Origin of the sequence: Geodermatophilus arenarius (genome assembly GCF_042654585.1) — a bacterium.
GTDB lineage: Bacteria > Actinomycetota > Actinomycetes > Mycobacteriales > Geodermatophilaceae > Geodermatophilus > Geodermatophilus arenarius.
The window spans coordinates 56,695-114,365 of sequence record NZ_JBHSGR010000017.1 but is presented as its reverse complement, the minus strand read 5'-3'; the positions used below and the strand labels follow the sequence as shown (position 1 = coordinate 114,365).

The 57,671-nt window shown below is 76.7% G+C and carries 49 protein-coding genes (2 of these 49 only partly in view); 20 read left to right on the top strand and 29 right to left on the bottom strand.

Translation table 11 applies throughout. The features are described from left to right. From ACFO3M_RS15815 to ACFO3M_RS15805, 3 genes are all read left to right on the top strand, one after another. On the top strand, positions 1–117 hold the 3' end of the coding sequence (locus ACFO3M_RS15815; RefSeq protein WP_387990683.1) for a hypothetical protein. 270 nt of this gene lie to the left of the window's left edge; 117 of the gene's 387 nt are visible here — the last part of the coding sequence; its start codon lies beyond the left edge, outside the window; its stop codon occupies positions 115–117. Positions 118–151: 34 nt separating this feature from the next. Further along, positions 152–1,642: an NAD-dependent malic enzyme gene (locus ACFO3M_RS15810; RefSeq protein WP_387990680.1), complete on the top strand. Its 1,491-nt coding sequence runs from the start codon at positions 152–154 to the stop codon at positions 1,640–1,642. A gap of 88 nt (positions 1,643–1,730) precedes the next feature. Next, complete coding sequence (locus tag ACFO3M_RS15805) at positions 1,731–2,585, top strand: Fpg/Nei family DNA glycosylase (protein WP_387990677.1); 855 nt, start codon at positions 1,731–1,733, stop codon at positions 2,583–2,585. Between the two features lie 326 nt (positions 2,586–2,911). Here ACFO3M_RS15805 and ACFO3M_RS15800 read toward each other — a convergent pair whose 3' ends face one another. Further along, complete coding sequence (locus ACFO3M_RS15800; RefSeq protein WP_387990674.1) at positions 2,912–4,147, bottom strand: MBL fold metallo-hydrolase; 1,236 nt, start codon at positions 4,145–4,147, stop codon at positions 2,912–2,914. A gap of 58 nt (positions 4,148–4,205) precedes the next feature. Beyond that, on the bottom strand, positions 4,206–4,739 hold the full coding sequence (locus ACFO3M_RS15795) for a copper chaperone PCu(A)C domain-containing protein (protein ID WP_387990671.1): 534 nt from the start codon (positions 4,737–4,739) through the stop codon (positions 4,206–4,208). 97 nt (positions 4,740–4,836) lie between these two features. Here ACFO3M_RS15795 and ACFO3M_RS15790 point away from each other — a divergent pair, with 97 nt between their 5' ends. Continuing rightward, entirely contained in the window at positions 4,837–5,388 is a 552-nt protein-coding gene (locus ACFO3M_RS15790) for a MarR family transcriptional regulator (protein WP_387990669.1), read from the top strand. Positions 5,389–5,471: 83 nt separating this feature from the next. Here ACFO3M_RS15790 and ACFO3M_RS15785 read toward each other — a convergent pair whose 3' ends face one another. Then, a complete protein-coding gene (locus ACFO3M_RS15785) occupies positions 5,472–6,710 on the bottom strand; it encodes a Rieske 2Fe-2S domain-containing protein (RefSeq protein WP_387990666.1) in 1,239 nt (412 codons plus the stop codon). 163 nt (positions 6,711–6,873) lie between these two features. On the opposite strand from ACFO3M_RS15785, the gene ACFO3M_RS15780 reads away from it, so the two are divergent. Together ACFO3M_RS15780 and ACFO3M_RS15775 are read left to right on the top strand one after the other, a co-directional pair. Beyond that, the gene (locus ACFO3M_RS15780) at positions 6,874–7,269 is read left to right on the top strand and encodes a DUF485 domain-containing protein (protein WP_387990663.1); all 396 of its coding nucleotides are present in this window, start codon (positions 6,874–6,876) and stop codon (positions 7,267–7,269) included. Further along, positions 7,259–8,902 carry a solute symporter family protein gene (locus tag ACFO3M_RS15775; protein WP_387990660.1) on the top strand — a complete coding sequence of 548 codons (1,644 nt, stop codon included), beginning with the start codon at positions 7,259–7,261 and terminating at the stop codon, positions 8,900–8,902. Before ACFO3M_RS15780 ends, ACFO3M_RS15775 begins: the two co-directional genes overlap by 11 nt. Positions 8,903–9,018: 116 nt before the next feature. Here the strand turns inward: ACFO3M_RS15775 and ACFO3M_RS15770 are convergent, their stop codons facing one another. The 3 genes from ACFO3M_RS15770 to ACFO3M_RS15760 all read right to left on the bottom strand — a co-directional run bounded on the left by ACFO3M_RS15770 (position 9,019) and on the right by ACFO3M_RS15760 (position 11,190). Continuing rightward, the gene (locus tag ACFO3M_RS15770; RefSeq protein WP_387990657.1) at positions 9,019–9,276 is read right to left on the bottom strand and encodes a hypothetical protein; all 258 of its coding nucleotides are present in this window, start codon (positions 9,274–9,276) and stop codon (positions 9,019–9,021) included. A 111-nt stretch (positions 9,277–9,387) separates the two neighbouring features. Then, a complete protein-coding gene (locus ACFO3M_RS15765; RefSeq protein WP_387990655.1) occupies positions 9,388–10,251 on the bottom strand; it encodes a manganese catalase in 864 nt (287 codons plus the stop codon). A gap of 192 nt (positions 10,252–10,443) precedes the next feature. Next, positions 10,444–11,190 carry a sensor histidine kinase gene (locus ACFO3M_RS15760; protein ID WP_387990652.1) on the bottom strand — a complete coding sequence of 249 codons (747 nt, stop codon included), beginning with the start codon at positions 11,188–11,190 and terminating at the stop codon, positions 10,444–10,446. A 114-nt stretch (positions 11,191–11,304) separates the two neighbouring features. Here ACFO3M_RS15760 and ACFO3M_RS15755 point away from each other — a divergent pair, with 114 nt between their 5' ends. Next, the gene (locus tag ACFO3M_RS15755) at positions 11,305–11,946 is read left to right on the top strand and encodes a response regulator (protein ID WP_387990649.1); all 642 of its coding nucleotides are present in this window, start codon (positions 11,305–11,307) and stop codon (positions 11,944–11,946) included. A gap of 108 nt (positions 11,947–12,054) precedes the next feature. Here ACFO3M_RS15755 and ACFO3M_RS15750 read toward each other — a convergent pair whose 3' ends face one another. Together ACFO3M_RS15750 and ACFO3M_RS15745 are read right to left on the bottom strand one after the other, a co-directional pair. Then, positions 12,055–13,563, bottom strand: a complete 1,509-nt coding sequence (locus ACFO3M_RS15750; RefSeq protein ID WP_387990646.1) for a PH domain-containing protein — start codon at positions 13,561–13,563, stop codon at positions 12,055–12,057. Then, entirely contained in the window at positions 13,560–14,078 is a 519-nt protein-coding gene (locus tag ACFO3M_RS15745) for a PH domain-containing protein (protein WP_387990643.1), read from the bottom strand. Before ACFO3M_RS15745 ends, ACFO3M_RS15750 begins: the two co-directional genes overlap by 4 nt. 64 nt (positions 14,079–14,142) lie before the next feature. On the opposite strand from ACFO3M_RS15745, the gene ACFO3M_RS15740 reads away from it, so the two are divergent. Further along, positions 14,143–14,475 carry a rhodanese-like domain-containing protein gene (locus tag ACFO3M_RS15740; protein WP_387990640.1) on the top strand — a complete coding sequence of 111 codons (333 nt, stop codon included), beginning with the start codon at positions 14,143–14,145 and terminating at the stop codon, positions 14,473–14,475. Here ACFO3M_RS15740 and ACFO3M_RS15735 read toward each other — a convergent pair. From ACFO3M_RS15735 to ACFO3M_RS15715, 5 genes are all read right to left on the bottom strand, one after another. Next, entirely contained in the window at positions 14,472–16,088 is a 1,617-nt protein-coding gene (locus ACFO3M_RS15735) for a long-chain fatty acid--CoA ligase (protein ID WP_387990637.1), read from the bottom strand. The two genes, ACFO3M_RS15740 and ACFO3M_RS15735, sit on opposite strands and share 4 nt — an antisense overlap. A gap of 49 nt (positions 16,089–16,137) precedes the next feature. After that, entirely contained in the window at positions 16,138–17,079 is a 942-nt protein-coding gene (locus ACFO3M_RS15730; protein WP_387990635.1) for a hypothetical protein, read from the bottom strand. Next, positions 17,076–17,612, bottom strand: a complete 537-nt coding sequence (locus ACFO3M_RS15725) for a SigE family RNA polymerase sigma factor (RefSeq protein WP_387990634.1) — start codon at positions 17,610–17,612, stop codon at positions 17,076–17,078. The genes ACFO3M_RS15730 and ACFO3M_RS15725 overlap by 4 nt, the downstream gene beginning before the upstream one ends. A gap of 93 nt (positions 17,613–17,705) precedes the next feature. After that, positions 17,706–18,368, bottom strand: a complete 663-nt coding sequence (locus ACFO3M_RS15720; RefSeq protein WP_387990631.1) for a DNA alkylation repair protein — start codon at positions 18,366–18,368, stop codon at positions 17,706–17,708. Then, on the bottom strand, positions 18,368–19,576 hold the full coding sequence (locus tag ACFO3M_RS15715; protein ID WP_387990630.1) for a cytochrome P450: 1,209 nt from the start codon (positions 19,574–19,576) through the stop codon (positions 18,368–18,370). Before ACFO3M_RS15715 ends, ACFO3M_RS15720 begins: the two co-directional genes overlap by 1 nt. A gap of 57 nt (positions 19,577–19,633) precedes the next feature. Here ACFO3M_RS15715 and ACFO3M_RS15710 point away from each other — a divergent pair, with 57 nt between their 5' ends. Next, positions 19,634–20,569, top strand: a complete 936-nt coding sequence (locus ACFO3M_RS15710) for a DUF5926 family protein (RefSeq protein WP_387990627.1) — start codon at positions 19,634–19,636, stop codon at positions 20,567–20,569. Between the two features lie 59 nt (positions 20,570–20,628). Here ACFO3M_RS15710 and ACFO3M_RS15705 read toward each other — a convergent pair whose 3' ends face one another. The 3 genes from ACFO3M_RS15705 to ACFO3M_RS15695 all read right to left on the bottom strand — a co-directional run bounded on the left by ACFO3M_RS15705 (position 20,629) and on the right by ACFO3M_RS15695 (position 24,869). Beyond that, positions 20,629–22,065 (bottom strand): M20/M25/M40 family metallo-hydrolase, encoded by a 1,437-nt coding sequence (locus ACFO3M_RS15705; RefSeq protein WP_387990624.1) that lies wholly within the window; start codon positions 22,063–22,065, stop codon positions 20,629–20,631. Continuing rightward, positions 22,062–23,546 carry an MFS transporter gene (locus tag ACFO3M_RS15700; RefSeq protein WP_387990622.1) on the bottom strand — a complete coding sequence of 495 codons (1,485 nt, stop codon included), beginning with the start codon at positions 23,544–23,546 and terminating at the stop codon, positions 22,062–22,064. The genes ACFO3M_RS15705 and ACFO3M_RS15700 overlap by 4 nt, the downstream gene beginning before the upstream one ends. A 96-nt stretch (positions 23,547–23,642) precedes the next feature. Further along, positions 23,643–24,869 carry an arginine deiminase gene (locus ACFO3M_RS15695; protein WP_387990619.1) on the bottom strand — a complete coding sequence of 409 codons (1,227 nt, stop codon included), beginning with the start codon at positions 24,867–24,869 and terminating at the stop codon, positions 23,643–23,645. 63 nt (positions 24,870–24,932) lie between these two features. Here ACFO3M_RS15695 and ACFO3M_RS15690 point away from each other — a divergent pair, with 63 nt between their 5' ends. Beyond that, a complete protein-coding gene (locus tag ACFO3M_RS15690) occupies positions 24,933–25,700 on the top strand; it encodes an SDR family oxidoreductase (RefSeq protein ID WP_387990616.1) in 768 nt (255 codons plus the stop codon). Here ACFO3M_RS15690 and ACFO3M_RS15685 read toward each other — a convergent pair. Together ACFO3M_RS15685 and ACFO3M_RS15680 are read right to left on the bottom strand one after the other, a co-directional pair. Then, complete coding sequence (locus tag ACFO3M_RS15685; protein WP_387990613.1) at positions 25,697–27,349, bottom strand: ABC transporter permease; 1,653 nt, start codon at positions 27,347–27,349, stop codon at positions 25,697–25,699. The two genes, ACFO3M_RS15690 and ACFO3M_RS15685, sit on opposite strands and share 4 nt — an antisense overlap. Beyond that, entirely contained in the window at positions 27,346–28,272 is a 927-nt protein-coding gene (locus ACFO3M_RS15680) for an ABC transporter ATP-binding protein (protein WP_387990610.1), read from the bottom strand. Before ACFO3M_RS15680 ends, ACFO3M_RS15685 begins: the two co-directional genes overlap by 4 nt. A gap of 74 nt (positions 28,273–28,346) precedes the next feature. On the opposite strand from ACFO3M_RS15680, the gene ACFO3M_RS15675 reads away from it, so the two are divergent. Further along, the gene (locus ACFO3M_RS15675) at positions 28,347–28,850 is read left to right on the top strand and encodes a GbsR/MarR family transcriptional regulator (RefSeq protein ID WP_387990607.1); all 504 of its coding nucleotides are present in this window, start codon (positions 28,347–28,349) and stop codon (positions 28,848–28,850) included. On the opposite strand, the gene ACFO3M_RS15670 is transcribed toward ACFO3M_RS15675, so the two are convergent. Next, positions 28,847–32,278: a BTAD domain-containing putative transcriptional regulator gene (locus tag ACFO3M_RS15670; RefSeq protein ID WP_387990604.1), complete on the bottom strand. Its 3,432-nt coding sequence runs from the start codon at positions 32,276–32,278 to the stop codon at positions 28,847–28,849. The two genes, ACFO3M_RS15675 and ACFO3M_RS15670, sit on opposite strands and share 4 nt — an antisense overlap. 130 nt (positions 32,279–32,408) lie before the next feature. On the opposite strand from ACFO3M_RS15670, the gene ACFO3M_RS15665 reads away from it, so the two are divergent. Beyond that, positions 32,409–33,860: an FAD-binding oxidoreductase gene (locus ACFO3M_RS15665; protein WP_387990601.1), complete on the top strand. Its 1,452-nt coding sequence runs from the start codon at positions 32,409–32,411 to the stop codon at positions 33,858–33,860. 189 nt (positions 33,861–34,049) lie between these two features. Here ACFO3M_RS15665 and ACFO3M_RS15660 read toward each other — a convergent pair whose 3' ends face one another. Next, positions 34,050–35,753: an FAD-binding oxidoreductase gene (locus ACFO3M_RS15660; protein WP_387990598.1), complete on the bottom strand. Its 1,704-nt coding sequence runs from the start codon at positions 35,751–35,753 to the stop codon at positions 34,050–34,052. A 38-nt stretch (positions 35,754–35,791) separates the two neighbouring features. On the opposite strand from ACFO3M_RS15660, the gene ACFO3M_RS15655 reads away from it, so the two are divergent. The 3 genes from ACFO3M_RS15655 to ACFO3M_RS15645 all read left to right on the top strand — a co-directional run bounded on the left by ACFO3M_RS15655 (position 35,792) and on the right by ACFO3M_RS15645 (position 40,642). Continuing rightward, positions 35,792–37,297: a glycerol-3-phosphate dehydrogenase/oxidase gene (locus ACFO3M_RS15655; protein WP_387990595.1), complete on the top strand. Its 1,506-nt coding sequence runs from the start codon at positions 35,792–35,794 to the stop codon at positions 37,295–37,297. Between the two features lie 145 nt (positions 37,298–37,442). Beyond that, on the top strand, positions 37,443–39,773 hold the full coding sequence (locus tag ACFO3M_RS15650; RefSeq protein ID WP_387990593.1) for a glycoside hydrolase family 65 protein: 2,331 nt from the start codon (positions 37,443–37,445) through the stop codon (positions 39,771–39,773). Positions 39,774–39,847: 74 nt separating this feature from the next. Next, positions 39,848–40,642, top strand: coding sequence for a class I SAM-dependent methyltransferase (locus tag ACFO3M_RS15645; RefSeq protein WP_387990590.1), 795 nt, complete (start codon positions 39,848–39,850; stop codon positions 40,640–40,642). A 45-nt stretch (positions 40,643–40,687) separates the two neighbouring features. Here the strand turns inward: ACFO3M_RS15645 and ACFO3M_RS15640 are convergent, their stop codons facing one another. Further along, positions 40,688–41,440, bottom strand: coding sequence for a MerR family transcriptional regulator (locus tag ACFO3M_RS15640; protein ID WP_387990587.1), 753 nt, complete (start codon positions 41,438–41,440; stop codon positions 40,688–40,690). Between the two features lie 156 nt (positions 41,441–41,596). Here ACFO3M_RS15640 and ACFO3M_RS15635 point away from each other — a divergent pair, with 156 nt between their 5' ends. After that, the gene (locus ACFO3M_RS15635; RefSeq protein ID WP_387990584.1) at positions 41,597–42,487 is read left to right on the top strand and encodes a haloalkane dehalogenase; all 891 of its coding nucleotides are present in this window, start codon (positions 41,597–41,599) and stop codon (positions 42,485–42,487) included. An 84-nt stretch (positions 42,488–42,571) separates the two neighbouring features. Here the strand turns inward: ACFO3M_RS15635 and ACFO3M_RS15630 are convergent, their stop codons facing one another. Together ACFO3M_RS15630 and ACFO3M_RS15625 are read right to left on the bottom strand one after the other, a co-directional pair. After that, entirely contained in the window at positions 42,572–44,011 is a 1,440-nt protein-coding gene (locus tag ACFO3M_RS15630) for a sensor domain-containing diguanylate cyclase (protein WP_387990581.1), read from the bottom strand. A 61-nt stretch (positions 44,012–44,072) separates the two neighbouring features. Beyond that, positions 44,073–44,672, bottom strand: coding sequence for a TMEM165/GDT1 family protein (locus ACFO3M_RS15625; RefSeq protein ID WP_387990578.1), 600 nt, complete (start codon positions 44,670–44,672; stop codon positions 44,073–44,075). 323 nt (positions 44,673–44,995) lie between these two features. Between ACFO3M_RS15625 and ACFO3M_RS15620 the strand changes: the two genes are divergently transcribed. Beyond that, on the top strand, positions 44,996–46,117 hold the full coding sequence (locus tag ACFO3M_RS15620) for an MFS transporter (protein ID WP_387990575.1): 1,122 nt from the start codon (positions 44,996–44,998) through the stop codon (positions 46,115–46,117). Between the two features lie 94 nt (positions 46,118–46,211). Here the strand turns inward: ACFO3M_RS15620 and ACFO3M_RS15615 are convergent, their stop codons facing one another. Together ACFO3M_RS15615 and ACFO3M_RS15610 are read right to left on the bottom strand one after the other, a co-directional pair. Beyond that, positions 46,212–48,836, bottom strand: a complete 2,625-nt coding sequence (locus tag ACFO3M_RS15615; RefSeq protein ID WP_387990572.1) for a diguanylate cyclase domain-containing protein — start codon at positions 48,834–48,836, stop codon at positions 46,212–46,214. A gap of 113 nt (positions 48,837–48,949) precedes the next feature. Continuing rightward, positions 48,950–50,683, bottom strand: coding sequence for a GGDEF domain-containing protein (locus ACFO3M_RS15610; RefSeq protein ID WP_387990569.1), 1,734 nt, complete (start codon positions 50,681–50,683; stop codon positions 48,950–48,952). Between the two features lie 106 nt (positions 50,684–50,789). Between ACFO3M_RS15610 and pheA the strand changes: the two genes are divergently transcribed. Further along, the gene (gene pheA, locus ACFO3M_RS15605) at positions 50,790–51,725 is read left to right on the top strand and encodes a prephenate dehydratase (protein ID WP_387990566.1); all 936 of its coding nucleotides are present in this window, start codon (positions 50,790–50,792) and stop codon (positions 51,723–51,725) included. Between the two features lie 60 nt (positions 51,726–51,785). Here the strand turns inward: pheA and ACFO3M_RS15600 are convergent, their stop codons facing one another. Next, positions 51,786–53,882, bottom strand: a complete 2,097-nt coding sequence (locus ACFO3M_RS15600) for an MMPL family transporter (RefSeq protein WP_387990563.1) — start codon at positions 53,880–53,882, stop codon at positions 51,786–51,788. A 58-nt stretch (positions 53,883–53,940) separates the two neighbouring features. On the opposite strand from ACFO3M_RS15600, the gene ACFO3M_RS15595 reads away from it, so the two are divergent. Continuing rightward, a complete protein-coding gene (locus ACFO3M_RS15595) occupies positions 53,941–54,399 on the top strand; it encodes a MarR family winged helix-turn-helix transcriptional regulator (RefSeq protein ID WP_387990561.1) in 459 nt (152 codons plus the stop codon). 90 nt (positions 54,400–54,489) lie between these two features. Here the strand turns inward: ACFO3M_RS15595 and ACFO3M_RS15590 are convergent, their stop codons facing one another. The 3 genes from ACFO3M_RS15590 to ACFO3M_RS15580 form a co-directional block, all read right to left on the bottom strand. Further along, positions 54,490–54,825, bottom strand: a complete 336-nt coding sequence (locus ACFO3M_RS15590) for a GroES family chaperonin (RefSeq protein WP_387990558.1) — start codon at positions 54,823–54,825, stop codon at positions 54,490–54,492. A gap of 94 nt (positions 54,826–54,919) precedes the next feature. Next, the gene (locus tag ACFO3M_RS15585) at positions 54,920–55,267 is read right to left on the bottom strand and encodes a metallopeptidase family protein (RefSeq protein ID WP_387990556.1); all 348 of its coding nucleotides are present in this window, start codon (positions 55,265–55,267) and stop codon (positions 54,920–54,922) included. Further along, positions 55,264–56,697, bottom strand: coding sequence for a GuaB1 family IMP dehydrogenase-related protein (locus tag ACFO3M_RS15580; RefSeq protein WP_387990553.1), 1,434 nt, complete (start codon positions 56,695–56,697; stop codon positions 55,264–55,266). Before ACFO3M_RS15580 ends, ACFO3M_RS15585 begins: the two co-directional genes overlap by 4 nt. 89 nt (positions 56,698–56,786) lie before the next feature. Here ACFO3M_RS15580 and serS point away from each other — a divergent pair, with 89 nt between their 5' ends. After that, on the top strand, positions 56,787–57,671 hold the 5' portion of the coding sequence (gene serS / locus ACFO3M_RS15575) for a serine--tRNA ligase (RefSeq protein ID WP_387990550.1). 408 nt of this gene lie beyond the right edge of the window; 885 of the gene's 1,293 nt are visible here — the first part of the coding sequence; it begins with the start codon at positions 56,787–56,789; its stop codon lies beyond the right edge, outside the window.

The following is a 57,671-nucleotide window of genomic DNA, read 5'->3' as shown; positions in this document are numbered from 1 at the left end:
CCGCAGGCCGCCCTGGCCACGCTGCTCGGCCCACCGCCGCTCGACGGGGCCGCGCTGGTGGCGGCCGCCGCCGACGGCGGCCTGGAGGTCGTGCTGGAGCCGGTCCCCGGCGCCTGACGCGGCGCGCGCCCGGCGGTGTCACGATCGGGGTGTGAGCAGCGACACAGCAGCGGACCCGACCGCCCTCGGCGAGCCGGCCGCCGTCCCGCGCGGGCCGGTCACCTCGGCCTCCTACTCGATCACCGTGCGGCTGACCGCCGACGGCGACCCGGCGAGCATCGGCCGGATCGCGACGGCGGTGGGCGAGGCCGGCGGCGCGGTGACCGCCATCGACGTCGTCGACTCCCGGCCCGACGGGCTGACCGTCGACGTGACCTGCTCGGCCGCCGACGCCGCGCACTCCGAGGAGATGGTCACCGCGCTCGGCGCCGTGCCCGGGGTGGCCGTGCGCAAGGTCAGCGACCGCACGTTCCTGCTGCACCTCGGCGGCAAGCTCGAGGTGGCCTCCAAGGTGCCGCTCAAGACCCGCGACGACCTGTCGATGGCCTACACGCCCGGGGTGGCGCGGGTGTGCCTGGCGCTGGCCGAGCACCCCGAGGACGTGCGCCGGCTGACCATCAAGGGCAACACCGTCGCCGTCGTCACCGACGGGTCGGCCGTCCTGGGCCTGGGCGACCTCGGGCCCGGCGCCGCCCTGCCGGTGATGGAGGGCAAGGCGGCGCTGTTCAAGCGGTTCGCCGACATCGACGCCTGGCCGATCTGCCTGGACACCCAGGACGTCGACGAGATCGTGCGCACCGTCGAGCTCATCGCGCCCGGCTTCGGCGGCATCAACCTCGAGGACATCGCCGCGCCGCGCTGCTTCGAGATCGAGGCCCGGCTGCGCGAGCGGCTCGACGTCCCGGTCTTCCACGACGACCAGCACGGGACGGCGATCGTGGCGCTGGCCGCGCTGCGCAACGCCCTGCGCGTGGTGGACAAGCGGCTGGCCGACGTGCGGATCGTCGTCGCCGGGGCCGGCGCCGCCGGGACGGCGATCGTGCACCTGCTGCTCGCCGCCGGCGCCGGGCAGGTGCTCGTGTGGGACCGGGAGGGGATCCTCTCGCCGGACGACGAGCGGCTGTCCCCGGCCAAGGCCGACCTCGCGCGGCGCACCAACCCCGCGGGCGTGCGGGGCGAGCTGCCCGACGCGCTGGCCGGCGCCGACGTGTTCATCGGGGTGAGCGCCGGCAACGTGCTGCCGGTGGAGGCGCTGGCCGCCATGGCCGAGCGGGCGGTGGTCTTCCCGATGGCCAACCCGACGCCGGAGGTCGACCCGGTCCGGGCCCGGCAGCACGCCGCCGTCGTCGCCTCGGGCCGGTCGGACCTGCCCAACCAGATCAACAACGTGCTGGCCTTCCCCGGCGTCTTCCGCGGGCTGCTGGACGCCCGCGCCACCGAGATCAGCACCGGGATGCTGCTGGCGGCGGCCGACGCGCTGGCGGCGATCGTCCGCGACGACCAGCTCAACGCCAACTACATCATCCCGAGCGTGTTCGACCCCGCCGTCACGCAGGCGGTGGCCGCCGCGGTCGCCGACGCCGCCCGCGCCGAGCCGGGCGCGACCGCGACGGTCACCGACCGGACGTCGTTCGTCGGGTGAGCGCCGCGCGGACGGGCACCGCGCACTTCCGCGGGAGTGCACCCGTCCGGGGACGACGGGAGGCGGCGACGGCGGGGATCATGGCCGGGTGCCCGAGTTGCCCGAGGTGGAGGCGCTGGCCGCGTTCCTGCGCGAGAACGCCGTCGGCCGGGTGGTCGCGCGCGCCGACCTGACCGCGCTGCAGGCGCTCAAGACGTTCGACCCGCCGCTGTCGGCCCTGGCCGGGCTGGAGGTCACCGGCGCAGCCCGGCACGGCAAGTTCCTCGACCTCGACGTCTCCGGGCTGCACCTGGTCGTGCACCTCGCCCGCGCCGGGTGGCTGCACTGGCGCACCGGCCTGCCCACCGCGCCGCCCAGGCCCGGCAAGGGGCCGCTCGCCCTGCGCGTCCACCTCGACGACGGCAACGGCTTCGACCTCACCGAGCAGGGCACCCGCAAGAGCCTCGCCGTCCACCTGGTCCGCTCGCCGTCGGAGGTCCCCGGCATCGGCCGGCTCGGCCCCGACGCCCTCGCCGTCGACCGCGAGCAGTTCGCCGCGCTGCTGGCCGGGCGGCACGCGCAGCTCAAGGGCACGCTCACCGACCAGACCGTGCTGGCCGGCGTCGGCAACGCCTACTCCGACGAGATCCTGCACGCCGCCCGGCTCTCGCCGTTCAAGATGGCCGACAGGCTCTCCGACGACGAGCTGGTCCGGCTGTACGACGCGCTGCGGGCCACGCTCACCGACGCGCTGGAGCGCCAGGTCGGCCAGGCGGCGGCGACGCTCAAGGGGGAGAAGCGGTCGGGGCTGCAGGTGCACGCCCGCACCGGCCTGCCGTGCCCGGTGTGCGGCGACACCGTCCGCGAGGTCAGCTTCGCCGACACCTCGCTGCAGTACTGCCCGACCTGCCAGACCGGCGGCAAGCCGCTGGCCGACCGGCGGATGAGCAAGCTGCTGCGCTGAGAGCGGTCCCGGTCCGGGGCCGAGGAGGTCCTCGCCCGCTGGCCGGACCCCGACGCGCTCCTCGCCGGCTGCGACGGGGTCGCCCTCGGCGTCCTGGCGGTGCTGGACCGGCACGGCCGGCAGGTCCCGGCGACGCCGCGGTCGCCGGCCCCGACGACGTCCCCGTCGCCGGGGTCACCGGGCTGACGACGGCGACGCACCCGGTGGAGCGGATCGCCGGCGCGGCGGTGCGGGCCGTGCCCACCCGCGCCCGGCTCACCGGGGCGGCCGCCGAGGGGACGGTGTTCCTCCCCCCGGAGCTGGTCGTGCGCCGCAGCGCCTGGGCGTCAGCCGGCCCGCAGGGCCATCAGCCGGGAGAGCACCCGCGCGAGCACGGTGCCGCTCACGCCGGCGTCGTCGTGCGCGCCCGTGCCGGGCCCGGGCGAGCCGACCGCGGTCCACCAGTCCTCCAGCGGCGGCGGCGCCAGGACGTCGACCCGCTGGCCCGGCCGCGGCACGAGCACCTGCACGCCCGAGCGCCCGGCAGCGGCGAGCAGCCGCTGCACCGGCTCGTCCCAGCGGTGGAAGGCGAGGTTGAACGTGGCCCAGTGCACCGGCAGCAGCACCCCGCCGCCGAGGTCGCCGTGCGCGCGCACCGCCTCCTCGGGGTCCATGTGGATGTGCGCCCAGGCCTCGTTGTAGGCGCCGATCGGCAGCAGCGTGAGGTCGAAGGGGCCCAGCCGGGCGCCGATGCCCGCGAAGGCGGGGGTGTAGCCGGTGTCGCCGCCGAAGAAGACGCGGTGCCGCGGCCCGGCCACCACCCACGACGACCACAGCGTGGTGTCGCGGGTGAGGTAGCGGCCGGAGAAGTGCCGCGCCTCGGTGCAGGTGATCGTCAGGTCGCCGACCGTCGTCGCGCCGTCCCAGTCCAGCTCGACGACGCGGTCCTCCGGCACGCCCCAGTGCCGCAGGTGCACGCCCACGCCGAGCGGCACGACGAACGGCGCGTCCTGCTGCTCGACCAGCGCCCGCACCGTGGGCAGGTCCAGGTGGTCGTAGTGGTCGTGCGAGACGAGCACGGCGTCGACGCGGGGGAGGGACTCCACCGGCGCCGGCGGCTCGTGCAGCCGGGTGGGGCCGAACACCGGCGACGGCGAGACGCGGTGCCCCCACACCGGGTCCACCAGCACGCGGGCGCCGTCGACCTCCAGCAGCGCGCTCGAGTGCCCGAACCAGGTGACGGCGAGCTCGCCGGCCTCGGCCGGGACCTCCGGGCGGGCCAGCGGCACCGGGCGGGCCGGCAGGCCGACGTGCCGGTCGTCGTGCCACTGCCGGAGCAGGCCGCGGCGGGCGTTGGGCGGCGGCAGCGTGGGCGTGGGCAGCGTGTTGTGGAACTTCCCGTGCGACCACTGCGGCGAGCCGGCCGCCGTGGGCCGGATCTCCCGCCGGCCGGCACCGATCGCCGTGGGCAGCCCCCACAGCGCGCGGGCCAGCCAGCCCGCGGGGAGGGCCAGGGCGGCGGCGGTCAGGGCGGTGCGGCGCGCTCGGTCTCGGCGCAGGGCGGGCGACGGCACGACGTCCATGTTCCCAGCCGCGCCCGGGCGGCCGCCGCGACCCGCGTCACCGTCCGGCGCCGGAGGGTCAGGTGCTCGGGTCCTCCGCGGGATCGGGGAAGTCGTACGGCGGCTCGGGGTGCTGGCGCTCGGCGGCCACCATCGCGTCGACGGTCACCTCCCCGGCGCGGGCGAACTCGAGGGCCACCGGGATCGACTGCGAGGACCGCAGCGACCGCTCCAGGCCGACCAGGGTGACCGACGGGGCGCCCTCCGCGCCGACATAGACGTTGTCGTCGGCCGGGACGGCGATCGCGAACGCGCCGCCGTCCCCGTCGACGGCCCCGGCGAAGGGACCCTCGACGGCGACCAGGGTGTCGTCCTCGGCGCCGGAGTTCGCGATGCCGAGGAACAGCCGGGCGTCCTCGCCCTCCTCGTACAGCCCGTCGAGCGGGTACTCGAGCTGGACCTGCAGCACCGACAGGTCGCCGGTGACGGCCTCATCGGGACCGATCGCGCCGCCCGCTACCTCGGGGGCCGGGGTCGACAGCGGCTGTTCGGCGGTGCAGGCACACACGGTGAGGACCAGGGCGGCGGGGATCGCGAGTGCGGTGCGGGGCATCGTCGTCCTCCTCGTCTCGGGGTCGGTGCCGTAGGGTGTGCCCCTCGACCGGTGCACGATGCCAACTGTTGCCGTAATGCAACATAAAGGGGGAGGCGTGGACGACGAGGTGCTGCTCGGCCTGGCCCGGGCCGTCGTCGGGGTCTCCACCCGGGCGGCCGCACGCCTGGGGGAGGTCTCCGTCGTGCAGTTGCGGGCGCTCACCGTCCTGCGCGCGCGGTCGGGCGCCTCCCTCGCCGACCTCGCCTCCGGGGTCGGCGGCAGCATCTCGACGACGAGCCGGCTGGTCGACCGGCTGGTCGCGGCGGGCTGGGTGGAGCGCCGCCCCTCCCCGGCGAGTCGCCGCTCGGTCAGCCTCCGGCTGTCCGCCGCCGGGGAGGAGCTGCTCGACCGCTACGACGCCCTGCGGCTGACCGAGCTGCGGGCCGCCGTCGCCGCCCTGCCCGATGACCGCCGTGAGCCGGTCCTCGCCGCACTCGGGGAGTTCGCCGGCGCGGTGAGCGGGACGCCGTCCCGGCGGGAGGTGCCCGAGGAGGGCGGTGACCCGGCGTGCTGGCTGGCGCGGGTGTGCCCGGCGTGCGGGCGCATGGCCGACGAGGACCCGCCCACCCGCTGCCCCGCGTGCGGCGAGCGGCTCGAGTCGGCCTGACGACGGCGCCACGGACCCCGGCCCGCGGTGCCCGTCCCCACCGCGCGCGGCGAGGTCGGGCACCGCAGGGGAAGGGCGGTGCTTCAGCGGCCGGCGGCGAAGTCGGCCAGGGCGCGGCGCAGCGCCAGGCCGTGCCGGTCGGAGCGCACGTGCAGCTCGTCGCGCGCCGACAGCGGCAGCCCGGTGCTGGCCAGCTGCGCCTGCAGCTCGAGGTCCTCGGCCAGCGCCCGCTGGGTGCGGGCGACCTCGGCGGCCACCACGTCCGGCCCCGGCAGCGGCTCGCCGTGCCCCGCGCGCAGCAGCACGCACGCGTGGACGCGGGTGGAGTCGGCGTCCTCGGGCTGCAGGAGGAACAGCGTCGTCGTCGCCGCGCCGGAGGCCGGGGACTCCAGCCGCCGCCGCAGCTGGAACGGCGCGCGGTGGACGGCGGTGGCCACCGTCGCGCCCTGCTCGCGCACGCTCGTGAACCCGCCCGGCTCCGGCGTCACCTCGGGGGCCGGCGCGCCGTCCTCGGGATCGCCGTGCACGAACGGGCCGTGCGTGGGATCGAGGAGGGCGTCGGCCAGCGGTCCGGCGGGGCCGGCCGAGCGGACCGGCGTCAGCCAGCCGCGGACGAAGCGGCGGTCGCCGTCCTCGGGCAGCTCGAGCGGGACGTCGCGGGGCTCGGCCGGCGCCAGCCAGACGACGCCGAACCGCTCGCGCACGCCCCACGCCGGCGGGTCCGCCGACAGGCCGTCCGCGCCGCGGGACAGCGCCCACGTGCGGCCGAGCAGCCGGACCTGCAGCCAGCCACCGGGCCGCAGCTCGCGGGACAGCGCAACCGGGTGCCAGGCATGCTCCAGCGACGGGTCGAGGTTGCCGAACACCGGCCCCGGCGGCGGCCCGGGGGCCGGAGCGGGCTCGGGCACCGGCTCGGCGGCGGGGGCCGGCGGGAGGGCGACGACGGTCCGCTCGGGCGCGAGCCAGACCCAGCCGTGCCGCTCCTCCACCGCCCACGGCACCGGCAGGTCCGCCCGCGGCGGCGGGCTGCCGTCGGGCCCGAGGGAGGGGACGTCCACGCAGCGGCCGTCGGCGTCGAAGCGCCAGCCGTGGTACGGGCACTGCAGCCGGCCCCCGACGACGGCGCCCGCCGCCAGCGGGACCAGCCGGTGCGGGCACCGGGCCGGGAAGGCGCTGACCTCCCCGCCGGGCCGCAGCCGGACGACGACGTACGCGCGTCCCCCGGCGCCCACCGGCACCGGCGTCGTCCCGACCTCGGTGGCGCGGGCCACCGGGAACCACCCCGTCGACCGTCCGGTCGACGTGCCTGCCGTCGCGGTCATGCCGTCCAGTGCACCGCCGGCGCACTACCGCGGCGTTACGGCGGTCGGAAGCTCAGGTCACGGCTCCGCACCGATAGTTTCGATCATTTCCGACTCAACCGTCGCCGACCTATGGTGAGCGCCGTCACACGTCCGGAACAGGTCGACACGAGGGGGCACAGCCGTGACCGAACCCGCCGAACGGCGGTTGCTGACGCCGGAGGAGTACCGGCAGGCACAGGACTCGCCGGAGTTCACGGAACTGCGCAGGCGCTTCCGGGCCTTCGCGTTCCCGATGACCGTGGCCTTCCTGGCCTGGTACCTGCTCTACGTCCTGCTCTCCACCTACGCGCCGGACTTCATGGCGACCCGGGTGTTCGGCAACGTCAACCTCGGGCTCCTGCTGGGGCTCGGCCAGTTCCTGTCGACGTTCGTGATCACCCACGTGTACGTGTCGCACGCCAACCGGCGCACGGACCCGATCGCCGACGAGATGCGCGAGCGGCTCGAGCACCACGAGTACGCCGCCGGCCACCGCGCCGCCACCGACCTCGGGAAGGGGGCCACGCGTGCCCGTTGACGTGCTCGCCGCCGACGCCACCATCGGGACGCCGGCGCTCAACATCGCGATCTTCGGCGCGTTCGTGCTGGTCACCCTGGTCATCACCTTCCGGGCCAGCCGCAACAACAAGAGCGCGGCGGACTACTACGCCGCGGGCCGCAACATCAGCGGCACCCAGAACGGCCTGGCCATCGCGGGCGACTACCTGTCGGCTGCCTCGTTCCTCGGCATCGCCGGGGCCATCGCCGTCTACGGCTACGACGGCTTCCTGTACTCGATCGGCTTCCTCGTCGCCTGGCTGGTGGCGCTGCTGCTGGTCGCCGAGCTCATGCGCAACACCGCCCGGTTCACCATGGCCGACGTCCTGGCCTTCCGGATGCGGCAGGGCCCGGTGCGCACCGCCGCGGCCATCTCCACGCTCGCGGTGTCGCTGTTCTACCTGCTGGCCCAGATGTCGGGCGCCGGCGGGCTGGTGACCCTCCTGCTGGGGGTCACCGGCGAGGCCGCGCAGGCGCTGGTCGTGGTCCTCGTCGGCGCCCTGATGATCATCTACGTGCTGGTCGGCGGCATGCGCGGCACGACCTGGGTGCAGATCATCAAGGCCTCGCTGCTGATCGCCGGCGCGCTGGTCATGACCCTGTGGGTGCTCGGCGAGTTCGGCTTCAACCTGTCCTCGCTGCTGGGCGGCGCGCAGGCCAACGCGGTCGAGGGCCGCGACGTCCTGGCGCCCGGCGCGCAGTACGGCGCGACCAGCACGTCGAAGCTCGACTTCGTCTCGCTGGGCCTGGCCCTGGTGCTCGGCACGGCGGGCCTGCCGCACGTGCTCATGCGCTTCTACACCGTGCCGACGGCGAAGGACGCCCGTCGCTCGGTGGTCTGGGCGATCTGGCTGATCGGCATCTTCTACCTGTTCAGCCTGGTCATCGGCTACGGCGCGGGCGCCCTGGTCGGCGCGGAGACCGTCCTCGGCGCACCCGGTGCGGTCAACTCCGCCGCGCCGCTGCTGGCCTTCGAGCTCGGCGGCACGGTGCTGCTCGGCATCATCGCGGGCGTCGCGTTCGCGACGATCCTCGCGGTGGTCGCCGGCCTGACGATCACCGCGTCGGCCTCGTTCGCGCACGACGTCTACGCGTCGGTCATCAAGAAGGGCAACGTGCCGCCCAACGGCGAGGTGCGGGTCGCCCGCATCACCGCCGTCGTCATCGGGGCGATCTCGATCGGCCTGGGCATCCTCGCCCTGCAGGCCGGGCTGAACATCGCCTTCCTGGTGGCCCTGGCCTTCGCCGTCGCGGCGTCGGCGAACCTCCCGACGATCCTCTACACGCTGTTCTGGAAGCGGTTCACCACCCAGGGCGCGCTGTGGTCGATGTACGGCGGCCTGATCGCCTGCATCGTGCTGATCGTCTTCTCGCCGGTCGTGTCGGGTGCGCCGGTCAACCCGGCCACCGGGCTGTCCCCGTCGCTGTTCCAGGACGTGGACTTCCACTGGTTCCCGCTGAACAACCCCGGCATCGTGTCCATCCCGCTGTCGTTCTTCCTCGGCTGGCTGGGCACGGTCCTGTCCAAGGAGAAGCCGGACCTGGACAAGACCGCCGAGCTGGAGGTCCGCTCGCTCACCGGGATCGGTGCGGAGAAGGCCGTCGCCCACTGAGAGGACCCCTGGCCCCCCACCCCTCGCTCCGCTCGGGGCGGGACCCTGCCAGGGGGCCGTTCCAGCACCTCACCTGCCGAGGCGCGCGTCCCCGACGGGGCGCGCGCCTCGCGCGTTCAGGCGGCGCGGGCGGCGGGCACGGCCTCGGGGAGGGCGGTGTCGGGCAGCGCGGCGTCGACGGCGACGACGGCCGCCGCGGTGGAGGGAGCGGCGCGGCGGGAGCGCCGCAGCGCCCAGCGGGTGACGACGGCGGCGAGGACCACCAGGCCGGCCAGGGCCTCGCGGACCGAGCCGGTGGCGGCGCCGGCCACGGCGACGGCGAGCGCCGCGGCGTAGACCGCCGTCAGGACGACGGCGGGGGTGGGCAGGTGCACGGGGACCTCCGGGGACTGCCGTTCTGGGCGCGGCCCCGCCGGGCCGGCGGCCGGGCTGCGGGAGCCCGGCCGCCGGCGCGGCGACGGCGCGGGAATCGGGAGTTCAGCGGCTCACTTGAGCAGGTCCTTGGCCTTCTGCAGCAGCGTGTGGGCCTCGGTCTGCGGGGTGTCGTAGAGCCGCGGGTCGCCCGGGACCAGCGTCGGGGCGTCGGCCGTCGCCTCGATCGCCGCGGCACGGAACTGGTTGTCCGTGCCGTCGAGCGCGGGGCCGGAGGCCCAGCGGCCGTTGGCGGCCTCGGGGCCGTCGGAGGCCTGGATGAAGGTGTAGCCCAGGTCGCCGACCTCGTCCGACAGCGGGAAGGCCTCGGGCACCGGCAGCCCCTCGAGACCGTCCTCCTTCAGCTGCTCGACGGCGGCCAGCCACTGCTGCTGGTGCATGTGGTCGCGGGTGATGAGGAACCGCAGCATGTCCTTGACGCCCGGGTCGTCGGTCATGTTGTAGAGCCGGGCCACCTGCAGCCGGCCCTGCATCTCGGCGGTGGCGTTGTAGTAGAAGTCGGCCATCAGGTTGCCGGAGGCGGTGACGTACGCGCCGGACCACGGGTTGCCCATCGAGTCCATGTAGGACGCGCCCTGCCCGTTCTGGATCAGGTGCTGCGGGTTGTGCTGGCCGTAGCCGGCCGCGGCCTCCTTGGTGCGGTCGGCCGAGTCCGGCTTCAGCGGCGCGTGGTCGAGCAGCCGGTCGATCATCGTCACGATCATCTCGACGTGGGCCAGCTCCTCGGTGCCGATCGAGAGGAGCATGTCCTTGTACTTGCCGGGCAGGCGGGTGTTCCAGCCCTGCAGCAGGTACTGCGTGGCGACGGTCATCTCGCCCCACTGACCGCCCAGGATCTCCTGCATCTTGCGGGCGAAGTCCGGGTCGGGGCCGTCGGGCTTGGCCTCGTACTGCAGGGCGTGGGTGTGCGTGAACACGGGTTCTCCCTCACTCGGCTTGCGTCGTCGCGCCGCCGCCGCTGCGGCGACACCCCGGATCTGCCCCCGCGGGGTGGCCCGCCCGTGCCGTCCCGTGGCCCTCCGGTGCCACGTCGTCCGGCCTCCGGGCCCCACTCCTCGCGCCGCCTCGCGGGGCGGCTCACGTCAGGGGACTCGGTCAGGAGGGGGACCTCACCGGTCGGGGAGCTGGACGCAGAGGGTGAGGCCGGCGTCGGAGGTGGCCCAGACGACGGCGCCCCCGAGGTCGTGCGCGTGGCGCTGCACCGACCACAGGCCCAGGCCCGTGAGGTCGACCGGCGGCGAGTCGTGGCGCAGGTACTGCACGACCCGCTGCGGGTGCGCCACGTCCTGGGTGAGCGCCAGCCGGACCCAGCCGTCGCGGTGGACCGCCGTGAGCAGCACGGGGGCGCCGTCGCCGTGCCGGTGGGCGTTCTCCAGCAGGTTCGTGAGGATCCGCTGCACGCGGGCGTCGGCCACGTTCACCCCGGCGGCGCACTCCTGCACCGCCAGGGTGAGCTGCCGCGGCGGCAGCCCGGAGGCGGCCACCGACGCGCGGACGACGTCGCCGAGCCGCCGGCCGCTCGGGGCCTGCCGCGTCGCCCCGCCGGAGGCGTCGGCGGTGCGCAGCATCGAGGACAGGTGGGCGGTCTGCGCGCGGGCCAGCTCCAGCAGCTCCTCGCGCTGGGTGGGCTGGCGGTCCAGCGAGCCGAGCAACGCCTCCAGCGAGGCCAGCGGGCTGCGCATGTCGTGGCACATCGCCCGCAGCAGCGCGCCCTCCGGTGTGGGTGGCGGCTCCTGGCCCGGCCGCGGGCCGCGGGCGGCGCGGACGACGTGCTCGCGCACCACGCGAGCCAGGTCGGTGAGCAGCCGTCCGGAACCGGGCCGGACGGTACGGGGTGTGTCGGGGGCCAGGGTCACGGGCACCTCCGGGTGCGGGGAGCCCGGTGCGCGGACGCATCGGGCCAGGTGAGGAGGGTCGTGGGGTCGACCGACGCCGGGGCTGGGCGTCAGACGTACGTGGACGTGGTCGTGGTGGACGACCACCCGTTGTTCAGCCGGGGGCTGTCCCTGCTGCTCCCCGGTGTGAGCGAGGGCCGGGTGCGCGTGGTGGCCACCACCGACGACGCCTCGGCGGCCGCCGCGCTGGTGCGCCGCCACCACGCGGACGTCGCCGTCGTGGACCTCCACATGCCGCCCCCGGGCGGCGTGCGCGCCATCGCGGCCATCCGGCGGGCCGACCCGGCGGTGCGCGTGGTGGCGCTGTCCGGGCTGGCCGAGGCCGACGCGGCGCTCGAGGCGCTGCGGGCGGGGGCGGCGGGCTTCCTGCCGAAGTCCGCGGATCCGGAGCACCTCGTCCGCCCGCTGCTGTCGGTGCTCGACGGCTGGTCGGTCATCCCCGAGGCCCTGCTGCGCCAGCTGCTCGACGACGCCGCGCCCACCGGCGAGCAGACCGTCGCCGACCGGCTGACCAGCGACGAGCGCCGGCTGTGGCGGCTGGTGGCCGACGGCACGAGCACCGTCGACATCGCCACCACGCTGCACGTGTCCGAGCGGACCGCCAAGCGGCTGGTCGCCTCGCTGCTGCGCAGCCTCGGGGTGGCCACCCGCGTGGAGGCGGCCGCGCTGGCCGGCCGCGTCGGCCTCGGCAAGGGGGCCGGCGGCGGCCTGCGCTGAGCGGGCGTACCGCGTGGCAGCGGTCATCGAGCGCCGGGCTACCCGGGCAGATGATCGACACTCCCGCGTTCCGGTGACCTGGCCCCGACGGGCCAGCGACCTCCCCGGTCAGCCGGTCGGGCGGGGCGCTCCCGTGCCGGGCGCCGCGGCCCACGGTCCCGACGCGGCGACGGTGAAGGCCGCGACGTCGTCGGCGGCCATGTCGACCGCGGCGTAGCCGCCGTTGCCCGCGCCGACGCAGGCCACGACGGTGGCCAGGCCCGCGCGCCGCTGGAACCAGGTCTGCCGGACCTGCCAGCCGACGACGGCCCGCCGCTGCAGCACCGCCTGCTCGCGCACCAGCAGCCCGCTGCGCACGCTGAACGAGCCGGGCCCGGTGGCGTGGCCGAGCGCGGCGTAGCGGCCGAGGCCCAGCGGCACGCCGAGCACGGTGAGCACGATCCCGGCGGCGAGCACGCCCCAGAAGCCGGTGAGGACCGTCAGCGCGGCCCCGGCCGCGGCGACGAGCAGCCCAGTGCCGACCGCGCGGACCACCGCCCGCCGGCGGGCGGCGGGCGGGTGCGGCGCCAGCGGGCCCGGGTCGTCGACCAGCAGGCCGAGCAGCCGCACCGCCTCCGCGCGCGGGCCCAGGGGGAACAGCTGGCCGCGCCGGCTGGCCGCGCCCAGGCCGGTGACCAGGGCGTTGACCCGCGCGGCCCGCACCAGCCGCATGCCCAACCCCTCGGCGAGGGTGCCGCCGCGGATCCGGTCCACCTCCAGCTCGGTGTGCCGCCGGGTCACCAGCCCACGGACGGCGACCAGCGAGCCCCCGCGGCGCACCAGCCGGAAGCCCCAGTTGACCACCGCCGCCCCGGCGACCGCCCCGACCGCGAGCAGCACCACCGCGACCACCGCGGTGACGACGAGGACGCGGACGTCGGTGAGGTCGGGGCCGGTGAGGTCGGGGCGCAGGTCCCGGGGCAGCTCCTGCAGCAGCCGCGACAGCGCGCCGACGGCGGCCAGCGGCACGGCGAGGTAGCTCGCGACCAGCGGCGCGTACAGCAGCCAGCGCCGGTCGAACCGGGCCAGCTCCTGCTCGGCCGGCTCCTCCGGCGGCGGGGCGGACGGGTCCGTGCCGGGGGACACCGCCGCGGCCCGCCGGTGGGTGAGCACCGAGGTCCGCAGCCGGTCGCCCTCCGCCCGCGGGACGCCGTCGACGACGACCTCCTCGTCCCCGCCGGTGAGCGTGCCGGCCGCGGCGTCGACGCGGACGCGGACCAGCCCGAACAGCCGGTGCAGCGCCGGCGCCTCGACCTCCACGCCGCGGATCCGGTCGTTGGGCACCGTGCGCACCGACCGCGCGAGCAGGCCGCGCGTGACGACCACCGCGGACGCGGTGTCGAGGTAGGTGGTCCGCCACCACGTCAGCGCGGCGAACAGCAGCGACAGCGCCGTCACCGCCACGACCAGCGCGACGACGACCCCCGGCCCGTCCACGCCCACCGCGGCGACGACGGGGATCGCCGCCGGCACCACCTGCCGGGCCTGGCGGAAGGTGACGGTGTGCACGAGCACGACCAGCGGCGAGGTGCGCCGAGGGGCGGTCGTCTCGGGCGCCGTCAGGACCGGGTCCGTCACGTGGCCTCGTCCCGCACCTGCTCGGCCCGGCGGGCCAGGTCGTCGGCCACCCGCTCGGCGACGGCGACCTCCAGGTGCGGCACCCGGACGGTGCCCTGCGACGAGGCGGTCAGCACCGCGACGCTGGCCAGCCCGTAGAGCTGCTGCAGCACGCCGCGGGTGACGTCGACGGTCTGGATCCGGGCGACCGGCACCAGCGTCCAGGTGCGGCTCAGCCAGCCGGTGAGGGTGTGCACCGCGTCCGCGGTGACCTCCCAGCGGTGCACCCGGTAGCGGATCCAGGGCCGCACCCCGATCGCCACCACCGCGTACCCGACCAGGAGCACCGGCAGCAGCCACCGCAGGACCGGCACCGGCCCGCCCACCGACGCCGGCACGGTCAGCACGAGCACCGCCACGAGCACGCCGTAGACGAGCGTGCCGATGACGCCCTGGGTGACCCACAGCCAGATGGCCGAGCGCGACAGCGACCAGGCCGGCTCGCGGACCGGGGGCGCGGGGGGAGCGGACGTCACGGCCCGATCCTCCCAGCCCCCGGCGCGGCCGGGTCCCTGCGCCGGGGCTGGGAGGATCGGGCGCATGATGCCCCAGCAGGTCCCGACCGTGTCCGCCGCCGAGGTGCCCGAGGACGCCGTGCTCCTCGACGTCCGCGAGGACGGCGAGTGGGTGGCAGGGCACGCCGAGGGCGCCACGCACATCCCGATGGGCGACGTCCCGGCCCGGCTCGACGAGGTCCCCGACGGCGACCCGGTCTACGTCGTCTGCCGCAGCGGCGGGCGCTCGGCGCGGGTCGCCGCGTGGCTCAACCTCAACGGCTACGACGCGGTGAACGTCGGCGGCGGCATGGGGGAGTGGGAGGCGGCGGGCCGGCCCCTGGTGAGCGAGACCGGCCGGCCGCCCTTCGTCCGCTAGGACTTCGGCGCGTACTCCGCGAAACGGGTGCGCAGGTCCTTCTTCGAGAACTTGCCGACGCTGGTCTTGGGCACCTCGTCGATGAACTCGACGGCGTCGGGCATCCACCACTTGGCCACCAGCGGCTTCAGGTGCTCGAGGATCTCCTCCTCGGTCGCCTCCTCGCCGTCCTTGAGGACGACGCACGCCAGCGGCCGCTCGTCCCACTTCGGGTGCGGGATGCCGACGACCGCGGCCTCCTTGACCTTCGGGTGGCTCATGATCGCGTTCTCGAGGTCGACCGAGCTGATCCACTCGCCGCCGGACTTGATGAGGTCCTTGGTGCGGTCGGCGATGCGGATGGAGCCGAAGGGGTCCATCGCCGCGACGTCGCCGGTGCGCATCCAGCCGTCGTCGGTGGTCAGGACGACGCCGGCGTCGGGGTTGTAGTAGTCCTTCGCGCACCACGGGCCGCGGACCTGCAGCTCGCCGGTGGCCTTGTCGTCCCACGGCTGCGGCTCGAGGGTCTCGGCGTCGACGATGCGCGCCTCGACACCGAGGAACGGGATGCCGGCGCGGGCGCGCTGGGCCGCCTTGGTCTCGTCGTCGGCGTCGGCGTACCGCTTGGGCAGGACCCCGGAGGAGGCGACCGGGTGGGTCTCGGTCATGCCCCAGGCCTGCAGGATCGGCAGCCCGACCTGCTCGCGGTAGGCCTCCGACAGCGCCTTGGGCACCGCGGAGCCGCCGCAGCCGATGTCGCGCAGCTTGTGCGGCTTGCCGGCCAGGTGCGGCAGCACGCCCTGCCAGATGGTGGGGACGCCGGCGGTGAAGGTGACGCCCTCCTCGACGATGAGCTTCGCCAGCGCCTCGGGCTGCATCATCGGCCCGGGCATGACCAGCGAGGCGCCGGCGGCCGGGGCGGCCTGGGCGATGCCCCAGGCGTTGGCGTGGAACATCGGCACGACCGGCATGGCGACGTCCTGGATGCCGAGGCCGAAGGCGTTCGGCTGCATCACGCCCATCGTGTGCAGGAACGTCGAGCGGTGGCTGTAGACGACGCCCTTGGGGTTGCCGGTGGTGCCGGACGTGTAGCACATCGAGGCGGCGCGGTTCTCGTCCTCGACGTGGAAGTCGACCGGCTGCGCCTCGGCCAGCAGCGTCTCGTAGTCCAGGACGCGCGGGTCGTCGGGGATCTCGTTGTCGCCGCCGTCGTCCATGACGACGACGTGCCTGACCGTCTTCATCGTGTCGACCAGCGGCCAGAACAGCGGCAGGACGGTGCGGTCGACGAAGACCACCTCGTCCTCGGCGTGGTTGGCGATGTAGGTCAGCTGCTCGGGGAACAGCCGGATGTTGAGGGTGTGCAGCACCCGCCCGGTGGCCGGCGCGGCGAAGTACAGCTCCAGGTGCCGCTGGCTGTTCCAGCCGAAGGTGCCGACCCGGCCGTCCTCGCTGACGCCGAGGGTGTCGAGGACCCCGCCCAGCCGGCGGGTCCGATCGGCCCACTCGGCGTAGGTGCTGCGCACCGGTCCGGTCGGGCTGCCGGTGACGATCGTCCCGTCGCCGTAGTGCTGCTCGACGTGCCGGAAGATCGCGTCGATCGTGAGAGGGAAGTCCTGCATGAGGCCGCGCATGGCGGCATCGTGCCAGTGACCGCGCTCACGATCCACAGGTGCCGGCCGGTCAGCCGAACGCGGCGGTCACACCCTCGACCAGCGCGGGGAGGACGTCGGCCGCGGGGGCCGTCGCCCGCTCGTCGGTGGAGACCACCAGGAACCAGACCCCGCCCTCGAGCCGCGTGTCGGGCACGACGAGCGTGTAGCTGGTCGTGCCCGACGACTCGCACCGCAGCAGCAGAGCACCTCCGGGCGCGGAGGGCACGTCGGCCCGCGGGCACGGTGCGACGCCCTGGCCGGGGCCCTGCCGCGCGTCCCGGGCGTACTCCTCCACGGTCGTCCCGTCGGCGAGGAAGCCGACGCTGACCACGGTGTCGTGGTCGACGGTGTCGTACACCAGGGGCACGGGGACCCAGGTGCACCCGGCGGGCCCGTTGGGCAGCGTCCCGGCCCAGTAGCTCATCTCCCGGCCGGTGACCTCACCGAGCCGGGCGGACAGGACCGGGCAGGTGGACAGGTCGTCCTCGAGGTCGTCGCCGGGGTACGGCCTGCCGTCCGGCAGCCACCGGTCCCACTCCGCCGGAGAGCCCAGCGTGACCGGGCCGCCGAGCTCCGAGACGACGGCGTCGAGCTCGGGCTGTGCGGCCGCCTGGGCGGCAGCGGCCTCGGCCGCCCACTGCGCCGACCGGGACGCCGCTGCCGCGCGCGCGGCCGCCTCACGAGCGGCGAGCTCGGCCTCACGGTCCGGGGTGGAGGTCGGAGTGGGTTCCGGTGTGCGGTCCGCACCGGCGACCTCGCCGGAGCCACGTGCGGGCCCGCCCACCGCGGCGGGGACGGCGACCACGACGGCGGCGACGGCCGCGGTCGCGGCGGTCAGCACGACCCGGGTCCTCCGGCGCTGCCGGTACCGGGCGATGGCCGCCGGCGCCGACACGGTGTCGTCAGGGCCGGTCAGGTCCTCGGCGACGGCGCCCAGCCGGGCGCGCAGGTGGGACTCGACGTCGGTCACGAGGACCTCCTCGACACGGGTGCCGCGGTGGGGTTGGTCAGGCCGGCGGGGGCGAGCAGCGTCCGGAGGACGGCGAGCCCGCGGGTGACGTGGTTGTTGACGGTGCTGGTCGAGCACCGCATGAGCCGGGCGGTGTCGGCCTCGCTGAGGTCCTCGTAGTAGCGGAGGACGACAGCGGTGCGGACCCGCGGCGACAGGTGCAGCAGCGCGGCTCGCAGCTCGTCGGTCTGGGCGTACGCGACCTGCAGGTCGCGGCCGTCGGAGCGGTCGGGCAGCGACTCGACCACCTGCTCGCCACTGCTCAGCAGCCGCCGCCAGCTGAGGTGGCTGTTGACGACGACCCGGCGTACGTAGGCCGTCGGGTCGTCGGTCTCCCGCACCCGCGCCCAGCGGGCGTAGGTGCGCGCCAGTGCCGTCTGCAGCAGGTCCTCGCCGCGGTGCCGGTCGCCGGTGAGCAGGCAGGCGGTGCGCAGCAGCGCCGGGCCGGCGTCCCTGACGAACGCGGTGAACTCCGCGTCCTGCTCTGCTGCCACCGGTCCTCCTCGCCGCTCCGTCCCACCCTGGAGACGCATCGGCAGGGCCGGCCCGCCCCAGTCGCATCCGGTCACGATCCGGTCACGGCCCGGTCACCGCGGAGGACGCCGCTCCAGCTCCCTCAGGGCGTCGGTGCCGACCCAGCGGGCGCCGGGGCCGCCCGACCGCAGCTCCCGTGCCGTCGCGACGGCGCGGCCGTGCAGGCCGGGGCTGCGCTTGCCGACCTGCCGCAGCGCCCAGCTCGCGCCCTTGCGGACGATCGGCCGGTCGTCGTCGGCCCGCTCGGCGACCGCGCGCAGGAACGGCTCGAACCGGTCGTCGTCCGCGCCCTTGTCCGCCACCGCCAGCCCGGCCATGACGGCGAACCCGGCGCGCTTGACGAACTCCTCCGGCCGCCCGCTCCACGCCAGCGCCCGGTCCCAGGCGAACGGGGTGTGCCGCACGAGGTTCTGGCAGACCTGGTCGCACAGGTCCCAGGAGTCGAACCCGGCCGCCCACGCGTCGAGCTGCGCGGCGTCCACCGCGGCCGGCTCCTCGACCATGCCGGCCAGGATCCGGGCCTCGTGGACGCCGGAGTCCCACAGCCCGGCGGCCAGCGCGTGGTCGCGGCCCAGCTCCCTCGCCAGCGTGCGCAGCTCGGCGACCGTGACGCCGAGGGTCTGCGCGCCGCCGACGCCGTGACGGGCCATGCCGGCCAGCCGCGACGGGTCGGCCAGCTCCCGGAGCCGGCCGAGCACCTCCGCGGTCGCGGCCACTACCGGGTCAGGACGACGGGCAGCTCGGCCAGGCCGCGGATGACGAACTCCGGACGGCGCCGCGCCGGGCGGGCGAGCTGCAGGTCGCTGGTGCGCCCCAGCAGCGCGCCGAAGGAGGCCTGCAGCTCCACGCGGGCCAGTGGCGCCCCGATGCAGAAGTGCACGCCCGCGCCGAAGGAGATGTGCGGGTTGTCGCGGCGGCCGACGTCGAGGGTGTCGGGGGCGGCGAAGACGGCGGGGTCGCGGTTGGCGGCACCCAGCAGCGCGGCGACCTTCTCCCCCTCCCGCACGGTGACGCCGCCGACCTCGACGTCGGCGGTCGCGGTGCGCTCGAACAGCTGCAGCGGCGAGTCGAACCGCATGAGCTCCTCGACCGCCGTCGGCAGGAGCGCCGGGTCGGTCCGCAGCCGCGCCAGCTGGTCGGGGTGCTCGAGCAGCGCGAGCAGGCCGTTGCCGCTGACGTTGACCGTCGCCTCGTGGCCGGCGTTGAGCAGCAGGATGCACGTGGTGACCAGCTCGTCCTCGGTGAGCCGGTCGCCGTCGGCGTCGCGCACGGTGACCAGGTGCGACAGCAGGTCCTCGCCGGGGGCGCGGCGGCGCTCGGTGGCCAGGTCGCGCAGGTAGGCGACGAACTCCGCGGCGGCGCGCTCGGCGGCGTCCTCGACCGCCGTGGTCCGGCCGTACTCGTACATCTTCACGATCGCGTTGGACCAGGGGCGCAGCAGTGGCCGGTCCGCCTCCGGGACGCCGAGCAGCTCCGCGATGACCGCGACCGGCAGCTCCTCGGCCATCCCCGAGAGGACGTCGACGGGCTCGCTGCCGCCGGAGCGCGCCACCAGCCCGTCGACCAGCTCGCCGGCCAGGTGCTCGACCCACGGGCGCAGCCGCTCGACGTGCCCGCGGGCGAAGGCCGCGCTGACCAGCCGGCGCAGCCGGGTGTGGTCGGGCGGCTCCATCTCGAGGACGGCGTTGCGGTGGATGAGGTTGAACTGCCCGAACCGCTCCTCCGGCTCCCGGTCCCGCCAGATCCGGCCCAGCCGCCGGTCCCGCAGGACGGCGTTGCTCCCGGCGTGGGTGAACGCCAGCCACAGCCGCAGGCCCTCGTGCCACTGGACCGGGGCGACGGCGCGGGCGGCGGCGAAGGCGGGGTAGGGGTCGGCGACGACGGCCGGGTCGGTGAGGTCGAGCGGTGCCGCCAGGGAGGTCACGACGCCGAAGCCTATGGCCCGCGGGACCCCGTCCCGGCCCCACATACCCTGGGCCGCATGGCCCGTTCCGCGACCCGCCGCCGTTCCGCGCCCGCCGCCGTCGAGGGTGGGATCAACCCGAAGGCCCCGTGCCCGTGCGGCTCGGGCCGCCGGTACAAGCACTGCCACGGCTCGGGCTACGCACCCCCGGTGACCCGCCCCTTCGAGGGCCTGCCCGGCGAGCCGGACTGGGTGGCGCTGCGCGAGCTGGTGCCCGCCGCCACCGCGCCGCTGAGGACCACCGACGGCCGCGACGTGACCCTCGCCAGCGTGCTGCCCGGCGGTGCGCCGGCGCTGGTCCGCAGCAACGGCGAGATCCTGCTCGGCGTCCAGCTGCAGGCCTCCTCCGACGACGTCAGCAGGGACATCGGCACCGCGCTCGCCGCCGCGCTGGACTCGCCGGCCGGCGCGCCGGTCGACCCGGGCCCGATCGGCTCGGCCGGCTCGGCCGGGCCGCGGCTGCAGGAGCTGCTCGACCCCACCGTCCCGCTCGAGGTCACCGTGCACCCCGACTTCGGCTTCTGGCTGGAGGGCACCGACCCGAACCCCGCCGCGCAGGCCGGGCTGGAGCGGGCCAACGAGGCGGTGCTGCCGACCGAGCGGCTGGAGGGCCTGGGGGCCGCCTACTGGGTGCGGCCGGGCAACGAGCGGGCGCACCTGCGCTGGGTGCGGCCCGAGGCCGAGGAGCCGCTGCTCGACGCGCTGGCCCGGCTCTCGGCGTCCGAGCAGCTGCTGCTGGGCGAGGGGACCCGGTACGCCGGCGCCTTCCGCGCGCACGGGCTCGTCGTCCCGGTGTGGGACCTGCCGGCCGACACCCCCGCGCAGGAGTGGGCCGGCCCCGCGGCCGAGTTCGCCACCCGCCTGGAGCAGGCGCTGACGGTGACCGATCCGCTGACCGCCGACGAGCGCCGCGCCCGCGCCGGCCTGCTCTCCCGCCAGATCACGCTCCGGTAGGGCCTCCTCCCGCCGCCGCTCGTGCTCTGCCCACCCCCGGGGGCAGAGCACGAGCGCGCTCAGAGGTGCGTGATGAGGTGCCGGAAGAAGACCGCGCCCCGGTGCAGGGCGGCGACGCTGATCCGCTCGTCGGCGGCGTGCAGCGCGTCGAGCTCGCCGCGGGACAGGTCGAAGGGCATGAACCGGTAGACGCTGTCGCTGATCTGCGCGAAGTGCCGGGCGTCGCTGGCCTGCACCATCAGGTACGGCGCGACGGCGGCCCCCGGGTACACCGCCCGCACCGCGGCCCCGAGCGCCGCGTAGGCCTCGGTGTCGGTCCGCGAGACCGGTGAGGGGTCGCTGCCCGACAGCACCCGGACCTCGACGCGGTCGTCGGCGACCACCCGGCGCAGCCGCTCGACCGTCGACTGCACGGTCTCGCCCAGCGCGATCCGGACGTTCAGGTGTGCCCGCGCCCGGGTGGCCAGCACGTTGCGCGCGCTGCTGCCCTCGAGCTCGGTCACCGCCACCGTCGTCCGCACCAGCGCGTTGGCCTCGCGGCTCGCCCGGGCCAGCGCCGTCGCGAGCAGCGGCCGCAGCGGGCGGGCGTGCGCGAACAGCGCGCGGTGGGCGCCGGGGGCGTGGCGGCCCGCGGCGTCGACCATCGCCAGCACGACGTCGTGCAGCCGGGCCGGGAACGGCGCGGCGTCCAGCCGGAGGATCGCGCGGGCCAGGCGGGCCGGGGCACCGCCCGACGTCGGCGAGGACGCGTGCCCGCCGGGGTCGGTGGTGACCAGCTCGCAGTCGAGCAGCCCCTTCTCGGCCAGCCCGACGACGGCGATCTGCCCCGGCACGCCCGGGAAGACGCCGGTCACCACGGCACCGCCCTCGTCGACCACCGCCCACGGCCGGATGCCCCGCCCGCGGAACACGGCCACCGCCTCCTGGGCGCCGACGCCGAGGACCTCCTCGTCGTTGCCGGAGAAGACGTACACGTCGCGTGCCGGGGTGTGTCCCCCGGCGGCCAGGGACTCGACCGCCTCGAGGACCGCCACCAGCGAGCCCTTGTCGTCGACGGCGCCCCGGCCGTGCACCCAGCCGTCCTCGACCGCGCCGGAGAACGGGTCGCGGGACCAGTCCTGGCCGGTCACCGGGACGACGTCGTGGTGGGCCATGAGCACCAGCGGCGGTGCGTCGGTGCCGCTGCGCCAGCGGTACAGCAGCGACCCGCCGGGCAGCAGCTCGCGCTCGAGCGCCCGGTGCGCGTGCGGGTAGAGCTCGGCCAGGCGCTCGCGGAACCGCTCGAACGCCGCGGCGTCGGCCTGCCCGGGGTCGCGCGAGGAGACGGTGGGGACGCGGATCAGCTCGGCCAGCCGGGCCGCGGCGGCGTCGGGGTCCAGACCTGAGGCGTCCGCCGGCTCGACCGGCGCGGGGACCGGCCGGAAGCGGGCGACCCGCCGCGCGGCCGCGGCGCCGGCGGCGGCCGCGGCACCGAGCAGGAGCGGGGCGGTCCTCACGCGACCTCCCGCACGCCCACGGCCTCGGGCCGGTCGGAGAAGGCCAGGCGCGGCACGAAGACCAGCGACAGCGCGGCCAGCCACGCCGTCACCCCGCAGACCACCCAGACCGTGACGTAGCCCGACAGCGACCCGGCGGTGCCCTCGGACCCGTCGGCGGCGGCCGGCGCGCCGGCGGCCAGGGCGACGGCGAAGACGGCGGAGGCGAAGCTGCCGCCGAGCACCTTGGTCGTGTTGGTCAACCCGGTCGCGACGCCGGTGCGACCGGCGGGCGCCGCTGCCGCCGCGGCCGCGGGCAGCGCCGCCACCAGCGCCCCCGAGCCGAGGCCGGCGACCACCATCGCCCCGAGGACCTGCGGCAGCGTGGCGTGCAGCGGGACCAGCAGCAGGTAGCCCAGGCCGGTGAGCGTGGCGGCGCCGATCAGCGTGACCCTGGGCGTGGTGGCCGCGGAGACCCGGGAGAACGAGCTCGCGCCGACCAGCATCGAGACGACGTAGCCGCCGATGACGATCGACACCTGGCTGGTCGACAGGCCCAGGCCGTAGCCGTAGGTGTCGGGGTCGGTGCGGGCGAACGTCGACAGCGGCCCCTGCGCGCCGAGCACGCTCACCCCGAACAGCCCGGCGGTGAGCTGCACCGGCCACGTGCTGGGGGAGCGCAGCACGCGGAAGTCGACCAGCGGGTCCGCGCGGCGCAGCTCGTACCGGACGAACGGCACGACCAGCAGCACGCCGGCCGCGGTCACCAGCCACGGCCACACCTCGCCGGCGCCGTTGACCCGGACGAAGCTCAGCCCGCCCGTGATCACCAGCAGCACCACGCTGAGCAGGGCGACCCCGGGGACGTCGACGTCGCCGGCCCGCCGGTCGGTGCTCTCGGGTACGCGGGTGAGCACGACGACGCAGACGCCGGCCACCAGCAGGCCCGGCAGCAGCAGCACCAGCCAGAACCGCCCGGCGAGCGCGTCGCCGACCTGCCCGCCGCCGAGCGCGCCCACGATCGCGCCGGCCTGGAGCGCGGCGACGACCAGCCCCGTCGCCCGGCGGGTGCGGGCGGCCGCGTCGGCCTGCCCGCGCGACCGCGAGTGGATGAGCGCCACCTGCAGCGGCAGCCAGGCGGCGTAGACGCCCTGCACCGCCCAGGCCACCAGGAAGACGCCGAAGTCCTGCGCGAACGCCAGCACGACGGTGGCCGCCGCGACCACCGCCGCCGAGGTCCACAGCATCCGGCGGTGGCCGTGGAGGTCGCCCAGCTTGGCCAGCACCGGGACCGCGATCGCGGACGTCATCAGCTGGGCGGCCTCGAGCCAGTTCACGTCGGCGTCGTGGATGCCCAGGTGGCGGGCGACGTCGGTGAGCAGCGGGACGTAGTAGCCCTGCAGCACCCCGCTGGTGAACTCGACGAAGACGAGCCAGCCGACCAGCCCCCCGCCGAGCCCCGCGATGCGGCCGCCGCGCCGCCGCGTCTGCGTGCCGGTCACGCCCTGCTGCCCCTCACGGCGGGTCCTCCCGTCCGGACCTCCGGGGAGGAGACCCGGTACGGCACCGTACGGACCTCGCGGCCGGTCCGGGAGGGGTCACAGCGGATCGCGCCACACGGGACACGACATGCACCGCGGCCCCCCGCGTCCGCTGCCGAGCTCCGAGCCCGCGATCCGCACCACCTCGATGCCGGCGGCCTCGAGTGCGGCGTTGGTGACGGTGTTGCGCTCGTAGGCCACCGCCAGCCGCGGGGCCAGCGCGAGGGTGTTGTTGCCGTCGTCCCACTGCTCGCGCTCGGCGGTGACCGGGTCCAGGCCGGTGTCGATCACCCGCAGCCGGTCGATGCCCATCGCCTCGGCCGCGGCGACCACGAACGGCGCCGGGCCGCGGACGACGAGGTCGGTGGTGTCGGCGTCGTCGGGCGGGGTGTCGGCGGTGACCGTCCAGGCGACGAGGGTGTCCGCCACCGCGGGGTACATGACCATCGCGTCGACGTCGACCATCGTGGCGATGGTGTCCAGGTGCATGGTCGCCCGCTCCTGGGCTATCGGGACGACGAGCACCGTGTGCGCCAGCCCCCGCGCGAACACCCGGCGCGCGAGCCGCTCGGCGCCGCCCGGCGTCGTCCGCTCGCCCACGCCCACGGCCACCACGCCGGGGGCCAGCAGCAGGACGTCGCCGCCCTCGAGGTGCTCGAGCGAGGAGTCGTAGAGCTGCTCGGCGCCGGCGAAGCGCGGGTGGTACGTGGCGATGGCGCGGAGGATCGTGCTCTCCCGGTGCCGGGCCGGCATCGCCAGCGACGTGACGGCGACCTGGTCGCCGACCCACACCGACGAGTCCCGGGTGAACAGCAGGTTGGGCAGCGGCGGGACGACGAAGTCGTGCCGGTCCATCAGCTCGTAGGCCAGGCCCCGCCCGCCGCGCAGCTCGTGGTGCGCCACGCCGGCCATGAGTGCGCCGGCGAGGTCGTCCGCCGCGAGGCCGGACAGGTGGCCGGCGGCCGTGCGCTGGAGGGTGGCGCCCAGGCGCGGGTCGTCGACGGCGGCGGCCACGAGCTCCTCGCGGGCCGTCGGGTGGTCCAGGACGTCGGTCAGCAGCCGGTCGAGGTGGAGCACCTCGACGCCACGGTCGGTGAGGGCGGCGGCGAACGCGTCGTGCTCCTCCTGCGCGCGGGCCACCCACGGGACGCCGTCGAAGAGCAACTGGTCGTTGTTGCGCGGCGTGAGCCGGCGCAGCTCGGCGCCCGGCCGGTGCAGGACCACCGTCCGCAGGGGGCCGACCTCGCTGGTCACGCCGAGGGGACTGGGGGCCGCGGTGGTCACGGGGGGAGAGGCTGGCACAGTGGCCCGGCCGGCGCACGGCACCGCCACAGGAGGAGGCACCGCGTGGACCTGTTCGACCTCACCGGGAAGGTCGCCGTCGTCACCGGCGGCACCCGCGGCATCGGCCTGATGATGGCGCGCGGCCTGCTGCAGGCCGGGGCGTCGGTCTACGTCAGCTCGCGCAAGCCCGAGGCCGGTGAGCAGGCGGTGGCGGAGCTGTCGGCGTTCGGGAGGGTGGAGTCGATCCCCGCCGACATCAGCACCGAGGCCGAGTGCGTCCGGCTGGCCGAGGAGGTCGGCCGCCGCGAGGAGCGCGTGCACGTGCTGGTCAACAACGCCGGCGCCACCTGGGGCGAGCCGCTCGAGACCTTCCCCGCCTCGGCGTGGGACAAGGTCCTCGACCTCAACGTCAAGGCGCCGTTCTTCCTGACCCGGGCGGTGCTGCCGCTGCTCGAGGCCGCGGCCACCGACGACGACCCGGCCCGCGTGGTCAACGTCGGCAGCATCGACGGGCTGCACGTGCCGGTCCTGCCGACCTACTCGTACTCCTCCAGCAAGGCCGCGGTGCACCAGCTCACCCGGCACCTGGCCAAGGAGCTGGGGCCCAGGCGGATCACCGTGAACGCCGTCGCGCCGGGGCCGTTCGAGTCGAAGATGATGGCCGCCACCCTGGCCGCCCGCGGCGACGAGATCGCCGCCAGCTCGCCGCTGGGCCGCATCGGCCGCCCCGACGACATGGCCGGCGTCGTCGTCTACCTGGCCAGCCGGGCCGGGGCGTACGTGACCGGCGCCGTCATCCCCGTCGACGGCGGCCGGGCCACCACCCTCTAACCGGTCGCCAGGTCCCGGCGGGCGAAGCCCGTGGAGCCGGCGACGAGCAGGACGGCGGCGACCCCGGTCAGCACGAGCACCGGGGCTGCGTTCCAGGGCTCCAGCGGCATCAGGGGCACCCAGCCGAACGGGGAGAGGCCACCGACCCAGCCCGGCCAGTCGAACGACCCGGCGAACAGGGTGAGGACGAGGGAGACGCCGACGGCGGTCCACGCCAGCGCGGTCGCCGCCCGGGGGAGCAGCCCGAACAGTGCCACCGCGGTGCCCGCGACCACCCAGACCGCCGGCACGTACGCCACGGCGGCACCTACCATCCGGCCCAGGGCGGCCGCCTCGCCGGTCTGCGCCACCCGCACGACGCCCGTGGTGAGACCGGATGCCGTCAGGGCCAGCCCCGAGCCCGCCAGGGCGACGGCGACGTGGCTGCCCAGCCACCGGGACCGGCTGGTGGCGGTCGCCAGCACCGGCTCGGCGCGCTGGCCGGACTCCTCGCCGCGGGCGCGCAGCACCGACGAGACCGCGTAGGCGCCGGCCAGCAGTGCCGTGACGCCGAACGTGGTGCCGAGGTAGGCGTCCACCAGCTCGCCGACGTCCGGGTCGCCGAAGACGGCCAGCGCCTGCTCGTTGCCGGCGACCAGCGTCTCGACGGACTCCGCGAGGGCGCCCTGCACCACCCCCAGCAGGGCCAGGCCCAGCGTCCACGCGACGAACGCCCCCCGCTGCAGGCGGACGGCGAGGCCGAGCGGCGAGCGCAGCGACCACGGGGCGTGCGCCGGGCCCGGCCGCGGCTGGACGAGGCCGGCGCCCAGGTCGCGGCGGTCGAGCAGGGCGAACCCGGCCAGGACCAGCGCCACGGCGACGACCGCGCACAGCACCAGCGGTGCGACGGCGTCGTCGGAGAACGGGTGGGTGGCCTGCGCCCAGCCGATCGGCGAGGTCCAGACCACCCAGCTGCCCTCGACGTCGCCGAGCGCACGGAGCACGAAGGACACCGCGAACAGCCCACCCACCAGGCCGTGGACCGCCCGGGTGTGTCCGGTCACCTGCACGGCCACGGCGGTGATCCCGGTGAACACCAGCCCGCACGCCCCGAACGAGGCGCCGAGGAACAGGGAGCCGACGGCCGGCAGTCCGGTCGCCGTGGCGGCGGTCCAGACGGCGACGGTGAGCACCGCACACGCCAGCGACGACAGGAGGACGGCGGCCAGCAGCGGCGCGTGCCGGCCGACGCGCGCCGACCGGACCAGCTCGGTCCGGCCGGCCTCCTCGTCCGCCCGGGTGTGCCGGGTGACGGTGGACGTCGCCATCAGCGCGGCGACCAGCATCACGGTCGCGGAGATCTCGAAGGCGACCGCCCCGGCCACCGTGCCGAGCCCCACGGGCGGGCCGGCCAGGGCGATCGTCGCCGCGTTGCTGCCCACGGATGCGCGGTAGGCGGCCAGGGCCTCGGCGGTGTCGTAGAGCGACTGGCTCGAGACCGACTGCAGTGCCACCAGGAACGTGCCGGCGGCGATCCACACCGGCAGCCGCACCCGGTCACGGCGCAGCGCGAACCGGAGGAGCGTGCCGGTGCCCGTGGTGGTCGACGGCCGGGTCCCGGTCACCGGCGGCACCGGCCGGGCGGGGGCCTCCGACAGCCGGGTGGTCACGACCGCACCGCCTCGGACCCGGAGGGGACGCCGTTCTCCGCCAGCTCGTCGCCGTAGTGCCGCAGGAAGAGCTCCTCGAGCGTGGGCGGCGTGCTGGTCAGGGCCACGACACCGAGCGTGGTCAGGTACCTGAGGGTGCCGTCCAGCGCGTCGGTGTCGACGTCGAAGCGGACCCGGCCGTCCTCGTGCCGCAGGTCGTGGACGCCCGGCAGCGCCGCTAGGCCGCTCGCCGGGCGAGCGGTCTCGGCGACGACGGACGTGCGGGTCAGGTGCCGCAACTGGCCGAGGCTGCCGCTCTGCACCGTCCGGCCGTGCCGGATGATGCTGACCCGGTCGCACAGGGCCTCGGCCTCGGCCAGGATGTGGCTGGAGAGGAGCACCGTGCGGCCCTCGGCGCGGACCTCGCGGATGCACTCCTGGAACACCGCCTCCATGAGCGGGTCGAGTCCGGACGTAGGCTCGTCGAGCACCAGCAGGTCGGCGTCGGATGCCAGCGCGGCCACCAGGGCGACCTTCTGCCGGTTGCCCTTCGAGTACGTGCGGGCCTTCTTGCGCGGGTCGAGGTCGAACCGGTCGAGCAGCTCGGCGCGACGTCGTGGGTCGAGCCCGCCGCGCAGCCGCCCGATCAGGTCGATGGCCTCGCCGCCGGAGATGGTCGGCCACAGGGTCACGTCCCCGGGCACGTAGGCCAGGCGCCGGTGCAGGGCCACGGCGTCGCGCCACGGGTCGCCGCCGAGCAGGCGGACCCGGCCGGCGTCGGGACGCAGCAGGCCGAGCAGCACCCGGAGGGTCGTGGACTTGCCGGACCCGTTCGGGCCGAGGAAGCCGTGCACCTCACCGGTGTCGACCTCGAGGTCGAGCCCGTCCAGGGCGCGCGTGGCGCCGAAGGTCTTGACCAGTCCCGCGATGGAGATCGCCGTCATGGCCGTGAACTTACAGAACTTTCACTACTTTGTGAACACTATTGAACGCCAGGAGGCCCAGTACGATGGGCGGCGTGGCGGTTGCGGACGACCTGGACGCCGAGCGGGCGACCCTCCTGCGGTTCGTGGAGCGGTTCGCGCTCGTGCTGCGCGAGTCGGGCATGCAGCCGATGCAGGCGCGGGTCATGGCCTACGCGCTCGCCGACGACGCCGACCGCTACACCGCCGCCGAGCTCGCGGAGGGCCTGCAGGTCAGCCCGGCGGCGATCAGCGGGGCCGTCCGGCAGCTGGTCCAGGTCGGCTTCCTGGTGCGCGAGCGTGAGCCCGGTACGCGCAGCGACCTGTACGTGCTGGACGACGCCAACCTCTGGACCCGTGCCGTCACCGCGGAGCTGCAGACGCTCCGGCGGTTCGAGGACGTCGCGGCGTCCGGCATCGAACTGCTCGGCGCCGACCGGCCCGGTGGCCGGCGGCTCGCCGAGACGCGCGACTTCCTGGCGTTCCTGCGCGAGGTCCTGGCCGACGCCGTCGCCCGCTGGCCCCGGGAACGGGAACGGCGGGGCGCCGGGCCGGACTAGGCTGGACGCTCCTCGACCGGTGGGTGCACGGCAGGGCGCGGCGTCGGGGGCTCGGAGCGCCGGCGCCGCGGCGGCCGGTGCGCCTGCTCGGCGGGCACCCGGGCCAGGTGGGACTCGGCCAGCGCCACCTGGTGCGGCGAGCCGACCCTCCGGCCCTGCTCGCGGGCGCCGGTCCACCAGTCGCGGGCGGCCACCGTGTCGCCGGTGCGCTCGGCGATCCGGCCCAGCAGCTCGTCGTAGGCGCCCAGGCTGAACGCCGGGGTGCCCAGCACCGCCTGCCGCCCGCGGAAGGGCAGCAGCTGCACGGTGGCCACGGTCAGCTCGGGCTCGTCGCCCAGGTGCAGCGCGGCCTCGGCCTGCAGCAGCACCGCGACGTCGCTGGCCCAGTCGCGGATCTGGGTGCGGCCCCAGCGGGCGCGCAGCCGCCGGGCCACCGCGAGGTCGCCGGACTCCGCGGCGGCCACCACGGCCATGAGCTGCAGCAGCGGGTTGCCCTCGTCGCCGGTCTCCACGAGCAGGTCGATCGCCTCGGGCAGCCGGTGGTCGCCGCGGCGCAGCGCGAACAGGTGCGCGGCGTAGGCGTGCCGCGAGTGGGGCGTCACCCGGCGGTAGAGCTCGTGCGCCTCGGTGGTCAGGTCCTCGGCGCGGGCGGCGTCCCCGGCCAGCCAGGCGGCGCCGGCCTGCTGCCACAGCACGTGCGGGCGCACCTCCGGGCCCGACAGCGAGAACGCCAGCCGCCGCCCGGCCTCCAGGTCGGCCTCGAAACCGGCGCGGTCGGTGAGGTGCAGCCGGATCGCCGCGCGGTGCAGCCGGGCGTAGAACTCGGTGCGCCGCGGCAGCCCGCGCCCGGCCAGGGCCAGCGCCTCGTCGGTCGCGGCCAGCCGCAGCTCGGCGGCACCGGGCCGGCCCCACACCGCGAGCGAGTAGTTGTTCAGCGTCCGGCCCAGCAGCTCCGGGTCGCCGACGCCGCGGGCCAGCGCCACCGCCCGCTCGGCGTACCGCACGCCGCGCTGCAGGTCCTCGCTGAAGGCCAGCTCGACGCCGAGGGTGCCCAGCAGCCGCGCGGTCAGCCGGTCCCGCTCGGCCTCGGTCGCGTCCGGGGCGATCTCGTCGCGGTGCTCGAGCAGGTCCTCCAGCAGGGCGACCATCTCGGCGTCGACGACGCCGTGCGGCCGCCAGTTCCACAGCGTGACCTCGCCCCAGACCGCGGCCGACTCCAGCTGGCAGCGCGGGTCGCCGAGCTCGCGGGCCAGCGCGATCGCCTCGCCGACCACCTGGTGGGCCTCGGTGCGCTCGCCGCTGCGCAGCAGGTCGTTGCCCAGCGCGGTGAGCAGGTCGTGCCGGGTGCGGACCGCGCCGGGCTGCGCCGGGTCGACCAGCCGCAGCGCGCGGCGGGTGTGCACCGCGGCCTCGCCGTCGGCCAGGCGGGCCCGGGCGTTGGCCGCCGCGGCGGTGGACCACCGCAGCCCGGCGGCGGGGCCGGCCACCGGCGCGGCCTCGACGAAGTGGTGCGCCAGCCGCTCGACCACGGCGTCGTCGGGGCGGCCGCCGGCCACCTGCCGCTCCAGCGCCTCGCCGAGCCGGGCGTGCAGGCGGGCCCGGCGCAGCGCGGGGAGGTCGTCGGCGAGGACCTCCTGCACCAGCGCGTGCGTGAACCGCCAGCTCCACGGCGTGCCGCCCTCGACGACCAGGCCCGCGGCGACCGCGGCGTCCAGGGCCGCCAGCGCGGCCTCGGCCGGCTCCCCGGCGGCCTCGAGCAGGTCGAGGGTGACCTCCCGGCCGGCGACGGCGGCGAGCTCGAGCACCGGGCGGGCGCCGGCGGGCAGCCGGGCCAGGCGGGTCCGCAGCACCTCGCCCACCGACGGCGGCACCGGCACCGCGTGCAGGTCGCGGCCGCCGCGCATCCAGCGGGACAGCTCGACGACGAAGAACGGGTTGCCCGCCGTGCGGTCGTGCACCGTGGCGGCCAGGCCCGGGTCGCCGGCAGAGCCCAGCTGCGCGGCCAGCAGCGAGCCGACGTCCTCGGCGTCCAGGCCCTGCAGGGTGATCGTGGTGGCGGCCGGCTCGCGGGCCAGCCGGGCCAGGCAGTCCGCGACCGCCTCGGGCAGGTCCTCCCCGACGCTGCGCACGGTCACGACGACCAGCAGCGGCACCCGCGGCAGGTGCCGGGCCAGCAGGGTCAGCAGCTGCACCGACGTGGTGTCGGCGCCCTGCAGGTCGTCGAGGACGACCATCGCCGGCCGCTGCCGGGCGGCGGCGGTGAGCCTGCCGCGCAGCTCCTGGAACAGCCGGAACCGGGCGGCGTCGGCGTCGTCGCCGTCGTCCCCGGCGGGCGCGGGCGGCTCCTGGCCCAGCTGCTCGAGCGCCTGCGTCCACGGCCACAGGGCCGGGGCGCCGGCGTCGTCGGCGCAGCGGCTCTCGGCGACCGCCCACCCCGCGGCCCGGGTGGTGTCCGCGACCGCCTCGGCCAGCCGGGTCTTGCCGATGCCGGCCTCGCCGGCCAGCACGACGACGGCGGGCCGCCCGGCGGCGACCTGCTCGGCGGCCGCCCGCAGCCGGGCCAGCTCGGCGCGGCGGCCGACGAGCGTCTCGTCGCCGGGGACCGCCAGCGCGGTGGGCGCCGGCGGCGGGACCACCGACAGCACCGGCCGGGGCACCCGTGAGGCGAGCTTGGGGTCCTGCCGGAGCACCGCCTGCTCGAGGTCGCGCAGCTCGGGGCCGGGGTCGATGCCCAGCTCGTCGCGCAGCAGCTCGGTGCAGCGGCGCAGCGCGTCCAGCGCGTCGGCCTGCCGGTCGGCGGCGTAGAGGGCGGTGACCAGCCGGGCCCACAGCCGCTCGCGCAGCGGGTGCTCGGCGACCAGGCGCTGCAGGTCGGCGACGGCGGCGTCGGCGCGGCCGACGGCCAGCAGCGCGTCGCACCGGCGCTCGCGGGCGCGCACGTGCAGCTCGGTGAGGCGCAGCCGGTCGGTGGCCGCGCCCGGCCCGTCCCCCAGCTCGGCCAGCGGCTCGCCCCGCCACAGCTCGAGCGCGCGGTCCAGCGCGGCGACCCCGCCGGCGGGGTCGCCGGCCTCGACGGCGCGGTCGCCCTCCTCGACCAGGCGGGCGAAGCGCAGGCTGTCGAGGTCCTCGGCGCCGACCTGCACCAGGTAGCCCGGCGCCCGGGTGAGCAGCACCGTCGGCGCCTCGCGGGGCCCGCGCTGGGGCTCGAGCACCCGGCGCAGGTGCGAGACGTAGGCCTGCAGGGTCCCGGTGACCGTGGGCGGCGGCTCGTCACCCCACAGCGTGGTGACGATGCGGTCGATCGGGACCACCCGGCCGGCCTCGGCCAGCAGCAGGGTCAGCAGCGCGCGGGGCTTGGCCCCGCCGACGTCGACGGGGCGGTCGTCGGGACCGGTGACCTCGAGGGGACCGAGGACGCGGAACCGCACGATCGGGCATCGTGACAGGTCGCGCGCCGCCTGGGGAGGGGTTCGTGCGCCTCAAGTCGGGCGCAAGTGGCGGTCAAGGCGGGGCGGCCACGGTGGTCCCCGGCCATCCCCCCTGCCCCGAGGACCCGACATGAGCCTGACCGAGACCCCCGCCGCCGCCCCGCTCCCGCGCACACCGCTCGACGACGCCGTGCCCGCCGCCCTCGACCCCGCCGCCGTCGCGGAGCTGCGCGGCCGGGTGCACGGGCCGGTCTACGTCGCGGGCGACGACGGCATGGCGGCCGAGGTCGCGGCCTGGAACCTCGCCGTCACCCACACGCCCGCCGTCGCGGTGGGTGCCACCTGCGCCGCCGACGTCGCGGCCGCCGTCTCCTTCGCCGCCGCGCACGGCCTGCCGGTCGCCGTCCAGGCCACCGGCCACGGCCCGGTCCGCAACGCCGACGGCGCGCTGATGATCACCACCCGCCGCATGCAGGGCGTCGCCGTCGACCCGGCCCGCCGCACCGCGCGGGTCGAGGCGGGCGTCAAGTGGCAGAAGGTCGTCGCGGCCGCCGCCGAGCACGGGCTGGCCGGGCTGTGCGGCTCGTCGTCCGACGTCGGGGTGGTCGGCTACACCCTCGGCGGCGGGCTCGGGCCGCTGGGCCGCCGGCACGGGTTCGCCGCCGACGCCGTCGTGAGCGTGGAGATCGTCACCGCCGACGGCGTGCTGCGCACCGTCTGCGCCGAGACCGAGCCCGAGCTGTTCTGGGCGGTGCGCGGCGGCAAGGGCAACTTCGGTGTCGTCACCGCGCTGGAGTTCGAGCTGTTCCGCGTGCCGGCGCTGGTCGCCGGCGGGCTGTTCTTCGCCGGCAGGGACGCGGCCGCGGTGCTGCACGCCTACCGCGCCTGGGCGCCGACGCTGCCCGAGGAGGTCGGCACCTCGGTCGCCGTGCTGCGGCTGCCTCCGGTGGAGGAGCTGCCGCCGCCGCTGCGCGGGCAGACCGTCGTCCACCTGCGCTACGTCTACGCCGGCGAGGACCCCGAGCTCGGGACCGCGCTGGTGGCGCCGATGCAGGCCGCGGGGGAGGTGCTGCTCGGCGGCGTCGGGCCGATGCCGACCACGGCCCTGGACGCGGTGCACATGGACCCGACCGACCCGATGCCCGGCTGGGAGAAGGGGATGCTGCTCGCCGAGCTGACCGAGGAGACCGTGGACGCGTTCCTCGCCGCCGCCGGCCCCGACGTGCAGGTGCCGCTGGTCATGGCCGAGATCCGCCAGATGGGCGGTGCGCTCGCCCGCCCGGCGCGGGTGCCCGACGCCGTCCCGGGCCGCGGCGCCGCCTGGTCGGTGTTCGTGATCGGCCCGATGGTGCCGGAGCTGGCCGAGGTGGTGCCCGCGGTCGGCCGCGGCGTGCTCGCCGCGCTGGCGCCGTGGGCCGCGCCCGGCGGGATGGTCAACTTCCTCGGCGACGTCAGCGGTCCCGAGGAGGTCCTCGCCGCCTGGGACCCGGCCTCGGCCGAGCGGCTGCTGGCCGTCAAGCGGGCGGTCGACCCCGACGACGTCTTCTCCACCGGGTACGCGCTGCGGGGCCGGGGTGCCTGAGCAGCCGCCCCGCCCGCGGCCGCCGGCCTGGCTGCGGCGGCGGATGGGGATCCCGCCGGCCCTGCCCCCGCCGGGCTGGACCCCGCCGGAGACGAGCACGATCAGGTGAGCTGATCCTGCGGCGTCCTGGCTCACCACCCACGGTGAGCCAGGACGCGCGGCGGTGAGCTCAGCTGATCATCCGCGGCGTCAGTCGGGCAGGAGGACCCCGGGGTTGCAGATGCCCTGGGGGTCCAGCCGGGCCTTGACCGCGCGCAGCACCTCGACGCCGAGCGGGCCGACCTCGCGCTCCAGCCAGGGGCGGTGGTCGGCACCGACGGCGTGGTGGTGGGTGAGCGTGCCGCCGGCGGCCAGCAGCGCCTCGGTCGCCGCCCGCTTGGCGGTCAGCCACTGCTGCAGCGGCAGGTCGTCGTCGCGGTCGGCGAGCACGGTGACGTACAGCGAGGCGCCCGTGGCGTAGCCGTGGGACACGTGCGTCATCAGCAGCGGCCGCTTGCCGGGCCGGCCCAGCGACCGCTGCAGCGCGGTGCGGACGGCGTCGTAGACGGCCGGCAGCGCGGTCCAGGTGGCCGCCGTCTCCAGCGTCTCGACCAGCAGGCCCGCGTCCATGAGCCGGTCGCGCAGGTAGGGGGCGGCGAACCGGTGCCGGCGCCACGACTCGCCCACCCGGCGGCCGACCCGCGCCGCGCCGTGCTCGCGCAGCACCGCGAGCACCGCCCGGCGGCGGGCCCGCACCACCTGCGGCAGGCCCTCCCAGCCGACGACGAGCAGGCAGCCCTCGCCGCGGCGGCGGGCCCGCAGGACGCCGCGCAGCAGCCGGGCGCCGGTGCCGCCGGCGTTGAGCAGGTTGGCGCGGGTCTCATCGGGGTCGGAGAGGCGGACGACGTCGGGCAGCAGGTCGTGCCGCGCCAGCCGCTGCAGCCCGGCGAGCCCGTCGGCCCAGGTGCGGAACGACCAGCCCTCGTACAGCCGGGCCCGCGGCGCCGGGCGCACCCGCAGCCGCAGCCCGGTGATGATCCCGAGCGCGCCCTCCGAGCCCAGCGCCAGGCCGAGCAGGTCGGGTCCGGCCGCCGACGCCGGCGGGTGGCCGAGCTCCAGCACCCCCGACGGCGTGGCCAGGGTCAGGCCCGCGACGAGGTCGTCGAAGCGGCCGACGCCGGTGGAGGACTGCCCGGCCGAGCGGGTCGCCGCGTAGCCGCCGAGCGTGGCGTACTCCCAGCTCTGCGGCAGGTGGCCCAGCGTCAGCCCGTGGGCCCCGAGCGCCTCCTCCAGCGCCGGGCCGCGCATGCCGGGGCCGGCGGTGACCAGCGACGAGGCGACGTCGACGTCGGTCAGCGCCGCCATCCGGGACAGGTCGACCGACAGCGAGGGCCGGTCGTCGGGGTCCATCCCCGACAGCCCGCCGACGACGCTGGTGCCCCCGCCGAACGGGACGACGACGACCCCGTGCTCGGCGCACAGCGCGAGCAGCGCCGCGGTCTGCTCCGTGCTGCCGGGCAGGACGACGGCGTCGGGCGCGTCGGAGGCGTCGCCCTCCCGCCGGCGCAGCAGGTCCAGGTAGCTCTTGCCGCCGGCCCGGCGCAGCCGCGCCTCCCGGTCGGTGCGCACGTGGTCGGCGCCGAGGAGCGCGACCAGCGCGTCGTGGACGTCGGCCGGCAGCCGCGAGGGCGCCAGCCGGATGTCGGCGACGGCGACCGGCGGGGTCGGCCGCGGCTCCCAGCCCAGCTCCCCGGCCAGGTGGCGGCGCGCGGCCTTGGGCAGCGCGGTGGCGAGGTCGGGGTCGCGGGTGAGCTCGAGGGAGCCCTCCGCCGCGTCCCCCGGCTCGGCCACCGTGGCCACCCGGGAGCTGCCGGGCCCCCACCCCTGGACGGTCAGTTCCGGCTGCTCGGACACGGCTACAGTCTGCCGGTGCTCCGACCGGGACCCCGCACGTGACCGGCGAGCCCGACCTCACCCCGGAGCGCCGCGCGGCCGACCTCGAGGCCCTGGCCGGCGGTGTCGACGTCGTCGTCGTGGGCGGGGGCGTGACCGGCGCCGGGGTGGCCCTCGACGCCGCCGCCCGCGGGCTGTCCGTGGCGCTGCTCGAGCGCACCGACCTCGCCGCCGGCACCAGCCGGTGGTCGAGCAAGCTGGTGCACGGCGGCCTGCGCTACCTGGCGCACGGCGAGGTCGGCCTGGCGCGGGAGAGCGCCCGCGAGCGCGCCGTCCTCATGCGCACCACCGCGCCGCACCTGGTCCGGGCGCTGCCGTTCCTGGTGCCCGACGCCGCCGGCCGCGACGTCAGCGCCGTCGGCGCGCTGGGCGGCCGGCTGGGGGACGCGGTGCGCCGGTCGGTGCGCGGCGGGCGCGGCTCGCTGACCGGCACCCGCCGCGCCGGCGCCGCGGAGGTCGCGCGGCTGACGCCCGCGGTGCGCCCCGGCCGCGGCGGCGCGGTGTTCTGGGACGGTCAGCTCACCGACGACGCGCGGCTCGTCGTCGCCCTGGCCCGCACCGCGGCCGCGCACGGCGCGCGGGTGCTCACCGGCGCCCGGGTGACCGCCGTCGACGGGGGCGAGGTGGCGGTGGAGGTCGACGGCGCGGCGCTGACCGTGCGGGCGGGCGCGGTGGTGAACGCGACCGGCGTGTGGGCGCAGGCGCTGGCGCCGGGCATCCGGCTGGCGCCCTCGCGCGGCTCGCACCTCGTCGTCCGCGCCGGCCGGCTCGGCGACCCGGTCGCGGCGCTCACCGTGCCGCTGCCCGGCTCGCGCTCCCGGTACGTGTTCGCGCTGCCGCAGCCGGGCGGGCTGGTGTACCTGGGGCTCACCGACGAGCCGGTGCCCGGGCCGGTCCCGGACGAGGACCCGGTGCCGGCCGACGCCGAGGTGCGGCAGCTGCTCGACACCGTGAACCGGGTGCTGGCCGTGCCGCTGACCCGGGACGACGTCGTCGGCTCCTACGCCGGGCTGCGGCCGCTGGTGCTGCCCCGGTCGGCGGGGGCGGGGCCGGGCGACGCCACCGCGGACCTCTCGCGGCGGCACCTGCTGCGGTGGGACGGACCGGTCCTGTCGGTCGTCGGCGGCAAGCTGACCACCTACCGGGCGATGGCCGCCGAGGCCGTCGACGCCGTCGTCGCGCGGCTGGGCCGGGGCGCGCGCCGCTCGCCGACCGCCCGGCTGCCGCTGGTCGGGGCGGCGTCCCCGGCCGAGCTGGCGCGGGTGGCCGCCCCCGCGCGGCTGGTCGCCCGGTACGGCACCGAGGCGCCGCGGGTGGCCGCGCTGGGGACGGAGCCGGTGGTCGGGGGCCGTCCGGAGACGGTGGGGGAGCTGCGGTTCGGCGCGCTGGCCGAGGGGGCGCGGAGCGTGGCCGACCTGCTCGACCGGCGGGTGCGCCTCGGCCTGGTCCCCGCCGACCGCGCCGCCGCCGTGCCCGTCGCGGAGTCCGTCCTGGCCGGGGCATAGGAGGCGGTCCGCACCCGCGGCCCCCCGGCGTGCGGGGAGCGTCCTGTGCCGCCGCCGGTCGCGCGGGTGCACGCCGGGCGGTAGGACGGGGAGCGGGACCCGGCCGGGTGCCCCCGACAGCCCTCCGAGACCGCGAGGACCCGCCGTGAGCGCCCCCAGACTCGACGTCGCCCCCTGGACGGTCCGCGAGCCGCACGTGGACACCGGGACGCTCGACGTCGCCGAGTCCCTCTTCAGCCTGTCCAACGGCTACGTAGGCATCCGGGGCACGCTCGACGAGGTCGAGCCGTTCGGCATGCGCGGCACCTACCTGTCCGGGGTCTACGAGACCCACCCGCTGTCCTATCCCGAGGGCGGCTACGGCCAGCCCGGCGAGGGGCAGGCGCTGCTCACCGTCACCGACGGCACGCCGCTGCGCCTCCTGGTCGACGGCATCCCGCTCGACGTGCGGGAGGTCCGGCCGGAGGTCCACGAGCGCACGCTGGACCTGCGCGCCGGCACGCTCGACCGGCTCGTGCGCTGGACGACGCCGCGCGGGACGACGATGGAGGTCACCTCGCGGCGGCTGGTCTCGCTGGCGGAGCGGTCGATCTGCGCCGTCCGGTACGAGGTCCGCGCGCTGGACGGGCCGGCGCACGTCGTCGTGCGGTCCGAGCTGGCCAGCGGGGCGGTGACGCCCACGGGCGTGGACAACGACGACCCGCGCGTCGCGGAGTGCCTCGACAACGCCTTCGAGCCGCTGGTGCACGCCTCCGCGGCGACCGGCGGCACCCTCGCGGCCCGCACCCGACGGTCGGGCATCACGGTCGCGGCCGCGGTCGACCACGTGGTCGACCGCGGGCACGTCAGCTCCGACGCCGACGAGCACCGCGTCGTCACCACGGTCGCCGCCGACCTGGCCGCCGGCGGGGCCCTCGCGATCACCAAGGTGGTCGCGCACACCTGGTCGCTCGACGCGTGGGCGGGTTCCCTCGTCGGCCAGGCGTCCGCGGCGCTGGCCTCCGCCCTCGACCTGGGGTGGGAGGGCCTGCTGGCGGCGCAGCGCGGCGTGCTCGACGAGTTCTGGGCCACGGCCGACGTCGAGGTCGACGGCGACCCCGAGCTCCAGCAGGCGCTGCGCTACAGCGTCTTCCAGCTGTTCTGCTCCGCCGCCTGCATCTCCGGCGCCCCCGTCGGGGCCAAGGGCCTGACCGGCATGGGCTACAGCGGCCACACCTTCTGGGACGTCGAGGGGTTCGTGCTGCCGGCACTGACCCTGCTGCGCCCGGACACGGCGGCCCGCCTGCTGCGGTGGCGGGCGGAGACGATCGGCTCCGCCCGCGAGCGCGCCCGGACGCTGGGCCGGGCGGGCGCGGCGTTCGCGTGGCGCACCATCAGCGGGCCCGAGGTGTCGGCGTACTGGCCGGCGAGCACGGCGGCGATGCACGTCAACGCCGACGTCGCCCGCGCCTTCTGGCTGTACGAGAACGCCACCGGCGCCGACCTCGACGACGTCGGCGGCCTGCCGGTGCTGGTGGAGACGGCGCGGCTGTGGATGTCGCTGGGGCACGAGGACGCGGCCGGGGCGTGGCACCTGTTCGGCACGACCGGTCCGGACGAGTACACCGGCGTCGTCGACGACAACGTCTTCACCAACCTCATGGCGCGGGCCAACCTGCGGCGCGCGGCCGACGCCTGCCGCAGGTACGAGGCGCGGGCCGCGGAGCTCGGTGTGGACCACACCGAGACCGCCGCCTGGCGGGCCGCGGCCGACGCGGTCCACGTGCCGTGGGACGAGGGGCTGGGCGTGCACCCCATGAACGCCAACTTCACGTCGTACGAGGAGTGGCCCTTCGAGGAGCAGTGCGACGCCTACCCGGTGCAGGAGCACAACCACTACGCCACGTTCTACCGGCGGCAGGTGCTCAAGCAGGCCGACCTCGTCCAGGCGCTGTGGTGGTGCCGCGACGAGTTCACCGACGAGGAGGTGGCGCGCGACCTCGAGTACTACGAGGCGCGCACCGTGCGGGACTCCTCCCTGTCGGCCGCGGTGCAGGCGGTGGTGTGCGCGCAGGCGCAGCACCCCGACCTCGCCCTGCGCTACCTGCGCGAGTGCGCGCTCGTGGACCTGCGCGACGTCCGGCAGGGGACGGCCCAGGGGCTGCACCTGGCCTCGGTGGCCGGGGCCTGGCTGGCGCTCACCGCGGGTCTGGGGGGTATGCGCGAGGACCACGGGGACCTCGAGATCGCGCCGCTGCTGCCGTCGTCGCTGTCCCGCACGGCGTGGCACGTCACCTGGCGCGGCAGCGTGCTCCGCGTCGAGACGACGCAGCAGGGCACCACGCTCACGCTGGTGCGCGGGGAGGGGCCGATGACCGTCGTCGTCGACGGCGCCGCGCAGGCGGTCACGACCACCCCGGTGCGCGTGCCCCTGCGCGCGCCCACGCCGCTGCTCAGCGAGCCGCGGCAGCCGGCCGGGCGCGAGCCACGGACCTGACGCCCCGTCCGGTCCCATCCCGTCCAGTGAGATGACCGTTCCGCTGTACGGGACGAACGGAGCAGGATGCCGGCGTGGACACCTACACGCACGGGCACGCCGAACCGGTCCTGCAGTCACACCGCTGGCGCACCGCGGAGAACTCCGCCGCGTACCTGCTGCCGCACCTGCGCCCCGGGCTCGACCTGCTCGACGTCGGGTGCGGGCCGGGCACGATCACGGTCGACCTGGCCCGCCGGGTCGCGCCCGGCCGGGTGCTCGGCCTCGACGTCTCGGCCGACCCGCTCGGCGAGGCCCGGGACCTCGCCGGGCGGGAGGGCGTCGCGGTGACCTTCGCCGTCGGCGACGTGTACGCCCTCGACCTGCCCGACGACTCGGTCGACGTCGTCCACGCCCACCAGGTGTTGCAGCACCTCACCGACCCGGTGGCGGCGCTGCGCGAGATGGCCCGTGTCTGCCGCCCCGGCGGGCTGCTCGCCGTCCGGGACGTGGACTACGCCGCCACGTGCTGGTTCCCCGCCGACGCCGGCCTGGACCGGTGGCTGGAGCTCTACCACTCGGTCGCCCGCGCCAACGGCGCCGAGCCCGACGCCGGCCGGCGGCTGCTGTCCTGGGCGCACGCCGCGGGCCTGCGCGACACCACCGCGACGACCGGCTCCTGGTGCTACGCCTCACCGGCCGAGCGGGAGTGGTGGGGCCGCTCGTGGGCCGGCCGCGCGACGGCGTCGGCGTTCGCGGAGCAGGCCCTGGGCTACGGCCTGGCCACGCGGGACGAGCTCGAGGAGCTCGCCGCCGCGTGGCTGCGCTGGGCCGCCGCCGACGACGGCTGGCTCGCCATGCTGCACGGCGAGCTGCTGGTCCGCGTCTGAGCCCCGGGGGTGGCAGGGCACGGCCGTCCCTGCCGCCCCTCGGGCTCAGCCCTGGCGGGCGGCGTTGGCCTGCACGGCGGTGCTCACCCACTGCGCCAGGCCCGGCGCGACCCGCTCGTAGGTGGCCGTGAACCGCTCGTCCTCGACGTACATCCGGCCCAGTGCCGCGTGCACCTCCGGCGGGCAGTCGTAGAAGTTCCGCGTGACCTGCTGCCGGTGCTCCTCGGCGAGGTCCATCGCCTGCGGCGAGCCGGGCGCGACGCCGGCCCGCAGCGCCTCGGCCATCCGCCGCACCAGGTCCTCGCCCTCGGCCTTGATCCGGAGCCAGTCCTCCTTGGTGTAGGCCGCGGTCCGCCGCTTCGACTGGGCGTAGGCGTCGGTGTCGCCCCACCGCTCCTGCACCTCGGCCTCGTACTGCTCCGGGTCGTGCTCGCCGAACACCTCGAACCGCTCCTCCGGGGTCAGTGCGATCCCCATCTGCCTCGCCTCCATCTCCTTCTCGACGGCCGCGACCATCGCCTGTGTCCGCTCCAGCCGGTCCCGCAGCAGCCGGTGCTGCCGGCGCAGGTGCTCGGCGGGGTCGGCGGACGGGTCGTCCAGCAGGGCCGCGACCTCCTCGAGGGGGAACCCGAGCTCGCGGTAGAGCAGCACCTGGTGCAGCCGGTCCAGGTCCGCCGCCGAGTAGCGGCGGTAGCCGGCCGCGGTGCGTCCCGACGGCGACAGCAGCCCGATCCGGTCGTAGTGGTGCAGCGTGCGCACCGTGACGCCGGCCAGCGCCGCCACCTCGCCCACCTTCACCCCGGGTCCCTCCTCCCTGACGGCGACGAGTGCACAGCCTGACGCTGCGTCAGGGTCAAGCGCGATCGTCGCGTCAGGGCCGGGCGCGATCGTCGCGTCAGGGCCGGGCGCGGTCCCCGGACGGCGGAGGAGCAGCGCCTGGGCGAGGATGCCGGGGTGGCCGCTGAGGACGTCTCGCCCGAGGACCCCTTCCCCCGGCAGCGGGTGACCGTCCGGGGCACCGAGATGGCCTACGTCGACGTGGGTGAGGGCGACCCGATCGTCTTCCTGCACGGCAACCCGACGTCGTCCTACCTGTGGCGCAACGTGATCCCGCACGTGCAGCACCTCGGCCGCTGCATCGCGCCGGACCTGGTCGGCATGGGGGAGTCCGGGAAGCTGCCCGACCCGCAGCGGGGCACCTACTCCTTCGCCACGCACGCCGCGCACCTGGACGGGCTCCTCGAGGCGCTCGGGGTGGAGCGGCGGGTCACCTTCGTGCTGCACGACTGGGGCTCGGCGCTGGGCTTCTCCTGGGCGCACCGCCACCCCGAGGCGGTCCGCGGCCTGGCCTTCACCGAGGCGATCGTCACCCCGATGACCTGGGCCGACTGGCCGGCGGACGGCCGGAAGATCTTCCGGGCCATGCGCAGCGAGGACGGCGAGGTCGTCGTCCTCGACAAGAACGTCTTCGTCGAGCGGATCCTCCCGGCGTCCGTGCTCCGCGGACTCCCCCCGGAGGCGCACGAGCGCTACCGGCAGCCGTTCCGCGAGCGCGAGGACCGCTGGCCGACGCTGGAGTGGCCGCGCCAGCTCCCCATCGCCAACGTGCCGCCGGCCGTCCACGACGTCGTCGCGCGGTACGGGCACTGGCTGCGGACCAGCGCCGTCCCGAAGCTGTTCGTCGACGCCGAGCCCGGGTGGCTGCTGACCGGGCGGGCACGCGGGCTGGTGCGGAAGTGGCCGTCGGTCACCGAGGTGACCGTGCCGGGCTCGCACTTCGTCCCCGAGGACTCACCGCACGCGATCGGCCGGGCGCTGGCCGACTGGATCCCCACGCTGCCCTGAGCGGCTGCCGGGCCCGTCCGGGACGGCGCCCGGGCTGCGGCGGCAGGGTCGAGCACCGCCCGAGCCCCGTCCCCGGCGCGGAGGTCAGCGGCGGCGGGAGCGCTTGACCTCGTACATCGCCGCGTCGGCGCGGCGCAGCAGGCTGTCGGCGGTGTCACCCTGCCGGGAGAGGGCGACGCCGGTGCTCGAGCGCAGCGGCGGCCCGCCGTCGGTGGGGGTCGCGAGGGTGGCCGCGATCCGGTCGACCAGGCGCCGGGCGGCGTCCTCGGTGCCGGTGCCGGGGCACAGCACGACGAACTCGTCGCCGCCGATGCGGGCCACGGTGTCGCCCGGGCGCACCGCCCCCCGCAGCGCCGCGGCCATCCGCAGCAGGGCGGCGTCGCCGGCGGCGTGGCCGAGGGTGTCGTTGATGGCCTTGAACCCGTCGAGGTCGCAGTACAGCAGCGCGGCCGCCAGGCCCTCGCGCGCCTGGACCTGCAGCGCCTGCGCGAGCCGGTCCAGCAGCAGCGCCCGGTTCGGCAGGCCGGTGAGCGCGTCGTGCAGGGCGGCCTCGCGCAGCCGGGCCTCGAGCTCACGCTGGGCGGTCACGTCCATCATCGCGACGACGGCGCCCGTGGGCCGGCCCGCGGCGTCGCGGATGCGGGTTCCCGAGGCGCGCACCACGCGCAGGGGAGCGCCGGGCAGGTCGATCGCCATGTCGGCGTCGCGGACCCGGCCCTCGGCGTGGACGCGGGCCAGGGGGACCTCGGCCAGGCCGAGCCGGCGTCCGTCGGGGGTGCGCAGCCCGAAGGCCTCGACGACGTCCTCGGTGAGCCGGACGCCCTCGACCTGGCCGGCGTGCCCCTCGGGCAGCCCGTGCCACTGCCGCCCGAGCCGGTTGACCAGCGTGATGCGCCCGTCGGCGTCGGCGGCGACCACCCCGACCGGCAGCGCCTCCAGCAGCGCGCGGGTGAAGGCCTCGGAGCGGGCGGCGTGCGTCGCGGCGGCCCGGGCCTGGTCGCGGGCGGCGGCGTTGGCGGTGGCGAGGGCGGCGAGCTGGCGGGCCTGCCGGCGCCGCTGGAACAGCGCCACCACGACCGCGGCGAGGTCGGCCAGCCGGTCCCCGGTCCCGGGGGCGAAGGCGTGCGGCTCGGAGTCGAAGACGCACAGGGTGCCCACCGTCGCCCCGTCGACGACCAGCGGCGCGCTGGCGTAGGCGCGGACGCGGGCGCGGCGGCCGTCCACCCACGGGTTGCCCGCGTACCGCGGCTCGGCGGCGAGGTCCGGGTGCACCCGGACCCGCGGGCTCCCGGCGTTCATCGCCGCGCACAGCGACTCCTCGCGCGGCGACGAGGAGCCCAGGAACCCGTGCGGCACCAGCTGGTGCTGCTCGCAGGCGTCGAGCAGGTTGACCGTCGCGTACCGCACGCCCGCCAGGTCCGCGGCGACGCGCACGACGGCGGCCAGCTCGGCGTCCCGGGCGAGCGCGCGGACGTCGAGGTCGGCGGCGCCGGCGTCGCGGTCGGGCGGGGTGGAGACGGTCATGGCGGAGGCAACGGCCCTCGCGCCCGTCGTCCGCACCGCCCGGCCCGCGGCCGTCCCCCGATCAGGTGAGGGCGCGGACGGTCTCCACGGCGGCGAACACGGCGAAGACGACGAACAGCCCCGCGGCCACCCGGCGGATGAGCGCCACCGGCAGCCGGTCGGCCAGCGCCCTGCCGAGGAACACCGCGAGCCCCGAGACGGTCAGCAGCGCCGCCCACGCGCCGACGAACACCGACACCGGCGCGTCGAACCGGGCGGCCAGGCCCGCGGTGGCCAGCTGGGACAGGTCGCCCCACTCCGCGGCGAACAGCACGCCGAAGGAGATCGCGGCGGCGCGCAGGAACGACGTCCGCTCCCGGGCGTCGGCCGCCTCCCCGCCGTCCTCGGGCCCCTCGGACGCGCTGCGCCACAGCAGGACCGCCCCGACGAGGAACAGCACCGCCACGACGCCGCTGACCAGGGCCTCCGGCAGCAGCGACAGCAGGCTGCCCGCGGTGACGGCGATGGCGACCTGCAGGCCGAAGGCGGTGCCGACGCCGACGAACACCGGCAGCGGCGGGAACCGGGTGGCGAGGACCAGGCTGGCGAACAGGGTCTTGTCCGGGAGCTCGACCGGCAGGACGAGGGCGAACGCCGTCACGACGACGGACCAGACGATCACGGGTGGGTCTCTCTTCCGCTCGGCACGGCCGGGCGGGGGCGCACGCCTCCGACCGGCAGCGCGACGACTGCTCAGGCCGGAGGTCTCGCCCACCCGCGCGGGGCGCGGGCCCGCTGACCGGGCGGCTCCCGGGGGAGCGCGCCAGCGTGTCGACCAGCGGACGGGGGGCTACTCCCCTCCTCGGCCGCCCAGGCTAGTCGACGGGCCCCGTGAAACCCGGTGCGCCCGGGTGTGGGGCTCGTTACCGTCGTCCCGTGCCGTTCCGTTGACGCCCGTCGTCCGCCGTACCGCCGTCGCCCGCCCGGCCGCTGGCCCGCCTGGCCGTGGCCTGGACCGCGCTGTCCGGGCTGGCGCCCGTCTACCCGCTCTACGCGCTGCTGTTCCTCGACACCGGGCTGAGCCCAGCCCAGGTCTCGGGCCTGTTCGCGCTGTGGTCGGTCACCAGCCTGGTCGCCGAGGTGCCCACCGGGGTGCTGGCCGACCGCTGGTCGCGCCGCGGCGCGCTGGTGCTCGCCGGGGTGCTGGAGGCGGTCGGCTTCGTCCTCTGGACCGTGGCGCCCGGGCTGCCCGGCTTCGCCGCCGGGTTCGTCGTGTGGGGCGTGGGCGGCGCGCTGGTCTCCGGTGCCGCCGAGGCGCTGGTCTACGAGGCGCTGGCCGCCGTCGGCGCGGAGGAGGAGTTCGTCCGCGTCCAGGGCGCGATGACGGCGACCGAGCTTCTCGTGCAGGTGCCCACCGCGCTGCTGGCCGGCGTGCTCGTCGAGGCCGGCGGCTACGCGCTGGTCGGCTGGGCGAGCGTGGGGGTGTGCCTGGCCGCGGCGGCGCTGGCCACCCGTTTCCCCGAGACCACCCCCACCGGGGACGACGACGGCGGCCCGGGCCTGCGTGCCGCCGTGGGCGAGGCGCTGCGCCGGCCGTCCCTGCGGCTGACCGTGGTCGCCGTCGCGCTGCTCGGCGGGCTGGACGCGCTGGAGGAGTACTTCCCGGTCATGGCCCGCGACCGCGGCGTCCCCACCGAGCTGGTGCCCACCGCGGTGCTGGGGGTCGCACTGGCCGGCGCGGCGGGCGCGGCGCTGGCCGGCCGGCTGGGGCGGCTGCCGTCGCGGGCGCTGCCGGTCCTGCTGGCCGTCTCGGCGGCGCTGCTGGCGGCCGGGGCGCTCGCGGGGACGCCCGTCGCGCTGGCCGCCGTCGCGCTGTCCTACGGCCTGTACCTGGCGGTGCTGGTGGTGGGCGAGGCGCGGCTGCAGGAGCAGGTGCCCGGCGCGGCGCGGGCCACGGTCACCTCGGTCGCGGGCCTGGGCATCGAGCTGGCGTCGCTGCTGGTGTTCGCCGCCTGGGCGCTGGGCTCCGCGCTCGCCGTCGCGGCGCTGTTCCTCGCCGTCGTGCCGATCACGTGGTCGGCCTTCCGGCCGACACCGCGGCCAGGTGCCGTCCCCGAGCGGCGTTGAGCCCTGCCACGCCGTCCCGGCCGGGAGCCTCCGGCCCCGCGACCGGTCCGCCGTCCTCCGCAGGGCGGCTCGCCACCCGACGTGGCGCCCCTCCCTACCTGGCGGTGCGGCGGGCGATGCGGGCGGCGAAGACGCCGGCGGCGTGGCCGTTGTCGATGTTGCTGACCACGACGCCGGGCGAAGCCGAGTTCAGCATCGTCAGCAGCGCGCCGAACCCGCCGAACGAGCCCGGCTGACCGGTCGAGGTGGGCACCGCGACGATCGGCACGTCGGTCATCGCGCCCACCGTGCCGGCCAGCGAGGCGTCCAGGCCCGCGACCACGACCAGGCAGTCGACGTCGTCGAGCAGGGTGCGGTCGGTGAGCAGGGGGCGCAGCCGGCTGCCGCCGACGTCGTCGACCCGCACGACCTCGGTGCCGGTCACCCGCGCGACGAACGCGGCCTCGGCGGCCACCGAGGCGTCGGCGGTGCTCGCGCACAGGACGCCGACCCGGCCCAGCGGCTCGGGGATCGGCCCGACGGCGGCCGACATCGCCGCCGCGTCCACCGTGGTGGAGCCGTCGTACGCGGCGGCCAGCGCGACCAGCGTGTCGGCGCTGGCCCGGACGACCAGCGCGGGCCGGTCCGGGTGCGCCGCGCGGGTCTCCCGGACCAGGGCCAGCACCTGCTCGGTGGACCGGCCCACGCCCCAGACGACGTCGGGCTCGGCCGGCGCCGGGCGGGCCGGGGCGGCCGGGGGCGCCGGGGCGAGCGCGGGCTGGCCGGCGCTGCCGAGCGACAGCGGCGGGTCGGCCAGCAGCGCGGCGAAGCCGCCGACCGGGTCCAGCGGCGAGGACTGCACCGGGCCGACCTGCACCGACGCGCGCGCGGCCGGCCGGGCCGGCGCCGGCGGGGGCTCCGCGGGCGTGTCCGGGGCGCGGGTCTGGGTGACCGCCGACAGCCGGACGACGCGGTCGCGGCCGCTGCGCTTGGCGTCGTAGAGGACGCCGTCGGCGGCGGCGAACAGCGTGCGGCGGTCGTCGCCGCGGGTGGCCGAGGCGATGCCGACGCTGATCGTCACCGGCACGGGCAGGCCCAGCGCGGTCCAGTCGTGCGCGGCGACGGCGCGGCGGATCCGCTCCAGTGCCCGCTCGGCCTGCTCGGCGGTGGTGTCGGGCAGCAGCACGACGAACTCGTCGCCGGCCCACCGGCACACCTCGTCGGTGTCGCGGCACCCGGCCAGCAGCAGGTCGGCGACCGCGCGCAGCACCGCGTCGCCGCCGGGGTGCCCGACGGCGTCGTTGATGGCCTTGAACCGGTCGACGTCGACGACCGCCAGCGCCGGCGTGGTGCCCGCGCTGAGCAGCCCGTCCAGCCGCGCCTCGGCGTAGCGCCGGTTGGGCAGGTGGGTGAGCGGGTCCTCGTAGGCCTGGCGGCGCAGCTGCCCGGCGGCGCGCTCGTTCTCCAGCAGGCTCTTGCGCCGGCCGAACAGCTCGACCCAGCGGGTGCGCCGCTCGTCGACCCGGTCCAGCTCGTCGGCGAGGTAGGCCTGCAGGTAGGGCAGCGCGCGGCCGGCGTCGTCGAGCTCGGCGTGCAGCGTGCACAGCTCGCGCAGCGCCGCCCGCCGCAGCCGGGGCAGGCCGTGCTCGGTCGCCAGCGCCAGCGCCCGGGCCAGCTGCTCGTCGGCGCTGCGGCCGTCGCCCTGGCGGCGCAGCGCCCGGCCCAGCCCCAGCAGCGCCGAGGCGAGCAGTGCGCGGTCGCCGGTGGCACTGGTGGTGCGGACGGCGGCGCGCAGCGGCCCGGCCGCGGCGGCGGGCTCGCCCAGCCCGACCAGCGCCCAGCCGTGCACCACCTGCGCGGCGACCACGCCGTCGGCGTCCGGCGGCAGCTGGGCCAGCGCCTGCTCGGCCAGCTCGCGGGCCTCGGCGAAGTGGGTCCCGGCGGCCTCGGGCTCGCCGTCGTCGAGCAGCGCCTCGCCCAGCTCCGCGCACAGCGCGCCCAGGCACGTGGCCGCCCGCGCCACCAGCACGTCGGGGTCGGCGTCGTCGGGGCCGAGCGTGCCCTGCCCGGCAGCCGCGGCGGCCGTCTCCAGGGAGCGGCGCTGGTAGTCCAGGGCCAGCGGCATGAGCTCGAGGTCGGCGAGGACGCCGGCCAGCGTGCCGAGGGTGTCGACGAGCAGCGCGTCGGGCGGGAGCGCGGGGTCGAGCAGGCTGGCGGCCTCGACCGCCTCGTCCATCGCCGCGTCGATCCGCCGCGACAGCAGCTCGATGCGGGCGTGCCGGGCCAGGCCCGCGGCGCGCTGGACGGCGTCGTCGGTGGCGTCGAAGGCCGCCTTGGCCGAGCGCACCAGGGCGATGGCCTCGGCGGCGTGCGCGGCCGACTCCGAGCGCGGGTCGCCGTCGCCGGAGGCCCGGTCGGCGGCGCGGTCGTCGCCGCGCTCGAGCAGACCCGCGACGCCGGCGTGCAGGTCCAGCGACTCGGTCGCCTCCGGCGCGTCCAGCGGCTCGCCGACCAGGGTGAAGCCGGCGACGCGCAGCCGGCGGACCAGCAGCTCGGCGCGCAGGGTGTCGGCCCAGGCGCGGCCGAGGGAGGGTTCGCCGTCGTGCCCGGTGGCGGCGCCGGACGGCCCGGCCCCGTAGGGCGTCGACGGGTCGACGACCGACAGCAGCCGCTCGGCGTCGTCGAGCTGCCAGTTGGCGAGGGCGGCGGTCACCCGGTGGTGCAGGGCTCCCGGTGGCACCACCGCACTGTGCACGCCGTCGTGCGGTTCCACGGGGAGCGCGGGCCGGGCGCGCCGTGTGGCGCCGGTCCCGTCGCCCGTCGCGTCACTGGCGTCCCAGGCGCGGCCGGCGCTCACGACGGCGTCCCCTCGGCCGCGTCGCCGGCGGGCCCGCCGTCCCCCGTGCTCCCGTCGGCCGTGCTCCCGTCGGCCGTGCTCCCGTCCACGAGGCCCGGCGCGCGGACCCGGTTGCGCCCGCCCCGCTTGGCGGAGAACAGGTGCAGGTCGGCGGTGTCGAACAGCGAGCGCCAGCCGACCGGCGCGGTGTCGTCCTCGGCCGCGGGCGCGGTGGCCACGCCGATGCTGACGGTGATCGGCTCGGGGAGCGCGAGGTCGGCCCAGTCGGCGTCGGCCACGGCGGCGCGCAGCCGCTCGGCGGCGGCGACGGCCTGGGCGGGGCTGGCCGTGGGCAGGACGACGAGGAACTCGTCGCCGGCCCAGCGGTAGACCTCGTCGCCGACGCGGCTGTGCTCGCGCAGCAGCGTCGCCACCCGGCGCAGCACCTCGTCGCCGTGCGAGTGGGAGGTGTCGTCGTTGACCTCCTTGAACCGGTCGACGTCGACGACGGCCAGCGACAGCGGCTCGGCGCCCAGCCGCAGCCCGGCCAGCCGGCGCTCGGCGCTGCGCCGGTTGCCCAGCCCCGTCAGCGGGTCCTCGAGGGCGTGCCGGCGCAGCACGGCGGCCTGCCGCTCGACCTCGCGCAGCCGGCTGCGGCGGACGAACATCTCCGCCCACAGCTCCCGGCTGCGCGCGTGCGCCCGGCCGGTGTCCGCGCGGTAGGCGTCCAGCCAGTGCAGCGCCTCGGCGGGCCGGCCCATCGCGGCGGTGGCCTGGCCGAGCTCGAGCAGGCACTGCCGGTAGCGGCGCCGGTCGGCGGTGGCGGCGAAGGCCCCCGCGGCGTCGACGAGCAGGTCGGCGGCCTCCTCGCCGTGCCCGCCGCCGGTGTGCACCTGCGACAGCCGGGACAGCAGCCGGGACAGGGCCAGGTCGGCGTAGCCGCGCAGCCAGGTGCTGCCGGCGCGGTGCACCCGCCGGTGCACGCTGCGCAGGGGGCCGAGGGCGTCGTCGAGGTCGTCGTGGCAGGCCAGCGCCCAGGCCTGGACGACGTCGAGCAGGGCGAGGTCGCCGGGATCGGGCTCGACGTCGAGCGCGCGGGCGTCGTCGGCGCAGGCCAGTGCGGCACCGGCCAGCTCGCGGGCCCGCCCGGCCTCGCCGCGGCGGCGCAGCGTCTGGGCCAGCTCGGTGTTCTGCTGGGCGCGCAGCTGCAGCAGCTGCCACCGGTCGGCGGGGTCGGCCAGCGCGGCGGCCACCCGGTGCCCGCGCTCGGCTTGCGCCACGGCGAGCTCCTCGAGGTCCAGCGCGGTGAGGGTGAGCGACAGCCACAGGTGCGCCTGGGACAGCGCGCGCGAGGGCTCCTCGGCGGGAGGGGACAGCTGCTCGGTGAGCAGGCTCGCGTCGACGGCGAGCAGCATCGCGGCGTCCGGGTGGTCGGCGGTCGCCTCGACGTGCGCCAGGTAGGCCAGGACCAGGGCCGTCGAGGCCGACGGGGGACAGGCGCCCAGCGCGTCGCGCGCGGCGGCCACCTCGGCGCCGGTGGCGTCCCGGTCGCCGTCGAGCAGGCCGCGGCGGGCGCCCAGCGCGTGCCGCCAGGCCGCCCAGCGGGGGTCGCTCGCCGCGCCGAACGCGGCCTCGGCGTCGTCGAGCCCGTCCCGGAAGGCGTCGGCGTCGTCCCGGCTGCTCGCGGTCAGCAGGCGCCGCAGTGCAGCATCGAGGTCACCGTCGGTGACGGGTGCGGGGCCGGGGGTCACGCATCCCTCCTCCTCGACGCCGGGTGGCCGGCCGCACGGGCCGGCGGCGAGGCAGTTCCCCCCGGACCCGGACTGCGCCCCGGCCCGACCGCACTACCCTCGTCGGGTGCCCCAGACGCCTCCGACGCGGTTCGCCTATCTCGGGCCCGAGGGTACCTTCGCCGAAGCCGCGCTGAGCAGCGCCGTTGCCCCCGGGGAGGGAGTGCGCCGGCCCGCGGCCAGCGTCGCGGCCGCGCTGGCGGCGGTCCGCGCCGGGGACGCCGACGTCGCCCTCGTGCCGCTGGAGAACTCGGTCGAGGGCTCGGTCCCGGCCACGATGGACGGCCTGACCGACGGCGACCCGCTGGTCATCACCCGCGAGGTGTTCCTCCCCGTCTCCTTCGTCCTCGCCGCGCGCCCGGGCACCCGGCTCGGCGACGTCCGCGCCGTCGTCAGCCACCCGCACGCGCTGGCGCAGACCGCGCGCACGCTGGCCGAGCGGCTGCCCGGCGTCCCGACGCTGCCGGCCTCCTCCACCGCGGCCGCGGCCCGGGCGGTCGCCGAGGGCGGGTCCGACGCCGCGGTGTGCGCGCCGATCGCCGCCGAGCGGTACGGGCTGGTCCCGCTGGCCGACGACGTGGCCGACTTCCCCGGTGCGGTCACCCGCTTCGTGCTCGTGTCCCGCCCCGGGGCGCTGCCGGAGCCGACCGGTGACGACAAGACCTCGCTGGTCGCCGTCGTCGCCGACCGCACCGGCGCGCTGCTCGACGTCCTGCGCGAGTTCGCCGTCCGCGGGATCAGCCTCACCCGCATCGAGTCCCGGCCCACCCGCGACCGGCTGTGGGTCTACTCGTTCTCGCTGGACTGCGAGGGGCACGTCGCCGAGGCGCGGGTGGGGGAGGCGCTGGCCGCGCTGCACCGGGTCTGCGAGGACGTGCGCTTCCTCGGCTCCTACCCGCGCGCCGACGGCCGCACCAACCGGCCGGTGCCCGCCGAGGCCGCCGACGCCAGGTTCACCGAGGCGGGCGAGTGGCTCGCCCGCCTGCGCGCCGGCGAGGTCTGACGGAGGACCCTCCTGCCCCCACCGCCCGCAGGCCCGCGGCGGGTCCCTGCGGAGGGGCGGTCAGGCGGGTTCCAGCTCGCGCTCGGGGGCGGTGGCGCGGCGGCGGGACAGGCGGCTCGGCCACCAGGTGCGGTCACCGAGCAGCGCCACCGCCGACGGCACCAGCAGCGAGCGGACGACGAAGGTGTCGAGCAGCACGCCGAACCCGACGAGGAACGCCAGCTGGGTGAGGAACAGCAGCGGCAGCACCGCCAGCGCCCCGAACGTCGCGGCCAGCACCATCCCGGCGCTGGTGATGACCCCGCCGGTGACGGCCAGCGCGCGCAGGACGCCGTCGCGGGTGCCGTGCCGCGCGGACTCCTCCCGCGCCCGGGTCATGAGGAAGATGTTGTAGTCGATCCCCAGGGCGACGAGGAACACGAACCCGATGAGCAGGATGCCGGGGTCGCTGCCCGGGAAGCCGAAGACGCCGTCGAACAGCAGCGCGGCGACGCCGACCGTCGCGCCGACGCTGAGCACCACGGTCGCCACCAGCAGCAGCGGCGCCACCAGCGAGCGCAGCAGCAGCGCCAGGACGACGGTGATCACCACGAGCACGCTCGGCACGATCACGCGCAGGTCGCGCGCGGCGGTCTCCCGGGCGTCGAGGTTGCTCGCGGTGTCGCCGCCGACGAGCGCGGCCGGGTCGGCGTCGTCGAGCGCGGACCGCAGGTCCTGGACGACGTCGATGGCCTCGGTGCTGTCGGCCGGGACGGCGAGGGTGACGTCGAGGCGCACCAGCCCGTCGACGACGAGCGGGTCGCCGCCCGGCTGGCCGCCGGTGAACGGGACGGCCGACGCCACGCCCTCGGTGGCCGCGGCGACCTCGGCGACCCCCGGCCACGTCCCCTCCGGCGTGACGACGACGGTGGGGCTGCCCGAGCCGGCGTCGAAGTGGCGGGCCAGCGCCTCCTGCCCGTCGACGCCGTTGGACCCGCCGCGGATGGCGTCGCTGAAGGTGATGCCGCTCGCGTCGTACGTGGGCGCGAACACCGCCGCGGCGACCAGCGCCAGCGTGCTGAGGGCCAGGACGCGCCGCGGCCGGCGGCCGACCAGCGCCGCGACCCGCCGCCACCCGCGGCCCTCGCGCGGCTGGTCGCCGACGTGCGGGCGGAACGGCCAGAACGCCGCCCGCCCGAGCAGCGCGAGCGCGGCCGGCAGGAAGGTGAGCGCGGCGACGACGGCGAGCGCCACGCTGACCGCCGAGATCGGCCCGAGCCCGCGGTTGGACGCGAGGTCGGAGAACAGCAGGCAGAGGACGCCGAGGACGACGGTCGCGCCCGAGGCCACGATCGGCTCCCACGAGCGGCGCAGCGCCACGCGGATCGCGGTGAACCGGGACGGCTCGCGCTGCAGTTCCTCGCGGAAGCGGGCGACCAGCAGCAGCCCGTAGTCGGTGGCCGCGCCGACGACCAGGATCGCCGCGATGCCCTGGCTCTGGCCGTTGACGGTGATCAGGTCGGCGTCGGCGAGCAGGTAGGCGACCGCGTTGCCCGCGGTGAGCGCCAGGCCGGCGGTGCCGATGACCAGGAAGGGCAGCAGCGGGCTGCGGTAGACCACCAGCAGGATGAGCAGCACGACGCCGAAGGCCGCGGCCAGCAGCAGCCCGTCGATGCCGGCGAAGCCGTTCGCGAAGTCGGCGAAGATGCCGCCCGGTCCGGTGACGAACGCGTCGGTGCCGTCGACGGCGATCGCGGCGCGCAGGTCCTCGACCACGGCCACGATCTCGTCGCCCAGCTCGGGGGTCAGCGGCAGCACCGCCTGCACCGCCTCGCCGTCCTCCGACGGGATCGGCGGCGAGGCCTGCCCGGCCAGGGCGCCGGCGTCCTCGGCGACCGCGGTGGCCTCGGCGAGCGCCCGCCCGACGGCGTCGAGGGTGGCCGGGTCGAGAGGCCCGTCGGCCTCCCACAGCAGGACCGCCGGGATGGCCTCGGTGGGGGAGAAGGCCTGGGAGAGCTCCGCGACGCGCGTGGACTCCGCGCTGTCGGGGAGGAAGGCGGCGGTGTCGTTCTCCTGCAGGCCGGTGAGCTGCCCGCTCAGCGAGCCGAGCGGGCCGGCGGCGCCCAGCCAGGCCAGCAGGACGAGCAGGGGGAGCAACCAGCGGACCCGACGGGCCATGGTGAGATCCTCTCGGGGGCCGATAATCTCGGTGTTCGAGACATTAGGGGGTGGGTCGATGGTGCGCAACGACGGCGAGCGGGCGGAGGTCCCCCTGCTGCTGCGGCGGCTCACGGTGGAACTCGACGCCGTCGGACAACGCTTCGCCGACAGGCACGGTCTCGGACGCACCGACGTCCGCGCCGTCATCGCGATCATGGACGCCGCCCGGGCCGGGGAGCCGCTGACCGCGGGCGGACTGGGCGCCGCGGTGGGGCTGAGCTCGGCGTCGGTGACCGCGCTGGTGGACCGGCTGGAGCGGGCCGGTCACGTGCAGCGCGTGCGCGACCCGGCCGACCGGCGCCGTGTCGTCCTGCAGATGACCGCGCCGACGACGGCTGCCGGCGCCGCCCACTTCGGCGGGCTGCAGCGGGAGCTGCTCGCGGCCCTGGAGGACTTCACCGACGCCGAGGTCGCCGTCGTCCGCCGCTGGCTGACCGCGATGACCGACGTCGTGGCCCGCCACGCCCGGGCCTAGGGAGTGACCCGCGCGGACCGGGCGCCGTCCTCCGCGTGTGCACGCACCGTGCCGCGGCCCACCCGCGGACCGCGGTGCGTGCACACGGCGTCAGAGGTACAGGCCGGTGGACTCCTCGATCCGCTCCGCGGCGACGGCGTGCACGTCGCGCTCGCGCAGGATGATCAGCTCCTCGCCGTGGACCTCGACCTCGTGCTGGTCCTCGGGGGAGAACAGCACCTGGTCGCCGACCTTCACCTGCCGCACGCTCGAGCCGACGCCGCGCGCCTCGCCCCACACCAGCCGCTTGGCGACCTGCGCGGTCGCGGGGATGAGGATGCCGCCGGTCGAGCGCCGCTCCCCGTCCTCCCTGCGCAGGGCCACGAGGATCCGGTCGTGCAGCATCTTGATCGGCAGCCCGCTGCCCCTGGCGACGTCGGATGGCACGGTGATCACGGTACGCGGTGGTGAGGTGCTGGAACGGCCCCGTCCAGGGGCCCGCCCCGAGCGTGCGGGGGGTGAGGGGGACGGGGTCCTCCCGTCATCCCCAGCCCAGCTCGTGCAGGCGCTCGTCGTCGATGCCGAAGTGGTGGGCGATCTCGTGGACGACGGTGACCGTCACCTCCTCGACCACCTCCTCGGCGGTCGAGCAGACGTCGCAGATGGCCTCGCGGTAGATCATGATCCGGTCCGGCAGCGCGCCGCCGTACTGCCAGCCGCGCTCGGTCAGCGCGTACCCCTCGTAGAGGCCCAGCAGGTCCGGCTCGTCCTCGTTGCGGTCCTCCACCAGCACGACGACGTTGTCGAGCAGGGCCATCAGGTCGGCCGGCACCGCGTCCAGCGCGTCGGCGACCAGGGACTCGAAGACCTCCCGGGGGAGCGGCCTCACCAGCTGGTGGGCAGGGGGCGGCCCTCCTCGTAACCGGCCGTGCTCTGCACCCCCACCACCGCCCGCTCGTGGAACTCGTCGACGGTGCGGGCCCCGGCGTAGGTGCACGACGAGCGCACCCCGGCGACGATCCCGTCGACCAGGTCCTCCACGCCGGGCCGGGCGGGGTCGAGGTACATCCGCGACGACGAGATGCCCTCCTCGAACAGCGCGGCGCGGGCGCGGTCGAAACCGCTCTGCTGCGCCGTCCGCGCCTTGACCGCGCGCGCCGAGGCCATCCCGAAGGACTCCTTGTACAACCGGCCGCTGCCGTCGTCGTGGATGTCCCCGGCGCTCTCGTAGGTGCCGGCGAACCAGGAGCCGACCATCACGTTGGCCGCGCCGGCGGCCAGCGCCAGGGCGACGTCGCGGGGGTGGCGCACCCCGCCGTCGGCCCACACGTGCTTCCCCAGCCGGCGGGCCTCGGCGGCGCACTCCTCGACGGCGGAGAACTGCGGCCGGCCGACGCCGGTCATCATCCGCGTGGTGCACATGGCGCCCGGGCCCACGCCGACCTTGACGACGTCGGCCCCGGCCGAGACCAGGTCGCGGGTGCCCTCGGCGGTGACCACGTTGCCCGCCACCACCGGCACCGACCCGGCCACCGACCGGGCCGCGCGCACCGCCTCGACCGCCTTCTCCTGGTGGCCGTGCGCGGTGTCGACGACGAGCACGTCGACCCCGGCGGCCAGCAGCGCGGACACCTTGCCCGCGACGTCGCCGTTGATGCCGACGGCGGCCGCGGTGAGCAGCTGCCCCTGCGCGTTGACCGCGGGCGTGTAGACCGTCGAGCGCAGCGCGCCCTTGCGGGTGATGACGCCGACCAGCCGCTCGCCCTCGACCACCGGCGCGGCGCTGACCCGCTCCTCGGACAGCACGTCGAAGACCTTCGGCAGCTCGGTGCCGGCCGGGATGGTCAGCGGGTGCTCGGCCATGACCTGCGAGAGCTGGCTGAACCGGTCCACGCCCTGGCAGGCGCCGTCGGTGACGACGCCGACGGGCACGCCGTCCTCGACCACCACCACGATGCCGTGCGCGCGCTTGGTCATCAGCGACAGCGCCTCGCCCACGGTCGAGCCGGGGGACAGGGTGATCGCGGTGTCGTAGACGGGGTGCCGGGCGTGCACCCAGGAGACGACCTCCCCGACGACGTCGACGGGGATGTCCTGCGGCAGCACCGCGAGGCCGCCGCGGCGGGCGATCGTCTCGGCCATCCGCCGGCCGCTGATGGCGGTCATGTTCGCGACGACGACCGGGATGGTCGTGCCCACCCGGTCCGGCGTGGTCAGGTCGACCTCGAGCCGGGAGCCGACGGTGCTGTGGTTGGGCACCATGAACACGTCGGCGTAGGTCAGGTCGGTGGGCGGGCGCTGACCGTCGAGGAACCGCATGCCCCCGAGTGTCCCAGCCCCTGCCCCTCGCGGGGTGCACGTCGTCGCGTGCGCGGGGTGATCACCGGCGGCCCACCTACGATCGAGGCGTGATCGACCTGCGCCTGGTGCGCGAGCACCCCGACGTCGTCCGTGCCAGCCAGCGCGCCCGCGGCGCCGACGAGTCCCGGGTCGACGCGCTCCTGGCCGCCGACGAGGCCCGCCGCGCCGCCGTCAAGCGCGCCGACGACCTGCGCGCGGAGCAGAAGGCGGCCTCGCAGGCGGTGCGCGGCGCGTCGAAGGAGGAGCGCCCCGCCGTCCTGGAGCGGGCGAAGGCGCTCGCCGCCCAGGTCAAGGAGGCCGAGGAGGCCCAGCGCGCGGCCGACGCCGCGCTGCGCGAGGCCCACCTGGCCATCCCGAACGTGGTCCACGACGACGTCCCGCCCGGCGGCGAGGACGACGCGGTCACCCTGCGCACCGTGGGCGAGGTGCCGTCCTACGACTTCGAGGTGCGCGACCACCTGCAGGTCGGCGAGGCGCTCGGCGCCATCGACATGGAGCGCGGCGCGAAGGTCTCCGGCGCCCGGTTCTACTTCCTCACCGGCCCCGGCGCGCTGCTCGAGTTCGCCCTCGCCCAGCTGGCGATCACCCGCGCGGTGGCCGCCGGGTTCACCCCCGTCGTCGCGCCGGCGCTGGTCAAGCCCGAGGCGATGGAGGGCACCGGCTTCCTCGGCGAGCACGACGAGGAGGTGTACCGGGTCGAGCGCGACGACCTGTACCTCGTCGGCACCTCGGAGGTGGCGCTGGCCGGGATGCACGCGAACGAGGTGCTCGACCTGTCGGCGGGACCGCGCCGCTACGCCGGCTGGTCGTCCTGCTTCCGCCGCGAGGCCGGCTCCTACGGCAAGGACACCCGCGGGATCATCCGGGTGCACTGGTTCGACAAGGTCGAGATGTTCAGCTTCTGCCGGCCCGAGGAGGCCGCCGCCGAGCAC

Coding starts and splice junctions, on each gene's coding strand:
- ACFO3M_RS15800 (WP_387990674.1), bottom strand. CDS start 4,147: ATGGACGTCGTGCCGTCGCCCGCCCTGCGCCGAGACCGAGCGCGCCGC.
- ACFO3M_RS15795 (WP_387990671.1), bottom strand. CDS start 4,739: ATGCCCCGCACCGCACTCGCGATCCCCGCCGCCCTGGTCCTCACCGTG.
- ACFO3M_RS15785 (WP_387990666.1), bottom strand. CDS start 6,710: ATGACCGCGACGGCAGGCACGTCGACCGGACGGTCGACGGGGTGGTTC.
- ACFO3M_RS15740 (WP_387990640.1), top strand. CDS start 14,143: ATGATGCCCCAGCAGGTCCCGACCGTGTCCGCCGCCGAGGTGCCCGAG.
- ACFO3M_RS15735 (WP_387990637.1), bottom strand. CDS start 16,088: ATGCGCGGCCTCATGCAGGACTTCCCTCTCACGATCGACGCGATCTTC.
- ACFO3M_RS15710 (WP_387990627.1), top strand. CDS start 19,634: ATGGCCCGTTCCGCGACCCGCCGCCGTTCCGCGCCCGCCGCCGTCGAG.
- ACFO3M_RS15680 (WP_387990610.1), bottom strand. CDS start 28,272: ATGACGGCGATCTCCATCGCGGGACTGGTCAAGACCTTCGGCGCCACG.
- ACFO3M_RS15665 (WP_387990601.1), top strand. CDS start 32,409: ATGAGCCTGACCGAGACCCCCGCCGCCGCCCCGCTCCCGCGCACACCG.
- ACFO3M_RS15630 (WP_387990581.1), bottom strand. CDS start 44,011: ATGACCGTCTCCACCCCGCCCGACCGCGACGCCGGCGCCGCCGACCTC.
- ACFO3M_RS15600 (WP_387990563.1), bottom strand. CDS start 53,882: ATGGCCCGTCGGGTCCGCTGGTTGCTCCCCCTGCTCGTCCTGCTGGCC.
- ACFO3M_RS15595 (WP_387990561.1), top strand. CDS start 53,941: ATGGTGCGCAACGACGGCGAGCGGGCGGAGGTCCCCCTGCTGCTGCGG.
- ACFO3M_RS15580 (WP_387990553.1), bottom strand. CDS start 56,697: ATGCGGTTCCTCGACGGTCAGCGCCCGCCCACCGACCTGACCTACGCC.